Raw genomic sequence first — 45,394 nt, forward strand, 5'->3', positions numbered from 1 at the left:
AATTTTTGTACCCTGCGCGCTTACGACATCCATAAATATAAAATCCTTGCTTTTAAACATATTATCTCCTACATTAAAAATATATTATTCTTATTTGTAGTTATGCTTTCCAATCAAGCCTTAAATTATTACATAAATTTAATATATATAAGTAGCTATTCGTTCTATTGCTTATATATATATTAAATAGTATAGTTATCTAATAAATTCACTTTCATAAATCCTTGTTTACTTTATTTATTTTTTAAAAAGAAAGCGGTGAAATTTAATAATGCAAAAATTAACTATATCTATGTTTATTACCTTTGTTTTACTTCTAACTGGCTGCAAAAACGTGAATTCAAACATTAAACCTATTGCCATTCCAAAACCAAATACCAATGCAACTAAACCCCAAGTTGAAACAATTGATATACTCAAAACTAAAATTAATGCCATGAGCATAGATGAAAAAATTGGTCAGCTTGTAATTGTTGGACTTGATGGATTCGCACCGGATGTTAATATTACTAATTTAATTAAAGTACATAAGATTGGTGGGGTTATTTTATTTGGAAATAATATTAAAGATTCAAATCAATTAGTCAAACTAACTAATTCCTTCAAAACTATAAATTCCCAAAATAAAATACCATTATTTATTTCTGTAGATGAAGAAGGTGGTCGAGTATCAAGAATGCCAGGCGAAATTAAAAAACTACCTTCAAATCAAGTTATAGGAAAAACTAATGATGGTGACCTAAGTTATAATATTGGAAAAGTTATTGGAGAAGAACTTAAATTATTTGGATTTAATATGAATTTTGCTCCTGTTTTAGACATAAACAGTAACCCTAATAATTCTGTAATAGGAGATAGATCCTTTGGAAATAACCCAGCAATTGTCACTAAATTAGGTATTAAAACGATGAAGGGCATATCATATAGTAATATAATTCCCGTGATAAAGCACTTTCCTGGACATGGAGACACGGCAGTTGATTCCCATGTAGGACTTCCCGTAGTGAATAAAGATTTGAAGTCACTTAGTAGCTTCGAACTAGAACCTTTTAAAGAGGCTATGAAAAATAACGCAGATACCATTATGGTCGCCCATATAGTACTTAATAAAATAGATCCCGTTTATCCATCAAGTATGTCAAAATCCGTTATAACGGATATATTAAGGAAATCTTTGAATTTTTCTGGAGTAGTTATAACAGATGATATGACAATGGGAGCCATTATGAAAAATTATAAAATTGGTGACGCTGCTGTTAAATCTATAAACGCAGGAAGTGATATCGTCCTCGTATGTCATGGATTCAACAATGAGTTAGAAGTAATTAATTCGCTAAAAGCTGCACTTAATAATAATGTCATATCGGAAAGCAGGATAGATAAGAGTGTATATAGAATTCTAAAACTCAAAGAAAAGTACGGTATTAATAATGTAACAGTAAGTCCAGTAAATATTTTTAATCTTAATGATAAAATTGAAAACTTATTTAGCAAATAAGTTTAAATAAAACTACATTTATTAGTAAATTAGTAATTCTATTAATGATGCAGTTTTATTAAATGTATTTATTTTAAATTACTCTTCCAAGGTTCAAGTAGTTGTGACTTTCTATAATTGTTTATTGCATTATGTATAGTTTGCTCAGCAAGTACAGAGCAATGCTCTTTTAAAGCCGGTAATCCTTCTAGTGCTTCAATTACAGACTTATTAGTTAGATTCCATCCTTCCTCTAACGTTTTCCCCTTTATAAGCTCTGTAGCAATGCTAGACGATGCAATAGCTGAGCCACAACCAAAAGCCTTGAACTTAACACTTTTTATTATATTATTCTCAACCTTTATATAAATTTTCATTATATCGCCGCACTTAGGATCGCCTGCCTCTCCTATACCATTTGCATCACCTAATATACCCATATTTCTAGGGCTGTAAAAATGTTCCATAACTTTATCGCTGTACATCATAATTTATCTCCTCTTAATACATAATTGATATTTTGATTTTTATAAAAAGGAGGGATATCTAGTTTCTTAACTAGATATCCCTCTGCTTTTATGTTCTATTAAAGTAGCTTCATCTCTAATATATATTTATAAAATTTTCTCTATTATTCCTCCACCCACTACTAAGTTATCTAAATAGAAAACTACTGATTGACCTTTGGTTATAGCTCTTTGTTTCTCATCAAAAACAACTTTTACCCTGTCAATTCCTATTGGAATTAAAGTTGCTGCTTGAGGCCTTGCCGAATATCTTATCTTAGCCGTTATTCTTAAATTTGACTCTAGTTTATCAAATATTATAAAATTCAAGTCTTTTGCTATTAGTCCTGTTTTAAAGATATCCTCCTCATCTCCTACTACTACTTGGTTAGTTTGAGGATTAATATCATTAACATAAACAGGTTTTCCAACTGCCATTCCTAGGCCCTTACGCTGCCCTATAGTATAGTACACTATTCCTTTATGCCTGCCCATAACCTTTCCCTCTTTATCAACAAAGTTTCCTGGCTTTATTTCCCTGCCACTATACTTTTTAATATAAGCTCCATGATCATTATCAGGTATAAAACAAATTTCTTGGCTATCCCTTTTTTTAAAAACTTCTAGTCCTATTCTCTCTGCAATATTACGTATCTCAGGTTTTGAATAGTCCCCACAAGGCATTAAAGTGTGACTCAGTTGCTCTTGTGTTAAAGTATATAGAGCATAAGTTTGATCTTTCCAGTCATCTTCTGATTTCTTAAGTAAATATCTATCTTCTTCTTTTTCAATTTTAGCATAATGACCTGTAGCAATATAATCAGCTCCAAGGGCCTTCGCCTTTCTTAAAAATTCTTCAAACTTTATCTTTTTATTACAGACAATACAAGGATTAGGTGTTCTACCGTCCATGTACTCATCAATAAAGTTATCAATAACATTTGTTTTAAAAACATCTTTAAAATTCATTACATAAAACGGTATGTCTAACACATCAGCAACTCGTCTTGCGTCATTTGCTGCCGAAATAGAACAACATCCGCCTTCGTTTTCTTCATAATCAGGGTTGTCAGGTGAAAGTTTCATCATAATTCCTATAACTTCATAACCTTTTTCTTTCAAAAGATATGCAGCTACAGAGCTATCTACCCCACCACTCATTCCAATAACTACTTTTTTTTTCATTTATTAATCACCTATTCTCCGTGTACTTCACCATGTATATCGTCATGTTCTACAAAATCCCATGCTTCAAGTCCAGCCTTAATTCTATAATCATTTATCGCTTTGTGAATAGCTTCTTCAGCAAGCACTGAACAATGCATTTTTATTGGTGGAAGTCCATCTAACGCTTCAGCCACAGCTACATTTGTAAGTATCCATGCCTCTTCTATAGATTTACCTTTAATTAGTTCTGTTGCCATACTTGATGATGCTATAGCTGATCCACAACCAAATGTCTTAAATTTTGCGTCAACAACTATATTATCTTCTACTTTTAAATAGACTTTCATTATATCTCCACATCTAGCGTTACCAACTTCTCCAACTCCGCTAGCATCTATAATTTCTCCTACATTTCTTGGATTTGTAAAATGATCCATAACTTTTTCACTGTACATCATATTATTTTTCCCCTTTCTTTAAGAAGTCATCCCATAATGGTGACATATCTCTTAATCTTTGAATAACCTTTGGTACATTTTCTAATACATAATCTACTTCTTCCTCAGTTGTCTCATCGCCTAATGATAATCTTAATGAACCATGAGCAATTTCATGTTCAAGACCTATTGCAAGTAACACATGTGATGGATCCAAAGAACCAGATGTACATGCACTTCCACTAGAAGCCGCAATACCTTTTGCATCTAACATTAATAATATAGACTCACCTTCTACAAATCTGAAACAGATGTTTGAATTACCTGGAAGTCTTTTTTCACCTATTGGACCATTTAGTCTTGTATAAGGTACTTTTAACAACCCATTCATAAGTTTATCTCTTAAAAAAACTAGTTTTTTATTGTTTTCCAACATATTTTGCGATGCAAGTTCAAGTGCTTTACCGATTCCAACTATACCAGCAACATTTTCTGTACCGCCTCTTCTATTTCTTTCTTGTCCACCGCCATGTATTAAATTATCTATCTTAACACCTTTTTTTATATATAAAGCTCCTATGCCTTTAGGACCATAAAATTTATGTCCAGCAAGAGACAATAAATCTATATTCATTTCTTTTACGTCTACTGGAATATGCCCTACTGCTTGAACTGCATCTGTATGGAAAAGCACATTTTTACTTCTGCATAATGCTCCTATTTCTTTTATTGGCTGTATTGTTCCGATTTCATTATTAGCAAACATTATTGTTACTAAAATAGTTTTATCTGTAATTGCATTTTCTAAATCCTTTAAGCTAATAAATCCTAACTCGTCAACAGGTAGATAAGTGATTTCGAATCCATTCTTAGCTAAGTATTCACAAGTATGTAATACTGCATGATGTTCAATTGCTGTTGTTATTATATGATTACCTTTTTTCTTATAAGCCGAAGCTATTCCTTTAATAGCCCAATTATCTGATTCAGAGCCACCACCAGTAAAATAAATTTCACTTTCATTTGCATTTATTGCTTTTGCTACTTTTGTTCTTCCAATATCAACAGCTTTTTTAGTTTCTCTTGCCAAAGTGTAAATTGAAGAAGGATTACCATAATAAGTTGTAAAATAAGGCATCATTTCTTCCACTACTTCAGGTTTTGTATAAGTAGTTGCAGCATGGTCCATGTATATTGATTTATTCATTATCTTTCACTCCTTTAATTAACGTCATTTCATTATAATCATCAACAATATCCTTCAGATTTATTGAAGTTGTTACGCTATCTATACTATTTTTTAATTTCTTCCATAATAATCTGGTAGCACAACAATCAATATTATTACATGCTTCATCTTCAAGGCAAGTAGAAATTTCAATTGGTCCTTCAAGTACATTAATAACATCATATATAGTTATTTCTTCTGGCTTTCTATTAAGTATATAACCGCCCTGAGAACCTCTTACACTTTTAATAAGTTTAGCACGTCTTAGAGATGAAAATAATTGTTCTAAATAATATTCTGAAATATTTTGTCTCTCCGATATACTTTTTATAGATACAGGTTGTTCTCCATAATTTATTGCTAAATCTACCATGGCTTTAACCCCATATCTTCCCTTCGTAGATAATTTCAAATAATCACTCCTTCAAAGTAGAGTGTTTTACTATACTTTCTAAATTAATAATATCAACTCCTAGTAATCTTGTCAAGTATAAATAATGTTATTTCCACAACTATTAGACCTTCTTAAACAAAATTTCTAATATTTTCATTAATAATCTGCATTTATATCCATAATGCTCCACACTATACATTTAGTGAAGTACTAAGTTGCAGCTGCGCAGGAGATGATTTAACATCCTAAATAAATATCTCCTTGAAATATTTCGGTATATATAGTATAATTTATAAAATACTTTGGATGCGTATTACCCAAGTAGGTACCCACTTACATTGGGTTTTTATATTTTTATAGGAGGTATCAGAAATGAATAACGAAATCGTAAAACCATCAATACTACCTGGATTTATGGAACTATTACCAGCAGATCAAATTCAGTTCAACAAATTATCAGATATAATAAGGGAAACTTATGAAAGCTTTGGATTTATGCCTATAGATACACCCGTAATTGAGAAATCTGAAATTCTCCTTGCAAAAGGAGGCGGAGAAACAGAAAAACAAATTTATAGATTTTTAAAGGGAACTACTGATTTATCTCTTAGATTTGATTTAACCGTTCCACTTGCAAGGTATGTGGCTCAAAATTTCAGTAGCTTAACTTTTCCATTTAAAAGATACCAAATTGGAAAAGTATACAGAGGAGAGCGCAACCAAAAAGGACGCTTTCGTGAATTTTATCAATGTGATATTGATATTGTTGGGCACAATGAATTAAGTATTTTGAACGATGCACAAATACCGAGTATTATTTACGCTATGTTTAGTAATCTTGGCTTTAAGGATTTTACCATAAAAATAAATAACAGAAAATTACTTCACGGTTTTTTTGAAGCTTTAGAAATTAAAGATGGAGCAGATGTTTTAAGGACTATTGATAAAATAGATAAAATCGGAAAATTAACTGCCACCGAAGAATTATTAACTAGCGGATTAACTAATGAAGTTGTAACTAAAATTTTTGAATTTATTGATATAGGTGGAACTAACCAGGAGATTTTATCACAATTAAATGATTTAAACATCATTAATGATAACTTTACAACTGGCTTAAGCGAGCTTTCGACAGTTGTAAACTATGTGAAATTATTTGGTGTTCCCAATTCTAATATTAAAATAGAACTTAAAATTTCTAGAGGTCTAGACTACTATACAGGCATGGTTTATGAAACATTCTTAGATGATTACCCATCTATCGGTTCTGTATGCTCTGGTGGTCGTTATGATAATTTAGCAGAGTATTATACAAAACAAAAATTACCAGGTGTAGGTATTTCCATTGGACTTACTAGATTATTTTATCAACTTAATGAAGTCGGCTTCTTTAAAAATGATACTTCAACTTGTATAACAAAAGCATTGGTTATTCCACAGGGTAATAATATGGATTATGCTATTTCCTTTGCAAAAGATTTAAGGGATAAGGGTGTAATTACAGAAATATACCTGGAGGAATCTAAAATGGCAAAGAAACTTGGTTATGCAAATAAATTAGGTATCCCATTTGCAATTTTTATTGGTGATACAGAATATCAAAATAAAACAGCTACTGTTAAAAACATGTTAACAGGATTACAAACAACTGTTGATTTTGACGGCGTTTATGAAATAATTATTGCCTAGATTTCTCTTTAAAAAGGTCATATATTTTAACGAATATATGACCTTTTTTGTAATTCAGTTATAATTATTATCAAACTTATTGATTTTTTACTTAATATAAGTTTCTACAATTTCTCCATAATATATAGTATGATAATCTTGGTTTGCATAATCACTTTGAGTTATATTTTTTACAAGAAGATCTGGATTCATCTCTTGTTTATATACTATCTTGCACTCGTAATAAAGCTCACATTCAGCTATTATTGGAGTATCAACTATTCTGCTTTCATCCAAAGATAAATTACATTCCTTTAATTTATCAATATCTCTGCCTGATTTGCTTCCACATATAGCTAGTGCACTCTTTAGATTTTTACTTAGTGGTATACTCACAGTAAAATTATCCGAATTTTCCATAAGATCATAAGTGTATCTTGATTTACGTACAAAAACCGTAAATATAGGTTTATTCCAAGCATAACCCACACTTCCCCATCCTATAGTCATAGTATTTATTTTCTCACCAGATTTGACTGTTAAGAATGCTCCTTTGGTATGTAAATACTTCATACCTTGATCGTAATTCTCCATAAACTTATCTTTCATCTGTAAATCCTCCATTTAAATTAATTTATCTATGACTATAGAAACAATATTATTATAGGTATAGATATTCCAGAAACTATTGTAGTTATAAATATACACTGAGATGCTAGCAAATTATCACCACCATATTTCTCCGCAATTATAGCAGCCATTACTGCTGCAGGCATTGCCTCAAGTATAACGCATATGTTAATTAACAAGTCATCAATCTTTAAAAGTTTTAACACAACATAAATAATTATTGGAACTATAAAAAGTCTAACAATAGCTGCATAATATACTGATAAATTAGAAAAAGCATCCTTGAATTTCATTTCCCCAAGCATTGACCCAACGATAATCATAGATATTGGTGTTGTTGTAGATCCAACTATTTTTAATGAGTTTTCAATAGGGACTGGTAATCTTATTGAAGTGGCGAATAAAACAATTCCAATAATTACTGAAATAAGTGCTGGATTTACTAAAGCTTTTCTCATAGATTTAAAATCTTTTTCTCCAGTAAACAGCATTACCCCGACAGTCCAAACTAAAACATTAAAAGGTATATTAAATATTGCTGCATAAAAAACGCCTACTCCTCCATAAATACTTTCAAGTACTGGATAACCCATAAACCCAACATTAGAAAATATTGTTATGAACCTAAATACCTGCTGTTTATTTTTAGGAAACTTTAAAAAAAGTGCCTTACTAATAAATACTAAGCTTATGTGAATTAAAAATGAGTATAGTAAAATTTTCTGAGCATTTGAAGCCATTTCTACTTCAAATTTAATGTTAAATGATGTTATTATCATGAAAGGTAAAGTAATATTTAATAATAACTCTGATAACCCCTTATCAACGTTGCTATTAAGAAATTTTCTCTTTTTAGCATAAAACCCTACGGCCATAATAATAAATAATACAATTACTTGATTAATTAGCTGGCTATTATCCATTTTCACTCTCCCATTATATCTCTCGTAACTTAATATTAACACATTGAAATATTAATGGTTGCAAATATTAAATTATTTAGGGGTGTTATTAAGGCTCATCTTAATAACGCCCCTGATATAATAAGTATTATTACATAGTTATGTACTCCATTTTTCTTTTTCTAAAATACACAGGTTTTAGATTACATATCTGGCATATTCTAATTGCATCCATATAATTTTTTGCAATATCTTGTGCATGATGAGCATCTGATCCTATGGTTACATATTTACCTCCTATTTGGCTGTATGCTTTGTAAATATTCGTCAAATTATTGTATGCCTGCTTATTTACAAGTCTCCTTGTATTAATCTCCATTACTTTTCCATTTTCTTTTATAGTTTTTAAAACTTCATTTATATATTCATTAAATTCATGATAATGTATTTCATTATCATCAAAAGTAGCATATCTAGATATATAGTCAATATGCCCTAAACTATCAATAAAGTCGCAATTTTTCACATTATCAACCATGCTTTTAAAATATTGTTCAAACGCTTCTTTTTTAGTCTTACCTTCATAAAATTTGGGATAATAAAGATCTTCTCCACCCGATACATGTATGGATCCAATCACGTAATCAAAAGGATATTTGCGTGCAATCTCCCTATTTTCCTCTAAGCAAATTTGTTGCATACCAATTTCAATTCCAAGCATAAGACTTTCACTCCTATACTTTTCATAATCATTAAAATATTTATCTATATCAAAAATAATATGTGATTCTTTTGTGAATTTTAAATCTAGATGTTCCGTTAAAATCAAACCTATACCACTTTTTCTTGACTCTCGCATTGCATCCTCAATCTTCATTTCAGAGTCATCTGAAAACTCTGTATGTATATGTGAGTCGATCATAATCCATCCCCCTAGTAACGATTTAAGTATATAGCAACTTTTACTTATGCTAGTATATAAATAGTATCAAAATTAAATAGCAAAAGGTATAACCTAAGATCAGTCTTATGGTTATACCTTTTTGCGTAGCTTTTAAAAATGCAACACATTTAAAGTTCATTTTGTAATATATTAAGACTCAACCTTATGGCTTGTCTTTAGCATATATCCGCCACCAGAGATTGTAGCCTCATATGTTCCAGCCATGGTTTTTCTACTAACAACCCAATTAAATGTAGTCACACCAGTATCATTTGTAGTACGCCATTGAATTACAGATATTGTTCTATTTGCTAACATATAAGAAGTTTTTATATTATATAATGTATTCGGCTTTCCCTGTATTGTAATAAAACCTACCCCACCACGTTTAACATTTATTTGAGAATTTACAATTCTCAAATTATTTTGAGTTGTTATAGTTTGTTTTTGAATGGTATTTAGTTGGTTTGACATAGTTGTTGCAAGCGCTACATTATTGCGTCCCATGATATACATACATAATAATAAAACACTTACTACCTTTATTTTCATAAAATCACCTCTTCTTATATAATACTGTACCCATATTTATAATAAATTATTGCAAAGAAACAAATTATTAGTCATTTCTATGTATATTTTAGTATATTAAAGTAATTTATTATATAACTTAAGTAATTTAATACTATATGGTATCTTGGTATAGTGGAAATTTGCTACACAATTGAATTACATTTTCTCTAATGCATTCCAACTTTCCTTCTCTATTTTCTATAGTTTCATTAATAAGTGCAGCAATAACTTTCATTTCACCTTCTTTAAATCCTCTTGTTGTTACAGCAGGTGTTCCAATTCTTATACCACTTGTAACAAATGGACTCAAAGTTTCATTTGGTACAGTGTTTTTATTTACTGTAATACCTACAATGTCTAATAATTTTTCAGCTTCCTTACCTGTGATGTTTTTATTAGTAAGTTCTATAAGTAAAAGATGATTATCTGTACCACCAGATACTAATTTAAAACCATATTTTTGAAGTTCTTCCCCAAGTACCTTTGCATTTTTAACTACTTGTTCAATATAAACTTTAAATTCTGGTTTAAGGGCTTCTCCAAAACAAACAGCTTTCGCAGCTATTGTATGCATTAATGGTCCACCTTGCATACCTGGAAAAATAGACTTATCTATTTGTTTTGCATATTTTTCTTTACATAAAATTACTCCACCTCTAGGTCCTCTTAAAGTTTTATGAGTAGTAGTAGTCACAAAGTCTGCATATGGAACTGGGGATTCATGTGCTCCTGTTGCAACAAGGCCTGCTATATGTGCCATATCAACAAACATATAAGCATCCACTTCATCACAAATCTCTCTAAATAATTTAAAATCTATAGCTCTTGAATAAGCAGACGCGCCAATAACTATCATCTTTGGATTATGCTTTTTAGCAAGTGCGCGTACATTATCATAGTCTAGCGTCTCTGTTACGCTGTCAACACCATAAGGAATGAAGTTATATAACATTCCTGAAAAATTGACAGGACTACCATGAGTTAAATGTCCACCATGATTTAAATTCATCCCAAGGACAGTATCACCTGGTTTCAGCACAGAAAAATATACCGCCATATTAGCTTGTGAACCTGAATGTGGTTGAACATTTGCATGTTCTGCTCCAAAAATTTCTATTATTCTCTGGCGAGCCAAATTTTCTATTTTATCTACTACCTCACAACCCCCATAATATCTTTTACCAGGATAACCTTCTGCATACTTATTAGTTAATATAGAACCATTGGCTTCTAATACTGCTCTACTAACAAAGTTTTCAGAAGCAATTAGTTCAATATGATCCTCTTGTCTTGTGTTTTCCTCTTTAATAATTTCATAAACTTTTGAATCACAGTTTTTTAAATATTCCATAATATTATGCCTTCCTCTCTTCTTTTAAATTAATTATCACAGTTGCTATTGCCACAAATAATTAACTTAGCTAGTTTAATTATGATTCTAAAATCAATAAAAAATGTCAATGTAACATGATGAATATATTATTATAGTTATATTATAAAATTTAATGACATAATTATCAACCCAAAAATGAATATTTTACTAAATGTTTTGAATCATTAATCAATTATGATTATTGGTTCCTTTTAAATGGTTAAATATCATAATCATATTATATGTATAATCCATTTTAAAAAAACGAAAAAAGAATTAATTTAATTTTCAAAACTACTAATTATTTATTAGTTTTATGGTATATAATGATGTAGCAATTTTATTATTTATATTCCCTAAAAGATTCAAATTAACATATATCGAAAGGAGTTTTTCATGCGAATTGATGATATCATTCATATAGCCGCTGACGCTGGTAAAATAATCTTAGAAAATGGTGGCGAAACCTATAGAGTTGAGCAAACTATCACAATGATATGCACTTCTTATGGCATACCACTTACTGAAAGCTTTGTTACTCCCACTGGTATTATGGTTTCTATAACTAATAACGAAAATCAAACTGTTTCATTAATAAAAAGAGTACATATTAGGACTGTTAATTTAAATAAAGTATCTATGATTAATAATCTTTCTAGAAAACTAGTCTTAAGCCCCCTATCCATGACAGATATAAGAAAAGAAATTAATTATATTAATAATTTGCCATCTTACTCAAATAATATTACAACATTTTTTTCCGCTTGCACAGCTGGGTTTTTCACATTAACTTTTGGTGGTAACTATAAAGACTTTATTATAGCCTTTATGATTGGAGCTATAATAAATTGTTTAGATATATTTTTAGATAAATCAGATGTGAATAGCTTTCTAAAGTATATGCTTGGAGGTGCTTTAGCTGCGTTGTTAGCCCTTGTAGCAACCGCACTTGGTATTGTAGGTAATATGGATACTATTATAATAGGATCTATTATGCTTCTTGTCCCTGGCATTGCTATAACAAACGCTATAAGAGATACTATAGCTGGAGATTTAGTGTCAGGAATTTCCAGGTCCGTAGAAGCTTTATTTATAGCTATTGCAATAGCAGCTGGTGCTAGTATAATTTTTAAAATATGGGTTTTATTGTTTGGAGGTAATCTTATATGATTCTAAATTCTTTTTATGCTTTTGTGAGTTCACTTGGTTTTGGAATATTATTCAATATTCGCGGTAAAAATCTAATAATTGCGTCAATTGGCGGAGGCCTAGGCTGGTTCACTTATCTTCTCACCTCGAGTCTACAACCATCGGTTTCTTTTTCATTATTTATAGCGTCAATGGTTGTAAGTATATACTCAGAAATAATGGCGAGAATATATAAAAATCCTGTTACAATGTTTGTAATTTGTGCAATCATACCACTAGTACCTGGTGGAGGAATGTATTATTCTACTCTCGAAGCCGTAAGGGGTAATTTCGAAATTGCCCTTTCTAAAAGCATCGTAACGCTTTTTAGTGCTGGTGCAATAGCAATCGGAATAATTTTCGTGGCATCAATAAGTTCAATATTAAAAAAAATAAAGAAGCAAAATTTAAATTAAATTTTACTTCTTTATTTTTTATTTTATTTTAAAAACATAAGAAAAGTTGAAACAAGTTCATCAATTTTTTCTTCTTGTACAACATTATCATCATCATTTAGTAGGCAATTTTTAGTATATCTCTCTAAAACAAGTCCACCAACCTTAGTTATAGCAGCCCTGACTGCTGCAACTTGAACTAAGATATTTTTGCAACAAGTGTCGCTGGTCACCATCTTTTCAATACCCTTAACCTGACCTTCAATTTTTCTTAACCTAACCTGGATATCTTTTGCTAATTCATCGTTCATAGATTCATTTTCAACCTTAATCATTTAATCACTCCCATCCATGATATAGCGGACAATTTATATTTGTTCTACTTGTGCTCACTTTTCATTATGCCAAGTTCACGAAGCTGCTTGTCATCAACCATATTTGGTGCTTCACTCATAGGGCAGTAAGCATTTTGATTTTTAGGAAAAGCAATTACATCTTTAATATTTTCAGTTCCAGCTAAAAACATTACTATTCTATCAAGTCCAAAAGCAAGTCCGCCGTGTGGTGGTGGTCCATATTTAAATGCTTCTAGCAAAAATCCAAATCTTTCCCATGCCTTTTCCCGCGTGAATCCCAAAACCTTAAACATTGTTTCTTGAAGCTCAGAGTTATGAATTCTTATACTTCCTCCACCTAATTCTTCACCGTTTAATACTATATCATATGCCTTTGCACGTACCCTACCTGGATCTGATTCAAGGTACTGTAAATCTTCATCCATTGGCATTGTGAAAGGATGATGAGCTGCTACGTATCTATTTTCTTCCTCGCTATAATCAAGTAGTGGAAACTGTGTAACCCATACAAAATTAAATTCCTTGCTACCACTTAATATCTCAAGGTCTTTAGCAACTTGTAATCTTAAAGCCCCTAAAGACTGCAAAACAACACTATCTTTGTCAGCAATAATAAGTACAAGATCACCTGTTTTAGCATCTACTTTGTTTAAAATAGTTTGCAACTCATCTTCACTAAAGAACTTAGCTATAGGTGATTTAATTCCATCTTCTTTACAAGCAATCCATGCAAGTCCCTTTGCTCTATAAGTCTTAACGAATTCACCCAATTTATCTAATTTCTTTCTTCCCATATCGGCAGCATTATCAACCTTTATAGCTCTAACTGACCCACCATTATCAATAGCAGTTTTAAATACTACGAATTGGCTGTGAGCTACATCACTTGTAATATCTTTTATTTCCATTCCAAATCTTAAATCTGGTTTATCTGATCCATATTTATCCATAGCCTCTTTGTATGTAATTCTTTTTATAGGAAGTTTTACATCTTCATCTACAACTTCTTTAAATACCTTTTTAATTAATGCTTCATTTACAGCAATAACATCGTCTTCTTCAACAAATGACATTTCTATATCTATTTGCGTAAATTCCGGTTGTCTGTTTGCTCTTAAATCTTCATCCCTAAAACATCTTGCTATCTGGTAATACTTATCATACCCAGACACCATTAATAATTGTTTAAACAATTGTGGTGATTGTGGAAGCGCGTAAAACATACCTTGGTAGTTCCTACTTGGAACTAAATAATCACGAGCACCTTCTGGAGTACTTTTTGTAAGCATAGGTGTTTCTATTTCTAAAAAACCATTCTCATCTAGAAAATTCCTTACTATTTTAGATGTTTTATGACGTATCATAAAGATTTTTTGCATATCAGGTCTTCTTAAATCTAGGTATCTATATTTCAACCTAATATTTTCTGATGCATCCAATCCTTCTTTTATATAAATAGGTGGGGTTTCTGATTCAGATAAAATCTTTATATTTTCACCTTTAACCTCAACAAGTCCCGTTGGCATGCTCTCATTTGGAGATTGTCTTTTAATAAGCTGACCGGTTACAGCAATGCAATACTCAGGTTTAGCTAGATCTGCTTTTTCAAACGCTGCCTTATTTATTTCTTCCCCGAATACTACTTGAAGTAATCCTGTTCTATCTCTTAAATCGATAAATACAAGCCCTCCTAGATTCCTTTTTCTTTGAACCCATCCCATTACTGTTACAATATTTGATATATGTGACTCCCTAAGGTCACCACACATATTGGTTCTTTTTAATCCGTCTAATGCTTCTGCCATTTTGTTTACTTCCTTTCCTTTTAAGGTTATAACCTTAATACTTAATTGTTAGTATTTAACATAATAATATTGCATCCAATAAACTATTTTTAATTATATAATGTATCTAGCAAGACAATTTTCTTTTCAATCATCTCATCTACTCTTTTTATGTATTCTCGAACATCTTTGACATTAGCAAACCTTTCATGCCTGTTTTCATCTAAAAAAACAACTTTAGAAACTGCATCGGCACCAAGCGCAATTACCGTTTGCTTTTCTTCAATCATTTGAATATTGTAAATTCCCTCTTTACCCCTAGTTGAATATCCTACATTCTCCATATTACCAACCATATTTTTCTGCTTATACATATAATATGGTTTCATATCAAGTTTTTCAGCTAATTTAGCAGTGCGTGCATACATTTGATTTAATTCTTCTTGCCCTGGAATTTCAAACCTATAATTATTAAGCATATTTTCATGAAGCCTTGATGCTCTTTTTATAGACATACCATGAATTGTTACACTGTCTGGTTTAATCCCGAGTATTTTATCACAAGTTCTTATTATATGCGCAATTTTCTCCCCAGGTAATCCTACTATTAGGTCCATGTTTATATTATTAAAGCCTAATTCTCTTGCCATAGCAAATTTCTCATAAACATCGCTTGAGTTATGATTCCTACCAATTAGTTCTAGAGTATCATCATTCATAGTTTGAGGGTTTATGCTTATTCTATGTACTCCATATTTTTTCATAGTAATTAATTTTTGAGTTGTTATACTGTCAGGTCTTCCGCACTCTACCGTAAATTCTTTCACATCGCATGATAAAATAAATGCTTCATAAACACACTTCATTATCCACTCAAATTGCTCATCATTTACAGAAGTTGGGGTACCACCTCCAAAATAAACACATTCAATATTTAGCTTATTTTCATTTATATAAGTGCTGATTTTTCTAATCTCATGAGCTAAAGCTTCAAGGTAAGGTCCTACTATACTTTTGCAACTTCCAATAGGATTAGATGTAAAAGAACAATATATACAACGCGTAGGACAAAATGGCATATCAATATAAATACTTATATTGTCTTTTTCCTTATTTACAATATTTTTCTCGAATTTTGCAACGTCAATACAAAGCCTTGCTTTATCTTCGCGCATAACATGTTTATCTTTGAAGTATTCCACTATTTTTTCATCCGTTACTCCCTCTTTTAAAAGTTCAAGAGCTTTTTTAGAAGGTCTAATCCCTATTAATGTACCCCAAGGAAGATCAAGCGTTGTGCTTTTAGAGAAAAATAAAAAAACTGCTTTTTTGACTTCATCCTTAGGTTTATAATCTTTATTAATAATGTACTCAAATTTTTCTAAATCATTTTGAATTTCTATTGTATTTTCTTTAATGATTATGTTAAAATCATAATCTTCATCTACAAATTTAATATCTGGAAAGAAAAAGAATAAATTTATAATCTGAAATACATCATAATTAAATTGTTTGTTATTTAATTTTACCTTAATCATATTAACTCCTTAATAAACCATAGCGTATAAAATCCTAATACAATTACACTCTATATAAATCCTATAAAAATGGATTGTTTAATTTTTCATTATTTATTGTGCTGTATTCTCCGTGACCAGGATACACTATAGTGTCCCCAGCAAGGCATAAAAGCTTTGATTTAATACTAGTGATTATAGTATTAAAATCCCCTCCTGCAAAATCAGTTCTTCCAATTGAACCTGCAAACAATGTATCTCCAGTAAATGCGTGATTCTGTATTAAAAAGGTCATTCCTCCTGGAGAATGACCTGGGGTATCTATACAGGTGAATTCTAAGTTAGAAATTTTAATTACATCGCCATCCTTAAGTAATTTATCTGCCCCCCCTTTAATAAGTGGTCCAAACAAATACTCTCCTGCAGTTATCAAATCATTGTCCTTTTGGCTTATACATACTACTGCATTTGTGATAGCTTTAAGCTGCGCGACTCCTGATGTATGATCAATGTGCCCATGAGTCAAAAGTATGTACTTAACCTTTGCACCTATACTATTTATAACTTTAACTATATCATCCACATCTCCACCCGGATCGAGAACCACCGCTTCACTTGTGTTTTTATCCATAACGATATAACAATTTGCTTGATATATTCCTGCAACAATTTTTTTAATTTCCATTCCAACCCTCCTAAAAGTCCTTCTTGCTATCTATAAGCAAAGTTACTGGTCCATCGTTTTGTATATATACCTGCATATCTTCTCCAAATATTCCAGTTTTAACTTCACTTATTACTTCACTACACTGTTTAATAAATTCTAAATATAACTCTTCAGATTGGTTTCCGCCAAGTGCCCTCATAAAATTTGGTCTTCTGCCTTTTCTGCAGTCACCATATAATGTAAATTGAGAAACTACAAGAAGTTCACCTTTTACATCTAACACGGACAAATTCATTTTCTCGTCTTCTTCAAAAATTCTAAGGTTTAATATTTTATCCTTTAAGTACTTTATATCATCATGAGTGTCGCCCTCACAAATTCCTAGGAGAACATTTAATCCGTTACCTATTTCACTAATTACTTTACCATTCACTTCAACTTTTGATGATTTAACTCTTTGTACTACTGCTCTCATAAACATACATCTCCTAAACCCTCGAAAAAACTATTTGCTTAATTCTTTATTCTATAAACATCTATTACGCCAGCAAGCTTATTTACTTTCTTTAGCAGTTCTTTCAAACTTTCTACATCAGCAACTTTTAGTTTTATATTAATTAAAGCTAGATTGTTTTTTAGGGTTTTTGCATTTATTGAGTATAGGTGTGTTTTTGTAAGTGTTATAATTTCCATTATATTAGACAATAGACCATACCTATCATCTGCTTTAATTTGAATTTCTGTAATATAACCTTTTCCCTCAGATGCTCCCCAACTTACTTCAATCATCTTATTTGCTTCATTTTTCACTAATGCTTGGGCATTTTTACAATCACACCTATGAACAGACACTCCACGACCCTTAGTTATGTAACCTACTATTTCATCACCAGGTACCGGATTGCAACACTTTGCAAAACGTGCTAGAACATTGCCCTCACCCTTAACTATTAATTCTGAGTAATCCACTTTCTTTTTCTCATCTTTAGCTATCCCTTTTGTTATCTTTTCCTCAATATCTTCAACCGTCATATTTTCTCTGTTTTTATTTTCATAAACCTCTTTTAGTCTATTAACCACAGTTGAAGGCATAATGTCACCAACCCCAACATAAGCAAATAAATCATCCAAAGTTCTAAAGTTATATTTTTTATATATTTTTTCTATTGCTTCACCCTTTGCAATTACTCCAAAATTATATTCTTGCCTTTTAGATTCTCTTTCCAATAATTCTTTACCTTTTTCAATGCTCTCTTCTCTTTTGGCCTTTTTAAACCATGCTTTTATTTTACTTTTAGCTTGATTACTCTTTGTAATATTGAGCCAATCAATATTAGGACCTTTAGGCGTTGAGGAAGTTACTATTTCTACTATCTCTCCAGTCTTTAAGTGATATTCAAGGGGTACCATTCTTCCATTTACTTTAGCACCCATGCACTTATGGCCTATATCTGTATGAATTCTGTACGCAAAATCAATAGGTGTTGAGTCAAGAGGTAAATTAATAACCTCCCCCTTTGGTGAGAATACAAAAACTTCATCTGAAAACAAATCAATTTTAAATCCTTCCATGAACTCCTCAGCATCAAAAGTTTCTCCTTGCCATTCAAGGATATCTTTTAACCATGAAAATTTAGGATTAATATTTTCGTCTTCTGAACCTTCTACTCCCTCTTTATACTTCCAATGAGCTGCAATACCATACTCTGCAGTTTTGTGCATCTCATAAGTTCTAATTTGAATTTCAAAAGGTTTTCCATGTGGTCCTATTACTGTGGAATGTAATGATTGATACATATTCGGTTTTGGCATTGCAATATAATCTTTAAATCTCCCTGGAATTGGTTTATAAACTGTATGTACTATACCTAGTGCCGCGTAACAATTTCCAATATCATTAACCAGTATTCTAACAGCTGTCAAATCAAAAACTTGATCTAAAGTTTTATTTTTTGAAACCATTTTTCTATAAATACTATAAAAATGTTTGGGCCTTCCATCCATATCTGCTTCTATTCCCACCATGTCTAAATTATACTTTAGTTCCAGTATAATTTTGTTTATGTTATCTTCTCGTTCAACTCTTTTTTCTGCAATTTTTCTTACTAAATTATAATATTCATTTGGATTCAAATACCTAAGAGATAAATCTTCAAGTTCCCATTTAATCTTTGACATACCAAGTCTATGGGCTAGAGGTGCATAAATATCTAGAGTTTCTTTTGCCTTTTGCTTTTGCTTTGCAACTGGCATATATTTAAGCGTACGCATATTATGAAGTCTATCTGCAAGCTTAATAAGTATAACTCTAATGTCCTTTGCCATAGCAAGCAGCATTTTACGAACATTATCAGCTTGTTCCTCTTCCTTAGTCTTATATTTTATGAGACCTAGTTTAGTAACACCTTCTACTAAATTTGCCACCTCTATGTTAAATTCTCTACTTACATCTTCAAAAGTGTACACCGTATCTTCAATTACGTCATGAAGTAACCCTGCAATAATGGTACTCGTATCAAGCCCCATGTCAGCTAGTATACAAGCTACTTCCACTGGATGCACAATATAAGGCTCTCCTGACTCTCTCTTTTGCTCTTTATGCGCAGCATAAGAAAAATTAAAAGCTTTAATGATAAGATCTTTATCTACAATATTACAATTTTTTTCAATCCTATGTAACAATTTTTCCAGCATTGCTTATACACTCCTAAAATTAAAGACTGGTTGCATAACCAGCCTATACTTTTTACATCTATTATATAATGTTTTTCACAATTATGCAATTTTAATTTATAAATCGTATTTTACTAGAGACATAATGTCATAACCCTTAAGCTTATTTTTTCCATTGAGCCCAGTTAATTCAATTACAAAATTTAATGATACAACTTCTCCACCCATTTGCTCTATAAGTTTTGTTACTGCAGCTACCGTACCACCAGTGGCAAGCAAATCATCAACTATAGCTACCTTTTGTCCAGGCTTAATTGCATCCTTATGGATTTCAAGTGTGTCAACGCCATATTCAAGTTCGTACTCAATCTCTATAACGCCCCAGGGTAACTTCCCAGGTTTTCTAACTGGTACAAATCCTGCACCAAGAGCATAAGCCACAGGTACACCAAACAAAAATCCTCTTGCCTCAGGTCCCACAATAACGTCAACTTGTTTATCTTTTAAATCCGCCACCATTAGATCTATAGTGTACTTAAGTACCTCTCCATCTTGTAGTAATGTAGTTATGTCTTTAAAACTAATTCCTTGTTTTGGAAAATTTTCAACTATTCTTATACTGTTTTTTAATTCCATAATTATTCCTCCTAAAATAAAATGTACAATAATACTTATAAAAACATAAGACCATTTTTCAATTCATTATCTAAGTACTTTGTTATCTGCATCGCTCTATTTTTATCCGAGGTAATGAATAGCTCCACGACAATTTTAGCATTATCCATTCTTCCAACTGAGTTAATCGTAGGCTTTACTTTTAACGCTAGTTTTAATACTGAATTTTCATTAATAATTTTAATATCATGAGTTTCTAGGAGTGCACATATTCCATAATTATCAGTGTTATTTAATTGTTTTATACCTGCTCTTGCAATTATTCTATTCTCATCCTCAATTTTAGTTTTACTATAAATAGTACCTATCATCACAAGATCCATATATTTATTTATTGATTTCATTTTATAGTAAGATGATATTGCTTGAACTAGTTTAAATGCCATCCCACAGGTGCATAATCCCTTAAATGGATAATCGCAACCCTTTTGATTAGGATCTACAACAATAGTTTCAGGAACGTTGTTAATAGGTTCGTGAAAATCAGTAATTATAACATCGATTCCCATACACTTACATGACTCTATTTCACTAGAAGAATTAATTCCACAACCTAAGGTTATTATAAGTCCTGGTCCTAGATATTTTATATAACGAGTAATATCTTGTTCATTCAAGTTACGAGACTTACTTAATTCACCTGGTATAAAATACTCAACATCAGCATTTAGAAAATTAAGCACTATCATAAGCAATGAAATTGCAGTAATGCTATCCACATCATAAAAACCATAAAGGACAATTTTTTCTCTCTCATTTATAGCTTTGATAATTCTATGTAATGCATCATCCATTCCCTTTAACAAAAATGGATTGTGCATATTATAATCTATAAACTTATTATTCTTTTGTATATTTTTAAGACAATCCACTATAAAAACTCCTCAGTGTTAATATAAATCATGTTAATATAAAAGAAATTAATTATAATTTCATATTATGTAAATAAAAAAGGCAAAGAAGTACTAAATATATCATACTTCTCTGACTTTAATTGTTAACTGTTTATTTTACGCTTTAAATTTAACAATCACTACTCAAAACGTATGTTGATTACTAAGCTGTTATTTTCTTTTTTCTTTTCTTAAGAAGCACCCATGAAGGACTTGCTATAAAAATTGAAGAATAACATCCAACTAATATACCAATCATTAATGGTAAACTAAGCTCTCTAATAGTCGGTACAAATACATATACCGCAGCTATAGTAAATAAGGTTGTAGCAACTGTATTTATTGATCTTGCTAAAGTCTGCGAAATACTTGTATTCGTAATCTCATCTAAAGATAATTTTCTCATCTTCTTTTGATTTTCTCTTATTCTGTCAAATACAACTATAGTGTCATTAATAGAGTAACCAACAATAGTTAAGATTGCTGCTATAAAAGTTGCATTAACTGGTATTTGAAATACTGCATATACTCCAAGAGTAATTAAGATATCGTGTACTAATGCAATTATAGCTGCAACCCCAAAATTAAATTCAAATCTAAAGGCTATATACACTAACATACAAATTATTGCAACAATTAAAGCAAGAATAGCCTTTGACTTTAACTCATTTCCAACTGATGCGCCAATTGTATTTTGTTCACTTAATTCACTACCCTTATAAGTTTTAGTAATATCATTTATCATTGTTGCAGTCTCCACTGCAGAAAGCGCATCACTTTTTACAGTTATTTCAAAATTCTTACCGTCGTCTATTGTTTTAGATACGTATTCACCTTTTACATGTTTATCAATTATTTTATCCATATCTACTTTTTTAAATTCTTGGTTCATACTTATAGAAAGTACTGTACCACCTTTAAAATCTATACCCAAGTTTAGACCCTTTGTTGCCATAAATCCCATTCCTATTATAATTATCAATAGAGATATAGCAAACATTATTTTAGTTTTTTCAACTATCTTTAGCATATGTTTACCCCCTCTTCACGCCAAAATGAGACAATTTACTTAGAATTCCCATTTCAACTGCTAATTTTAATAAGAATCTAGTACTTGTGAATGCTGTAAATATACTTATAAATATACCAATCATAAGTGTTAACGCAAACCCTTTAACACTACCTGTTCCTAAAGTATACAGAACTAATGCTGCAATTATTGTAGTAATATTCGAATCTAAAATTGATGACAATGCATTATGGAAACCAGAATCCACAGAAGATCTTATAGATTTACCAGTTTTAAGTTCTTCTTTTATTCTCTCAAATATCAATACATTAGCGTCAACTGCCATCCCAACTGTAAGTAAGAATGCAGCAATACCTGCAAGTGTTAAAGTTGCATTAATAGCCGAAAAAGTTCCAAGAACCAAAATCACATATAAAACTAAAGATATATTCGCAACTATACCTGGTACTCTATAATATAAAAGCATAAATAGTAGCACAAATAATATTCCTATAGCTCCAGCTTTCATACTTAATGGCAATGCATTTTTACCCAGGGTTGCCCCAACTGTTTTAACAGAAACAGCTTTTAACGTTACTGGTAATGCACCTGATTTTATAATTTGAGCCTTTCTTGTTGCTTCTTCAAGCGTTGCACTTCCACTAACAACAGCCTTACCATCTGTTATAGCAACCTCAACCGTAGGATCAGTTAACAACTCCTCATCCATATAAATAGAAATTTTCTGTCCTAAAAACTTCTCAGTTGCATCTGCAAATTTCTTTTTACCTGACGAATTAAATTCAAGGCCTATAGAAGGCTTATTATCGTTATCTAAATATGAAGTAGCATCTTTAACATCTTTACCTGTAAGAATTGTTACTTTATCAGGACCCACAAATTTAAGTTCTCCTGATTTTGCAACTTTGTCAAGAATTTCTTTAGAATCAAATTTTCCCGGTATCTCAATTCGGATTCTATTATCTCCTTCTTTGGTAACTGTAGTCTCACTAACTCCCATTTTGTTAATTCTCATAGAAACAAGTTCAATTGTTGTATCTAAGGTTGTTGAATCAACTTTTCCGCCCTGAACTTCTTCTAAAATAGAAATCCCACCTTGAAGGTCCAGACCTCTATTTATTGTTTCAGTAAATGGTTTAAACCTATAACTCCCTATTTCAATTCCACGGAAACCTATAAATGCTGATATCCCAACAACTAAAATGATGGTCAAAAAAAGTAATGTACTTTTTTTCTTTTTCATCTTTATCCCCCTTCGCTCCCTATTCATAAATACAATTATATTGTTATTAACAAGGTTAGTCAATATTTAGCAATTTAATTTATTTATTTCCGATTTTAGCCTTTAGTGCTATAGCACATTCTATCCTTTTCTTTTGCATTTTGCATCCAATTTCATAAGGAATATGCATATCTCCATTAAAATTAAAGTTATTAGCTTGGCAACCACCGCTACAATAAAATTTAGCCCAACAATCAATACATTTAGGTTTATTATATATATGCGCTTCTTTAAATTCTTTTACCATCTTAGTATTATAGATTCCATTATAAATGTCTCCAATTAAGAAATCTTTATTACCAACAAACTGGTGACAAGGATATATCTCACCATCTGGAGTAACTGCAATATACTCATGACCCGCTCCACAACCTGAAATCCTCTTATAAACACAAGGTCCGCCTTTGAGATCTATATTAAAGTGATAAAATTTAAAGTCAGTTCCATTTTTATTTCTTTCAATCAAATCTGCATATAACTTATCATATTGCTCAAAAATAACTGGTAAGTCTTCCTCTCTAATTGAAAGTTCATGCTCGTTTGGTAGTACTACAGGTTCTATAGATATTTCTTTAAACCCTAAATCTGCCATATGCTTTACATCTTCATAAAAATCAATATTTTGCCTTGTAAAGGTTCCTCTGACATAATAAGATTTTGACTTATCTCTCATATCAACCATTTTCTTAATATTAGGAAGTATTCTATCATATGATCCGCTTCCATCCACTCTTACTCTAACTTTGTCATTAACAGCTTTTCTACCATCTATACTAAGTACTATGTTACCCATATTCTCATCCAAATATTTCATGATTTCATCGTTAAGTAATGTAGCATTAGTTGTCATAGTAAATCTTATAACTTTATTATGAATTTTTCCTTGAATTTTTCCATATTCCACTACTTCTTTTATCATATCAAAAGCCATAAGTGGTTCTCCACCGAATAAATCAATCTCTATATTTTTCCTTGGACCAGAATTTGCTATAACAAAATCTATTGCTTTCATTCCTACTTCCGCAGGCATTGCTTTCCTACTGCCATGGTACTCACCCTCATCAGCAAAACAATATTTACACCGCAGGTTACAATCATGTATTATATTAAGACAAAGTGCCTTTATGTAAGGTTCTGATTGACCACCACTTCTTGCAATTTCCTCATATAAATCTTCTGTGTATAACATGTCTCCCTTAATTAAACTTTGTATCTCGCTATACACTTCTTCAATTTCTTCTTTTGTATATTTATTTTTAAAACTTTCTATTAACTCGTCTTTTTCCCTAAGTAAATTATTATCTAATAGATCATAAACCATTTCATCAACTACGTGTAGTGATCCTGAATTTACATCAATTACATAGTATTCACCATCTTGAATAAATTTATGAATTAGTGCCAACGTATTTCCTCCTAACTAAATTTAAAGCAGTAACCCTAGTTACTGCCCATTTAATTATATTAATTTTCACAAGCTAAATTAGCTACTGTGCAAGAAGTTTTGCATGCTGATTGACATGAATTAGCACATTCTTTGCATCCAGGTTTTTTTAAACTATCTTTAATTATTGATGCACTTATAGTTTTTATATGTTTCATTTTCATTCCTCCATATCATAAAGTTTCCGTATTATTATATCATAATATCTAAGACAAATAAAGCGATTCTAAAGATTTATTCCAAGCATTCCAGACAACCCACCTATACCTAAAGCTAAAGCCGTCCTGACTACTTCTCGCATTCCAATAGCAGCACTTCCACCTCCAAATACTTTTACTAAATATAAAACTAGCATGTAAGTTATTGCTACTATAATGCCCATTAGCCAACCTTTTTCCCCTGCTTTTTTTGCAGCGAAAACAGATCCATAAAGCACACTAACCAATGTTATTATAATATAAAAAACAGATGTCACCTTCATACTAGCTGGCATATAGGTTGTTATAACTGAATAAATTACTAATACAATTAACGTTAAAATCGCAGCCCTAAATACACCTTCGCCAGCACAAGAATATTTTAATTTGTTTTCCATGTAAATTACCCCCTTTTTTTAACCTTAACAAAATTTTATTTCAGTTAAAATCTATAATATAAATTATGATTAAAAAGAGGGTTTTATTACATAATCTTCTATTTTTTTTCTACTACAAGTTCTGCGTTGTCTATATTTACAACTGTTGCTATACCACTTTTTGAAAGTTTAATTCTAGTTCTATCTGGACCACTTTCTAATATGATGTAATCATCTTGAATATTTATGATTTTGCCCATTATGCCGCCTTTAGTCATTACTTCGTCATTTACTTTTAAATTATTTAAAAGTGCAGCATATTTTTTCTTTCTTTTATTTTCTGGGATAAATATTACTAACCAAAACACCGCAAGCATTAATACTAAAGGTCCTAAAGTTCCTATTGTTTGCATTATGTTCGCCTCCTTTCATAATTTTTTTTATGACATATAATAAAATAATTCACCTACAAACAAATATCTTTAAGACAATAATGTTGAGTTCTTCCTCTATGTTTTTCGTTTATAGGTTAATCATATTATAGTAAATAATTATAATTACTCATTCCACATTGCAATTTTTTGGGCCTTAAATTCATCAAAACAATCATTATCTATAGCGTTTCTAATGTCTTCCATAAGTTTATTATAAAAATATAGATTATGAAGCACGCAAAGCCTCATAGCAAGCATTTCTTTTGCCTTGAATAGATGCCTTATATATGCTCTTGTATAATGTCTACAAGCAGGGCACTTACATCCTTCATCAATAGGGGACGCATCCAATTCAAATTTAGCATTCATTATATTTATTCTACCATCACTCGTAAAGACATTACCATGCCTTCCATTTCTTGCTGGCAATACACAGTCAAAAAAATCTACTCCCCTTGATACCGCTTCTAAAATATTTATTGGATAACCCACACCCATTAGATATATTGGTTTATCTTGCGGCATGTGCGGCACAACAGCATCAATAATTCTATACATTTCCTCGTGCGACTCCCCTACTGCAAGGCCGCCTATAGCGTACCCATCTAGGTCCATGTTACTTATTGTTTTAGCATGCTCTATTCTAATATCCTCATATGTTCCACCTTGATTTATACCAAATAACATCTGTTTGTTATTTATAGTGCCTTCTAGTGAATTTAACCTATCCATTTCAATTTTGCACCTCTGGAGCCACCTTGTAGTTCTTGCTACAGAATCAACTACATATTCTTTCGTAGATGGATTTGGTATACATTCATCAAAAGCCATAGCAATGGTAGAACCCAAATTACTCTGTATTTGCATACTTTCTTCTGGTCCCATAAATATTTTTTTGCCATCGATATGCGAATTAAAGTAAACTCCCTCTTCCTTGATTTTTCTCATTTTAGACAAAGAGAATACTTGAAATCCACCAGAATCTGTAAGAATAGGTCTATCCCAATTCATGAATTTATGTAATCCACCCATTTTTCTTACAACAGTATCTGTCGGCCTTAAATGCAGGTGATATGTGTTAGATAATTCTACTTGGCAACCAATTTCTTTTAAGTCCATACTAGATACTGCACCTTTAATGACTGCTAAAGTTCCTACATTCATAAATACTGGTGTTTGAATTACACCATGAGGTGTTGTAAGTTCACCACGTCTTACTTTACCACTTTTCTTAAGTAATTTATACATATTTACCCCTCTTTTCTATACAATAAATAAAAGTTGATTATTTTCTCTCCTAATTACTCACTAGTATAAAAACATTGCATCTCCAAAACTGAAGAATCTATATTTTTCTTTTACCGCCACGTCATATGCATTCATAACTAAATCTTGACCTGCGAAAGCACTTACAAGCATTATTAATGTAGATTCTGGAAGATGAAAATTTGTTATAAGCGCATTAACAATTTTAAATTTATATCCAGGATATATAAAAATGTCTGTCCATCCAGATTTTTCGCATACTTTTCCGCTTGCATCCGCTATACTCTCGAGTGTTCTGTTAGAAGTGGTCCCTACTGCAATAATTCTACCACCTTTTTCCTTTGCATTGTTTATTACAAGCGCTGACTCACGGCTTAACATATAGTGTTCTGAATGCATTTCATGTTCCTCTACAACTTCAGCTTTAACTGGTCTAAAAGTTCCAAGACCTACATGGAGTGTTACAAATGCAATCTCAACACCTTTAGCTTTAATTTGCTTAAGTAGCTGCGTTGTAAAATGAAGCCCTGCAGTTGGAGCTGCAGCTGACCCCACTTCTCTTGAAAATACAGTCTGATATCTTTCCCTATCTTCTAATTTTTCAGTTATATATGGTGGTAGAGGCATCTCTCCCAGATTATCTAAAACTTCTTCAAATATTCCATCATATTCAAACTCAACAATTCTACTTCCACCCTCAGAAAAACTTATAACTTTTGCCTTAAGCTCTCCATTACCAAAAACAAACCTAGCTCCTATACTTGCTTTTTTACCTGGCTTAACTAATGTTTCCCAGTGATTAATATCTATTCTTTTTAGGAGCAAGAATTCCATTTTACCACCTGTTCCTTCCCGCACGCCAAGAAGCCTTGCAGGTAATACCCTAGTATCATTTAACACTAGGCAATCTCCTGGGTTTAAATATTCTATTATATTTTTAAATTGTCTATGCTCTATTCCTTTACTTGTTTTATTAATAACCATGAGCCTTGATTCATCCCTTTTTTCAAGTGGATGTTGCGCTATAAACTCCTTTGGTAATTCAAAATAAAAATCCTTTACTTTCAAAAAAACTACACCCTTTCTCTATTTAAATGTTCATACGCCTTATCTGACGCCATTCTTCCCCTTGGAGTTCTTATTATAAAACCTTTTTGAATTAAATAAGGCTCATAGACATCCTCAAGCGTTCCTATTTCTTCCCCTATAAAATAAGATAATGTCTCTATACCTACCGGTCCACCATTAAAGTTATCTATAATTGCTTCGAGCATTTTATTATCTATTCTATCAAACCCTTCATCATCTATTTCAAAAAGCTCAGATGCTGCCTTTGCCAGTTCTAAATCAATAACTCCATTACCCTTAACATCACAATAATCGCGAATCCTTTTAAGTAATCGGTTAGCAATTCTCGGAGTACCTCTTGAACGCCTTGCTATTTCAACAGCTGCACCACTTGTAATATCTACCTTTAGAATAGCTGCTGAGCGAATGACTATCTCTTTTAGCTCATCCTGAGTATAATATTCCATGGCACTAAGCACTCCAAACCTATCACGAAGTGGCGAAGTTAATAACCCGATTCTTGTGGTTGCACCAATAAGTGTAAACTTAGGTAAATCAAGCCTTATAGATTTTGCAGAAGCACCTTTCCCAATTACGATATCTAGTGCATAATCTTCCATTGCAGGATATAATATTTCTTCAATAGATCTATTAAGCCTATGTATTTCATCAATAAAAAGCACGTCATAATCGCTCAAACTAGTTAAAATCGCTGCCAAATCTCCTGCTCTTTCAATAGCTGGTCCTGAAGTTACTTTTAAATTCCCCTTCATTTCGCTTGCAATAATATTTGCAAGTGTAGTTTTCCCAAGGCCTGGAGGTCCATATAAAAGAACATGATCTAAAGCTTCTTCTCTATTTTGAGCAGCCTTAATAAATATATTTAATTTTTCTTTTATTTTAGCTTGGCCGATATATTCTCTAAGTTTTTTTGGCCTTAATGAATATTCGGCATCCACATCCTCTTCGATTATCGATGAAGTAATAATTCTTTTCTCATTATCATCCATATTATACTACCACCTTAATTCATCAAAAATTTCAAACAATCTTTAATCATATTTTCAAGTGATTGTTCTTTGCGTACTGCCTTTAATGCATTTGACCCTTCCTTTTCAGAATATCCAAGTGAAATGAGAGCTCCTAGAACCTCCGTAAGTTTTTTACCACCTACCACATCAATACCTGATTCTAGCGATAAGCTACCTTGCGCAGACTGCTCAATATGTATTTTTTCTCTGAGTTCAAGTATAATTCTCTGAGCAATTTTAGTACCTATTCCTGGAGCCCTTGTTAATGTTTTTTCATCTCCAGATACAATAGCATATTTCAAATTTAAAACACTGCAAATAGAGAGTAGTGATAAGCCAGCTTTTGACCCAACTCCATTTATACTAATTACAAGAGTAAACATTTCTATCTCATCCTTTGTTAAAAATCCATACAAACCAATGAAATCTTCTCTAACAATTTGTTTTATATACAATAATACACTATCACCTGTTTTAGGCATCTTTGCCATAGTGCTGCCAGAGGTATATATTTTGTAACCCATACCATTATTATCTATTACAATGTAGTCTTTGCAAATGCCTACAAAAATTCCTTTTATATATTCGTACATAATATTACCTCCCTATACTGCTTTTGTTAAATCATCTCCTGCGGAGATGGGGTTATTAATTGTTATGTGCTCATTTTTATAGCAACATATATTACTTTACCACCTAAACACTTTTAATTCAATAATTAAGATGCATGAAAATAAAAAAAAGTATAAAAACCTTAAAAAATATATATTTTTTAAGGTTTTTATCTATATTGTTTTATTTTAATCACATATTAAGACTTTAATAATCCCCTAGCATAATCAAAGGCTTTTTCGGCGGTCTTAAATTCACCCATTTCATATTCACCTGCTTCTTCATCAACAGCATCTTTACTACCTTCAATATCTTTATTATACTTTCTACCTCTAAGCAGATCATCTACAAGCCCATCTTTTTCCTTTAAATCATCTATCTTGATATATTGCACTTCACCTTTGTCCACTGATTCAAAATCATATTTAAGTTGCTTACCATTTGCACCATACACATTAGAGTTAAATAATTTATGTGATGTTATATTTGCATTTTTATCTGTTTTATAAATTGTTACGTTATCCTCATATACTCCCAGGTAATACCTATTAGCTTTATAACTATACCTATCACTTTCATTAACAAAAACCACTTCACCAATACCCATATTAGAAACGGTGTATCCTTGACTCTTAAAAAAATCATTAAGTTCCGATTGCGTTTTGCTATTTAGTGTGGAGGAATCATTAAAATAATTTTCAAGAACCATATTTCTTACTTCTTTATCCTTGTATTTATTCTTAAAAACAAATTTTGCATTCTCAGCTACCCGTGATAGTTTAGTCGTCACTGAAGTTTGTATTAAATTACTATCAGTATCTTTCTGTGCGAATTTCAAATATGGCAGTTGACCATAAACTTCAAGTTTCAAATCATTTTTATTCATATAATGAACAAGAGAATAGTTAGCACAAACAACAACAATTAATGTTATTGTAAATATCGTATATAAAGTTTTTATTTTTTTCATATTACCACTCCTTACTTGGAATTATGTCCAAATATTGGAGTATTCATTCACTATATTAAAAAATAAAACATAAGTATTAATATTATAATATTTTTTTATTTGTCAAGTCCTTTACCTGAATCAGTAACGTTGTCTAATTCTAAAGGATACGGTTCAAAAAAAGTCTGGTTGATGAGATTTTTTTCTTCGAATCTTATTGCGTTTGATTTTATAACATAAAGTGGAACACTAAATGGCACCTTACTTTCTCTGTATTGCTCTATTGTGTCTAAAATAAATTCTTTTTCTCTGTGAGTTAATTTATCTGAAAAATAACCCATTGATCTTGTAAGTACATTAATATTTGATGTATATCTCGGTAACTTATTAAATGCAAGAGCAAGATTTTTTTCATATTCTTCATAAATTTGCTTGGCGTTTAGTTCTCCATGCCTGCCAACTAAACTTCCTAATATTTTAAGTTGTTTTTGATTATATGACATAAGAAGGAGTTTGTTAGTACTATGAAACTCTACTAAATCTTCTATAAGCATACTTTCTTTTATTACTCTAAAGTTTTTCATTATATATAACTTCGTTAGAAAATGTTGTCTTATATTGTAATTTTTAACCCTTCCATCATCTTCAATAGCAATTCCTGAGAACTTTTCAATCACAATCTCAGCAAACAGACCCGTTCCCTTAACTGATGCTGATCCCTTTTGTATACTTTTGTAAATTTTAACTTCTTTTAAGCCACAGGTTGGAGATTTCCCCTTAAGTATAAAACCATCAACCCTTGGCAAGTTTGAAACAAATTCATTTGAAAATTCAAACATTTCTTTGCTCAGTTCTCTTTCAGTCACATGTTGCACAAGTCTCACCGGTGATAATTCATCTTCTTTTACTACTCTTATGGCTTCTCTAGGTGTTTCTAGTCCTATTTGTACTTCTGGACACACAGTTATAAACTCCACAAAATCTTTTAATTTCTCCACTAAGTGACAGCCGTCCATTTGCCCATTGTATCTACATGCACTAAATCCCAAACACCTGCTTACTACAATTACTGGTTTCACATTGTTTATTCTTTCTTTATAAGATAACTTCATATAAAAACATCCTCTCAAAATTCAGCTCATTTTTTTATTAAAATCCTTATTATATTATTTCAATATAAGTTTTAGTTCTCCTCTTTTTAGGATGTTCCTTAATCTATATTTTAATCAATTTCTTTTATTAAATTAGTGTGGCTTTACCTTAACACCATTTCAAAAGTTATGCTTAGCATTGTAATTTAGTATATAATAAGTTTTAAATACAATATATCATGAGAGGAGTAATTATGCCAATTTATAAATTATCAGATGATTTAGTATTCCCTGACCCATCACTTTGTGAACCGGATGGTCTTTTAGCAATAGGCGGAGACCTATCGCCAGAGAGATTATTGCTTGCGTATTCTAATGGAATATTTCCATGGTTCTCCCAAGGTGAACCAATACTTTGGTGGTCACCGAGTCCAAGATTTATTGTCTATCCAAAGGATATTAAAATATCGCATTCTATGAAAAAATCACTAAAAAAGAATATATATAAAGTTTCCTTTGATACTTGTTTTAGAGGTGTTATATCTAACTGCTCTATGATTCGCAAAGAAACAGGTACATGGATTACAAATGAAATGATAGAAGCTTACTGCAAACTTCATGAACTTGGTTACGCTCATAGCGTTGAAACCTGGTTTGATGGTAAATTAGTTGGTGGACTATACGGTATAAGTATAGGGAAATGTTTTTTTGGTGAATCAATGTTTTCAACTATGGACAATGCATCTAAGTTTGCCTTTATTACTTTTGGAAAAGCACTAGAACAAAAGGGATTTTCTATAATTGACTGCCAAGTTCATACAAACCATTTAGAAAGTTTAGGAGCAGTAAACATGACAAGAGAAGACTTTCTACAACTTATAAAAAAAGGAATTTCAATTTCACCATTAAAATTGTCCTTATAATTTATATAATCTTCTAAACAACAAATCAGCATAAAAGCCTAAGCCTTATACTGATTTGTTTTTTATTCTTCATATTTAGTATTTAAATAATTACTTCAAATATTAAGTAAAGTATTCAATTATAGCCTGATCGAAATTATTATTTATAAGCTCTGAAATATATTTTTTTATCTCGTCACTTTCTGGTTTAAGATAAACATATTTAAACTTTCCATATGGTCCCCATTTTAGCTTTCTTTTTTCTTCATCCATATCAAGCTTAGTTTTTTTAAATCTTTGAACTATAAGCTCCTTTGCTGCTTTTGTAAATCTATGCTGGATAAGTTCAAAACTTATCTCCTCATGATAATCAACAAGCGCTATTTTTAAATTTTCAAATAACTCCTTATATTCTTGTTTCCAATTTTCATATATCATAATAGGAGCAATTATAAACCCTATTGGATATCCAGCGTCTGCTATCTTTTTAACTGCATCTATTCTCTCACTAAAAGTGGACGTGTTGTGTTCAAAATTATCTATTACATATCTAGAATTTAAAGTAAATCTGAACTTTGTATGTTTGTTATGTTTTAGACTTAAAAACGAATTAACATCATCAAATTTTGTTACAAGTCTAAGTCTACCCTTTGAACTCTCGCCAAAAAACTCAATACATCTTTTTAAGTTACCACTCAAGTGTTCAAGTGCAACGGGGTCAGTTATACTTGCACATTCAAAGAAAGTAAGTTTTGGTAAATTAGCATCAATATAAGTTTGTATATTTTCTAAGATTTCATCAACATTCAGAAAAATTTTCATGAAAGGTTTTTCGCCTTGCGTAGTTTGAAGATAACAATATTCACAATTAGCCGGGCATGAACTTGACAATGAAAATTGATAATCTGCAGATGGTTTACAGCTTACTAGTTTTTTTTGACCGTTTGTTGTAAACAGAATAGTTTTTTTAGCTGTTGAATAGTTTTTCTCAGGCGATCCGGAATCTATTACAACTTTTTTAGAATTAATTATGGGAACATTTAATTTTTCTAAATATTCTATTGTCTTTTTTGATGATTCATATTTTAATATTTTCGGGTCTATATATGCAATATCTGGTATAAACAACTTCATTATTTTCACCTCTATAGCTATTGTTTTATTAAATAAAGTTATTTATACACTTATTCTTTTTATAAACTTGATTTAACGACATTTCACAAGGAAAGTCTCCCACTTATATAAGTAAAAGTTAACTTACTTCCCTAGCAAAAATAAAACTTCAGCGGGAGTTTAAATCTCCTATTGAAGTCGTTAATACCGCAGATACTCAGGAGATAATTCAACTAAAATTTTTATCTAATGTTGTACTTATTTATTGCCTTGTTTTTTAATTTTTTACCTAAAGTTTCTCCTAAAAATCTATCAATCATATCTTCTTTAGTTGCTTTTCCTTCTACAAATATATTAAATTTCTTGCAAAGCTTTGCTAAATCACCTTTACTTATTTCATAAGTTTTAATAAAGTTTTTTGCAGTTTTAATACTAGTCATAGCTATTATACGTTTATACATTTCATCATTAGTCATGGATGCACCTCTAATCTCTTATTTATCAATTATATTATATCATATTATTTTAAACGGTACTAATAACCCATTTATAATAAAATTAACATTTATTTCATTTTAACAACTACATAAAATTCAAAATTCTTAGGTTCAATACTATCACTTGATGTTGAGTTGTTTCCTGATATATTTAAGAATTGAATCTTAATTTTAACTTTTTCATTTTCATCAACAAATGACATTTCCTCTTGAGATAAACTCTGATCCTTTTGACCATCAGGGTATTTATCTATAAGCTTATTTGCAAAGTCCTTTAAATTCTTATTATATATATTATTTTTATTTTTAGTTATATTTAGAGTGCTTGATTCATTATTAAAGTTCATACTAATTGTTGCATTCTCATTAGACTGCTTACCATTATTCCTTAAAACAAATAGATAGTCATATCCGCTTATATCTATTAGCTGCGTCGAGCCTACTGAATCAAAATAGAAATACTCATTTCTATTTTGATAATTTCCTTCACTATATTTAATTCCTAATGTTTTCTCCATATCCATAATTTTGAAATTTTCTGGCAATCCTTTAACATCACTTATGCTGTGATTTGCATCAAAATAATTAACTATGCTAGTTATAGCAATTGCATCCTCATCAGTTACCTTTACGCTTGCCTTAATTACTTTATTATCCTTTATCATATTGTTTTTAACAAAGATTTTGGTTAGCCTGTTATTTTGGCTGTATTTTGAAATTGAATAACTGCTTATTGGCCCAAATACAGATATTGTTGTTATTGCTGCAAGTGATATCGGAAGTATTATATTTTTTAGCTTCTTTTTAGCTACAAAATAAATCATAACTAAAAATGTCCATATCCCAAGCGCTACAACAAAATATCTATTCTCAGTTACCCCATATGCGTCAATTCTTATACCTATAGAAAAAAACATCATGATAATTAGTGGAAGAATAGCCTTTGGAAAATACTTCATAAATCTTGTTGGCCAAGCCTTTTCATTAAGCATTGGAGATATGAAAAATAGTACCGCTGCAGCAATTGCAGAATACCAAAGCACTAGGTTAGATACAAGACCTTCTGGCCAAGTCCTCGTGATAATTATCTTTCCAAAGTATATATAAAGTATTATTGTATATATACAAATAAGTGGCATTATAATATATAACACTAATACCATAAGCAGGCGCGAATATTCTTTTATGGTTAATATTTCATGTTTTGCTTTAATACCTGCTAGAAAAAATATTGGTGCAAATATACCAGCAACAATAAGATAAGTATAGTAATAAAGCTCAGATTTTATATTAATTCCTAGAAGTTTATCAATAGTAAAAAGAATAGCAGCTAGTCCAATATACAAAACAATTGAATATAAAATCGTAGTAAAAAATCTAGTAAAAACCCTTATAACAAAAAACTCAAAATCATCACGCTTTGGTAAATAAGATATAAATAAGAAAACTAAATATAGAACAAGAGTAACGCCAATATATCTTGATATTGATATTATTTCAATATCTTGCAAGAAAAAGTAATAATATAGCACAAGCAATACTGTGCTTACCAAATAAGTTGCATATAAAAGTGCCTTGTTATAGTTCTCAAGTCTTTCAAAAAAAAGTTTTATAGATAATGACAAAGGGATTCCAAGGGCAATCACCATGACCACTCTGCGAAGAGTTTCTATTAAATTACCACTTGCTCCCCCAGTTATTTCTGAAATATAAATAAGAAGTATAACACAAATAGTTGAAATACCTATAGTTTCCGGAAATCTCTCAAGACTATTTTTAATACCTATTAACATCCCTTTAAATATTTTTTTCATTTAAATCCTCCTATTTGTATCATAATTTTCCCTTCCAGACCAATACGCATGTTACCATCAGTTGTATGGAAAAGCCATCAAATAATTAAATCATCTTCTCGTATACACTTATATTAAAATCCAGCAACGTTGAAAGTCTGAAGGTTTCGCTAGCTTTTTCTTTCATAGCATTGTCGATAGTCCAATAATAAGGAGTCATTGCAATAAGACTCTTTACATCTTGTGCACCTTCTACATCAATATTGTACTTTACCTCAAAACAGTTAATTAATTTAAAGCCATTAAATGTTGTTCTTTTTTGCTCATGTTCTCTAGCATTTACATATAATATTTCCTTTAATCCATATAGATGTTGAATTCCAGGTGTTATAACAATTAACTTACCATCATCCTTTATAACCCTTGCAAGCTCACTTTCATCAGAGGGTGCAAAATTTCTAACAATAATATCTATAGTATTTGTCATTATGGGTAAGTTAAAATTACTCCCTACTATAAATTTTATTTGTTTATCTCTATTAGTTGCATATGTAACTGCAGCTTTTGAAATATCTATCCCATAAAAACCAAACTCTTTTTTTATGGGATAGTTAGTGTAATGTTTGTAAATAGTTCTCTTTAAATTAGCCAAAAAATATCCTTCTCCACATCCCACATCAAGTATATTTACATTATTTCCATTTATATTAGATACTATTATATTGTTTAACTTCTCAGAAAATGTCTGATAATAACCTTTATTTAAAAAGTTTCTACGATTTTCCATCATTTCTTTACTATCTCCAGGTTCCTTTGTATTTTTCTGATTAGCAAGTAGAAGATTAATATGTCCTTTACTAGAGATATCGTAACTATGATTATTGAGGCATACATATTGTTTTTCATGTTTTTTGAGACTTAAATTACAAACGGGACATTTTAATATAGATTCCATATTTTCTATAGACACAAAATCACTCCTTTTCTTTTAAAACCCATAACTAATTTACACATTTAGCTATGCTTATGATATCAAATAATGTAACTTATTTCTATTGATTAGTATCAATAACTTTAACTATTTTACTTTAAAAATCGAAATATGCACTTATATAGTCAGTTTTAATTGAAAAAAACTATATTTATACGTGATAATATTATATAATTCACTTTGTTATACTAAGAATCAAATAAATAGTGTATACTTATAAAGGTCTAATAATATATACTAATGAGAAAGTTTGGTGATGATAATAAATGAAACCAGTAATTATGTTTGTAACTGAATGGTGTCCTTATTGTAAAAAAGCACTTAAATGGATGGAAAATACAAAAATTCAAAATCCACAGTATGCTGGTATTGAAATCAAAATAATTGATGAAGAACTTCAACCAGATATAGCAACACAATATACTTACTATTATGTGCCTACATACTATGTCGATGGAGTTAAAGTTCATGAAGGCGTAACCTCTAAAAATATTATTAAAGGAATATTTGAAAAGGCATTTAAATAGATTTTCCATATTCTAGGTAAAAATGTAAGATGTGATTTTAATTGATCCTCTTGCATTTTTTATTTAAATTATCCTCCATTTCACTATAATCATTAATGTCCGAAATTCTCATATTAAAAATTTCAATAGCCTTCCCCATATTAATAATACTTTTTCTACAGCGTGCCATTTTAATTTTATCGGTGGTTATTTTTCTATTATCTTTCTCCATACTATAAATATAGTTTTGTTTTTCTTTCCGTAGTTTATTCTTTCTTTCATTGCATTCTTGAATTTCAATTTTTATACTTAATTCATTAGAATATTTAGCAAAAACTATTTTATACTTTTTCACAAAATATTTCTTAATGCTTTTAAATTTTTCTCTACTAACAAAAGCGTAAAAATCTTCACTCAACTTTCTACTCTTTTGCCTCTCAAGACAAAGCTCATTTTCTAATTTATTTATATGTGATTTTGTACCTTTAATATCTTGTTTTCTTTTATTAATCTCAACTAACAATTCTATTTTGTTTTTTTGATTTTTTCTTATACTACATTCATTTATATTTATAGATCTAATAAGTTTTTGTTTAATGAAGTGTAAAGTTTCGGCATTAGCATTTTCAATCTTTAAAAGTTTACACAAATCCACTCTAGATTTAACCAAAGATTCGACTAGCATTTTCATTTCTTCTAACATACCACCACTGATCTGAAATTCTAATACAATAGAATTATAAATTTTATTGTGTTCCGACGTGTATATCACTACTAATTCCCCTCTCGCATAATCTAATTATTATAAGTATTTAACGTAATTTACGCTAAACCAAAAAAACTTATATTCTTTAATATACTTTACCATATTTGATGACGTTTAGTAAAATTCAGTAACTTATAATAAATTTTTATTTTTATTTAGTGTATTAATTTTCAAAAGCGAGATATACTATTACTGTAGTCAACAAGCAAACATTCAACTTCTAAAGGGAGATGTTAGTTATGTTAATTTATAAATTATCTGTGATTTTAGGCGTAAGCAGTATTGCTAGGGCTAAAAACGGTGACTACTAACTAATTCTGCACGAAATTTAAAGTGCAGAGTAATAAAGCCAATGATTATTTAAATAATCATTGGCTTTATACTATTATTAAATTGTTATCTATTTGATGATCTAAAATTCTTATTTTGCTTATTTCTATCTTGATTCCTATCTTGGTTTCCACCTTGGTTTCTACCATTTCTTCTAGCATAACCAGTTGACCGTGCTTTTGCAGTAGTAGTCTTTTTAGCTTCATCTTTACTTACCACTGCTATTACATTACTAGCAGGAAAAGGATGGCCCTCAACCACTGGTATTGTTTTTGATATAATTTTCTCAATATCCTTAAGAAAAGGTTTTTCTTCCACATCACAAAATGATAATGCAACTCCTCCAAGTCCAGCTCTTCCAGTTCTTCCTATTCTATGAACATAGGTCTCTGGAATATTAGGCAAATCAAAATTAATAACATGAGATAATTCATCAACATCAATACCTCTTGCGGCTATATCTGTTGCAACTAAAACTCTTGTTATTCCAGTTTTAAAATTATTCAAGGCGAGTTGCCTAGCACTTTGAGATTTATTGCCATGAATAGCTTGAGCCTCTATTCCCACATTGTTAAGGTCCTTAGTTATTTTATTAGCCCCATGTTTAGTTCTTGAGAATACTAATGCAGAAACTATTGATTTGTCTTTTAACAAGTGTATAAGCAATGGTTTTTTATCTTTTTTATCTACAAAATACACTGCCTGATCAATAAGTTCAATAGTAGACGATACAGGAGTCACCGCTACCTTTATTGGGTCTATAAGAATAGAATCAACAAGTTTTGATATTTCTGGTGGCATAGTTGCTGAAAAAAGCATGGTTTGTCTAACTTTAGGAAGTTGCGTTATAATTCTTTTTACATCACGCAGAAATCCCATATCAAGCATTCGATCAGCCTCATCAAGTACAAACATCTCCACATGGTGTATATTAATGTACTTTTGTTGCATTAAATCAAGTAATCTTCCCGTAGTTGCTATTAAAATATCTACTCCATCTCTTAAAGCATCCGTTTGATGTTTTTGTGATACGCCTCCAAAAATAACTGTACTAGTAAGATTCGTATATTCGCTATAAGCTGTAAAACTTTCTCCAATTTGAATTGCAAGCTCCCTAGTTGGTGCAAGTATTAGTGCTTTTATATTTTTAGGTCCCTTTATTACCTTTTGTTTACCACATAGAATTTGAAGTATAGGAACAGCAAATGCTGCTGTCTTTCCTGTGCCTGTTTGAGCACAACCTAGAAAGTCTTTTCCTTCTAAAATAGTTGGAATTGCTTCCTCCTGTATAGGTGTAGCTTCCACATACCCTTCATTTTTTAATGCTTTTTTTATTGGTGTAATAAGATTTAAGTCTTCGAATAACATCTTTTCTCCTTTGGAAGTGGTCGTCTTTAACTTTAAATGTCACAAATCACTTTTATCCTGTTATGAATTTTCTTGAAAATTGGAAACAACAACTTTCTTACATGATTATATTTCATCTAAGAAACCACCCTTTATTAGTGATATGAGCATGTTTAGGCTGATTAATCTTTATTTAGCTCTAATTTTATAGGTCATTAAATATTAATAAATTTGTTTCATTTTTATCAATTTCAATTTTAAAACTATTTTAGTTTAAAAATTCGTTGCACTCATATTTTTCAATTATAACATATTTCGACCTTTCTTACTATTCTTAAGCTTATATATAACTTATTCATAAAATATATAATACCTTTAATATGAATATAAATACTGATTAACCATAAACTAAAGATACAAAAAATTAAATTTACAAGGGAGATACTTTATGAATGAAAACTTTAATTTTCCTATGAGTGTACCTGAGCAAAAACAAGATACACAACCCGGTTTTGAAATATTAATGAATCCAAGACCTATTTTTGAAAATCCAAATTTCAAAGGTTCTAACAAATTATTGAATAAAGTGGCCTTGATTACCGGTGGTGATAGTGGTATTGGTAAAGCGGTCGCTCTTGCATACGCTAGAGAAGGTGCCGATATTGCCATAATTTATCTTAATGAACATGAAGATGCGAAGGAAACAAAAAAACTTATTGAGGCAAAGGGCAGAAAATGTGTCCTAATACCTGGCGATATAGGTGATGATGCTTTCTGCATAAATGCCGTGAGCATAGTGATAAAAGAATTAGCTAAGATAGATATTCTTGTTAACAATGCAGGTGAGCAGCATCCACAAAATAGCATTGAAGATATTACAAAGGAGCAATTAGAAAGAACCTTTAAAACTAATATTTTTGGTATGTTTTATCTAGTCAAAGCAACATTACCATATTTAAAAGAAAGTGCTACAATTATAAATACCTCCTCTATTACTGCCTACAAAGGGCATGAAACATTAATTGATTATTCCTCAACTAAAGGAGCAATAGTTACCTTTACACGTTCACTCGCACTATCACTTGCAAGTAGAAAAATACGAGTTAATGCAGTAGCTCCTGGACCAATATGGACTCCACTGATACCATCCTCTTTTAGTGCGAGTGAGGTTGGCAAGTTTGGCAGCACAACTCCTATGGGAAGACCAGGCCAACCAGTAGAGCTCTGTGAAACATATGTATTTTTAGCACATGAGGGTTCATCATATATAAGCGGTGAAACTATTCATGTAAATGGTGGGAACATTATAAACGGTTAACGTCATATAGCTTTTCATAAATACCAAAAATAGGCATCGTATTTATGTTGCCTATTTTATATTATATAATTATGAAATGTTAGAACCATTATAAGTGCATCATACACATCGCTAAGAGCCATAAGCCGCCCTAATATTGGTATTTGTTCTTATAACAAACCATTAAGATATCCTGCTCCATCCAATTTTTCATGATGCGTTAGTGCAATTCTACTTATAATGTCCATTCATTTCTTACTATAATATACCATTTATTTAATATTAATATATGTTTTAAAAGTAAATAATATTTATTTTTTTATTTTTTTTGGAAATATACTCACTAATTTTGTTAATATATCCACACATATAATAATAGTACATTGGAAAATATATATATCAATAGTATTATAAAAAAGTAATTTAGTCTTTAATATTTATTATTTTTCCCATAAATAATTCCATTTTTGAAGGAGGAGAATAACACCATGAAGAAAATGTTCACTTATATACTTGTTATTAGTTTACTTTTTAACCTAGTTGTAGATTCTAAAACACTTGCTACAGATTTTAATATTAGACCACAAAGCAATAGTATATATAATATAACAATGAAGCAAGATCTTCTATGTTTAATGCTTGCTTACCCTGAATATATTACAACCATAGAATCAAGAGATGGATATATATATATAGTTATGAAATCCGGAAAAAAGCTATGCTACGATGATAGATTACAAAAAAACTCAGATAAAAAACTTATAAACCCAGATCTTCAAGATTCATTAGAACAAAGCTATCCTTTGACTAGAGTTAAAACTATAATGGAAGAAAATTTTGATCCTGGCCGCTATAGATGCTATGGGTTATTATCTCAGGTCTATGGAACTTCAAAACAAGTTATAGAATATAATCTTACAAAAGTTAATGTAGGCTACAATAATTATCAATTTAATAAAAGCAATGGTGCCTCAAGTTCACTTCAAACTGTTATGAAAGAACTAAATACTCTTGCGCAATCAGATTCTAATTTAAGAAAATGCTTTCTACCTTGTAGTGGCACTTTTAACTATCGCATTATAAAAGGCACAAATAGGCTAAGTCCTCATGCCTATGGAATTGCTATTGACCTGGCTAGCGATAAAAGGGACTATTGGAAATGGGCTTCTAAAGAACAAGGCGCGAAAAGATTAATTTCATATTCTAATGAACTTGTTGAAGTTTTTGAAAAAAATGGTTTTGTATGGGGTGGTAAATGGTCTCACTTTGATATTTTACATTTTGAGTATAGACCAGAAATCATTTTAAAGTCTCGTTATTTTAAAGGTCATGTAAATATACAAAAACCTTGGTATGAAGGCGCACCAACAAATAAAAAACCTGTAAAAAATATCATAGAAAAAATCGATAAAATAATAGGAGTATAATATTATGAATATTTATAAAACAAAAAAATTACAAATACCCAAAATTAGATTGATTATATTTATAATATTTTTTCTATCCATTCAGTTATTTGTTATTAACTATGTATATGCCGCTACTGATGATGAAGAAAAACAAGTTACCAATTATATAGAACAAATTTTTCAAAGTAGAAACAAGGCAATTTTAAATGGTGATTTAGAATTAATACAATCACTTTATAACATGGACACAAAATATGGAACATGGGCATATGAATATGAAAAAAGAAAAATGGATTATATAAACAATTGGGCAGAAAAACAAGGAGTTAAGTTTACAGACATTATTCCAACTGTAATTGTAAAAAAAATAAAAGATAATAATGGTACTTTTTCAATTTATTTATTATGTTCTACTGAATACAAATATGTATATGAAAATCAGCCCTCAGTAGAAAATATTTCAAAAATTGGTACTTATCATAATTTACAACTAATGAGTAAAGATGGTTCTTGGGTAATATCTAAAGAATGGTATAAAGATCCTTTTGCAAATTCTTTAGATCTTGGTAACATTAAAGCAGATTCTATAAAAGAATATATACTATTGCAAAATGCAAGAGACTTTTCAAACCTTAGCGAGAGAAGAATTAAAGCTGTAGAATATGCTAATCAGTATTGCGGTGCTGCAAGCATTGCTAAATATGATTATAAATATAATAAAAAATATAGAAACTATAATCCTCAAGGTGGTGATTGTGCAAATTTCGCCTCACAAATTTTATTTGAAGGTGGCAACTTCAAGAAAAATCCAGCTTGGAGTTATGACAAAAATGGTGCAACTGGGTCTTGGCTTAATGCAGATGGCTTCAAGAAATATATGATATATAGTGGTAGAGCGTCAGTAATCGCATATGGTAGCTATGACAAGGTATATAAAGCTAGTTATAAACTGTTACCAGGAGATTTTGTTGCTTATGAGAAGAAAAAAGATATTACTCATATTTCTGTTGTTACAGGTGCAGATTCAAAAGGATATTCTTTGGTTAGTTGTCATAATTCTGATAGGAGTAAAGTCCCTTGGGATCTTGGATGGAGTGATAAAAATATGAAGTTTTGGCTAATTCGAGTTCATTATTAAATTGTAATAAAATTAAATCATAGATTATAAGGAGATGAAATTTGTATGAAAACAGAAGAACAAATTAAATCAGAAGTTTCAAGACAAGTTATTGACAGTTTGAAAACAAGTTTAAATGAAGAGTTAGCTGAAGTTGAAAAGGAATTCGAGGAGACTTATAAAAATAAGCTGGAACAAGAAATACAGTACACTTTAGAACTTGCAGAAACTGGCCTTTCACATAATTCAACCAAAACAATAAAAGTAGAAAATAAAAAATTAGTTCAACAATTAGATAGTATAAGAACTGAAAAAGTAAAAGTTGAAAATAAATTAAAAACCTTGAGCGAATTTGAAAATATTTGATATTGTGTATTAAAACAAAAGTAATAAGAATTATGCAATATTGCAGTTAGTTATTGTTAATTTGACTTATTCTTTCGTTTATAGTATTCTCTAAATAAATGAATAAATATTTTAGTATGCGTTATATGTATATTTTAAAAATAAGGAGAATTAACTTACCATGAATATTTCTACTAAAGGAAGATACGGTTTAAGAGCAATGGTTGATATAGCTGTGCATTCATTTGGAGACTATATACCTTTGAAAATTATTGCAGAAAGACAATCTATTTCAGAAAACTATCTAGAGCAAGTTTTCTCGATACTTAGGAAAGCAAAACTTGTAAAAAGTGCTAGAGGTTCACAGGGAGGTTATACACTCTCTAAAGAATCATCAAAAATTACTGTAGGTGAAGTTTTAAGAATACTTGAAGGTGACTTAAATATTAATGGAGACCCTGATGATGCCTTAGGAATTGATAAAACTATAAAAGTTTGTATAAACACTCTTGTATGGCAAGAGGTTAATGAACAAATTAATAAGGTTATGGATTCAGTGACACTTGCTGATCTTGTAGAAAAATATAATAGCCTAAATGCAGAATATACTTTGGACTTTATAATATAAAATCGAGTAGGAGGCTAATCATTATTTGATTAGCCGACCTCTCACACCACCCCGCATACCGTTCGGTACAGGGCGGTTCTATAGAACTAACAAGTTCTAAGATAATATTTCGTTATACTGATTAGAC

48 protein-coding genes (1 of these 48 running past the window's edge) are annotated in these 45,394 nt (G+C 30.6%); 11 read left to right on the forward strand and 37 right to left on the reverse strand.

Annotated features, from left to right (window positions below):
• Nucleotides 1-60 carry the beginning of a PRC-barrel domain-containing protein gene (locus ACREVX_RS08395; RefSeq protein WP_431543724.1) on the reverse strand. The gene continues 447 nt to the left of window position 1, outside the view, so only the first 60 of its 507 coding nucleotides appear in the window; the start codon lies at nucleotides 58-60; its stop codon lies off the left edge, out of view.
• A gap of 211 nt (nucleotides 61-271) precedes the next feature.
• Between ACREVX_RS08395 and nagZ the strand changes: the two genes are divergently transcribed.
• Nucleotides 272-1,498: a beta-N-acetylhexosaminidase gene (gene nagZ, locus ACREVX_RS08400; protein WP_431543725.1), complete on the forward strand. Its 1,227-nt coding sequence runs from the start codon at nucleotides 272-274 to the stop codon at nucleotides 1,496-1,498.
• A gap of 68 nt (nucleotides 1,499-1,566) precedes the next feature.
• On the opposite strand, the gene nifU (ACREVX_RS08405) is transcribed toward nagZ, so the two are convergent.
• The 5 genes from nifU (ACREVX_RS08405) to ACREVX_RS08425 form a co-directional block, all read right to left on the reverse strand.
• Entirely contained in the window at nucleotides 1,567-1,962 is a 396-nt protein-coding gene (gene nifU, locus ACREVX_RS08405) for a Fe-S cluster assembly scaffold protein NifU (RefSeq protein WP_431543776.1), read from the reverse strand.
• 129 nt (nucleotides 1,963-2,091) lie between these two features.
• Nucleotides 2,092-3,168 (reverse strand): tRNA 2-thiouridine(34) synthase MnmA, encoded by a 1,077-nt coding sequence (gene mnmA, locus ACREVX_RS08410; RefSeq protein ID WP_431543727.1) that lies wholly within the window; start codon nucleotides 3,166-3,168, stop codon nucleotides 2,092-2,094.
• Between the two features lie 11 nt (nucleotides 3,169-3,179).
• The gene (gene nifU / locus ACREVX_RS08415; protein WP_431543728.1) at nucleotides 3,180-3,608 is read right to left on the reverse strand and encodes a Fe-S cluster assembly scaffold protein NifU; all 429 of its coding nucleotides are present in this window, start codon (nucleotides 3,606-3,608) and stop codon (nucleotides 3,180-3,182) included.
• A 1-nt stretch (nucleotide 3,609) separates the two neighbouring features.
• Entirely contained in the window at nucleotides 3,610-4,794 is a 1,185-nt protein-coding gene (gene nifS / locus ACREVX_RS08420) for a cysteine desulfurase NifS (RefSeq protein WP_431543729.1), read from the reverse strand.
• A complete protein-coding gene (locus tag ACREVX_RS08425) occupies nucleotides 4,787-5,227 on the reverse strand; it encodes an RrF2 family transcriptional regulator (protein WP_431543730.1) in 441 nt (146 codons plus the stop codon). Before ACREVX_RS08425 ends, nifS begins: the two co-directional genes overlap by 8 nt.
• Before the next feature lie 354 nt (nucleotides 5,228-5,581).
• Here ACREVX_RS08425 and hisS point away from each other — a divergent pair, with 354 nt between their 5' ends.
• Nucleotides 5,582-6,898 carry a histidine--tRNA ligase gene (hisS, locus tag ACREVX_RS08430; RefSeq protein ID WP_431543731.1) on the forward strand — a complete coding sequence of 439 codons (1,317 nt, stop codon included), beginning with the start codon at nucleotides 5,582-5,584 and terminating at the stop codon, nucleotides 6,896-6,898.
• A gap of 87 nt (nucleotides 6,899-6,985) precedes the next feature.
• Here hisS and ACREVX_RS08435 read toward each other — a convergent pair whose 3' ends face one another.
• The 5 genes from ACREVX_RS08435 to glyA all read right to left on the reverse strand — a co-directional run bounded on the left by ACREVX_RS08435 (nucleotide 6,986) and on the right by glyA (nucleotide 11,276).
• A complete protein-coding gene (locus tag ACREVX_RS08435; protein WP_431543732.1) occupies nucleotides 6,986-7,486 on the reverse strand; it encodes a flavin reductase family protein in 501 nt (166 codons plus the stop codon).
• Nucleotides 7,487-7,521: 35 nt separating this feature from the next.
• On the reverse strand, nucleotides 7,522-8,430 hold the full coding sequence (locus tag ACREVX_RS08440) for an AEC family transporter (protein WP_431543733.1): 909 nt from the start codon (nucleotides 8,428-8,430) through the stop codon (nucleotides 7,522-7,524).
• Between the two features lie 130 nt (nucleotides 8,431-8,560).
• Entirely contained in the window at nucleotides 8,561-9,334 is a 774-nt protein-coding gene (locus ACREVX_RS08445; protein WP_431543777.1) for a histidinol phosphate phosphatase, read from the reverse strand.
• Between the two features lie 168 nt (nucleotides 9,335-9,502).
• The gene (locus tag ACREVX_RS08450; RefSeq protein ID WP_431543734.1) at nucleotides 9,503-9,904 is read right to left on the reverse strand and encodes a hypothetical protein; all 402 of its coding nucleotides are present in this window, start codon (nucleotides 9,902-9,904) and stop codon (nucleotides 9,503-9,505) included.
• A gap of 133 nt (nucleotides 9,905-10,037) precedes the next feature.
• Nucleotides 10,038-11,276 carry a serine hydroxymethyltransferase gene (gene glyA, locus ACREVX_RS08455; protein ID WP_431543735.1) on the reverse strand — a complete coding sequence of 413 codons (1,239 nt, stop codon included), beginning with the start codon at nucleotides 11,274-11,276 and terminating at the stop codon, nucleotides 10,038-10,040.
• 417 nt (nucleotides 11,277-11,693) lie between these two features.
• On the opposite strand from glyA, the gene ACREVX_RS08460 reads away from it, so the two are divergent.
• Nucleotides 11,694-12,467 carry a threonine/serine exporter family protein gene (locus ACREVX_RS08460; protein ID WP_431543736.1) on the forward strand — a complete coding sequence of 258 codons (774 nt, stop codon included), beginning with the start codon at nucleotides 11,694-11,696 and terminating at the stop codon, nucleotides 12,465-12,467.
• The gene (locus tag ACREVX_RS08465; protein ID WP_431543737.1) at nucleotides 12,464-12,901 is read left to right on the forward strand and encodes a threonine/serine exporter family protein; all 438 of its coding nucleotides are present in this window, start codon (nucleotides 12,464-12,466) and stop codon (nucleotides 12,899-12,901) included. The genes ACREVX_RS08460 and ACREVX_RS08465 overlap by 4 nt, the downstream gene beginning before the upstream one ends.
• A gap of 23 nt (nucleotides 12,902-12,924) precedes the next feature.
• Here ACREVX_RS08465 and ACREVX_RS08470 read toward each other — a convergent pair whose 3' ends face one another.
• From ACREVX_RS08470 to ACREVX_RS08565, 20 genes are all read right to left on the reverse strand, one after another.
• Entirely contained in the window at nucleotides 12,925-13,215 is a 291-nt protein-coding gene (locus ACREVX_RS08470; RefSeq protein WP_431543738.1) for a metal-sensitive transcriptional regulator, read from the reverse strand.
• Nucleotides 13,216-13,259: 44 nt separating this feature from the next.
• Nucleotides 13,260-15,041 carry an aspartate--tRNA ligase gene (gene aspS / locus ACREVX_RS08475; protein WP_431543739.1) on the reverse strand — a complete coding sequence of 594 codons (1,782 nt, stop codon included), beginning with the start codon at nucleotides 15,039-15,041 and terminating at the stop codon, nucleotides 13,260-13,262.
• 89 nt (nucleotides 15,042-15,130) lie between these two features.
• Nucleotides 15,131-16,558: a coproporphyrinogen III oxidase gene (locus tag ACREVX_RS08480; protein WP_431543740.1), complete on the reverse strand. Its 1,428-nt coding sequence runs from the start codon at nucleotides 16,556-16,558 to the stop codon at nucleotides 15,131-15,133.
• Nucleotides 16,559-16,619: 61 nt separating this feature from the next.
• Nucleotides 16,620-17,222: an MBL fold metallo-hydrolase gene (locus tag ACREVX_RS08485; RefSeq protein WP_431543741.1), complete on the reverse strand. Its 603-nt coding sequence runs from the start codon at nucleotides 17,220-17,222 to the stop codon at nucleotides 16,620-16,622.
• Between the two features lie 10 nt (nucleotides 17,223-17,232).
• Nucleotides 17,233-17,679, reverse strand: coding sequence for a D-aminoacyl-tRNA deacylase (gene dtd, locus ACREVX_RS08490; protein ID WP_431543742.1), 447 nt, complete (start codon nucleotides 17,677-17,679; stop codon nucleotides 17,233-17,235).
• 38 nt (nucleotides 17,680-17,717) lie between these two features.
• The gene (locus tag ACREVX_RS08495; RefSeq protein ID WP_431543743.1) at nucleotides 17,718-19,898 is read right to left on the reverse strand and encodes a RelA/SpoT family protein; all 2,181 of its coding nucleotides are present in this window, start codon (nucleotides 19,896-19,898) and stop codon (nucleotides 17,718-17,720) included.
• A gap of 96 nt (nucleotides 19,899-19,994) precedes the next feature.
• Entirely contained in the window at nucleotides 19,995-20,513 is a 519-nt protein-coding gene (locus ACREVX_RS08500; RefSeq protein ID WP_431543744.1) for an adenine phosphoribosyltransferase, read from the reverse strand.
• A 35-nt stretch (nucleotides 20,514-20,548) separates the two neighbouring features.
• Nucleotides 20,549-21,373 carry a DHH family phosphoesterase gene (locus ACREVX_RS08505; protein WP_431543778.1) on the reverse strand — a complete coding sequence of 275 codons (825 nt, stop codon included), beginning with the start codon at nucleotides 21,371-21,373 and terminating at the stop codon, nucleotides 20,549-20,551.
• Between the two features lie 235 nt (nucleotides 21,374-21,608).
• Nucleotides 21,609-22,475, reverse strand: coding sequence for a protein translocase subunit SecF (gene secF / locus ACREVX_RS08510; protein WP_431543745.1), 867 nt, complete (start codon nucleotides 22,473-22,475; stop codon nucleotides 21,609-21,611).
• 4 nt (nucleotides 22,476-22,479) lie between these two features.
• On the reverse strand, nucleotides 22,480-23,745 hold the full coding sequence (gene secD, locus ACREVX_RS08515; protein ID WP_431543779.1) for a protein translocase subunit SecD: 1,266 nt from the start codon (nucleotides 23,743-23,745) through the stop codon (nucleotides 22,480-22,482).
• A 52-nt stretch (nucleotides 23,746-23,797) separates the two neighbouring features.
• The gene (gene scfB / locus ACREVX_RS08520; protein ID WP_431543746.1) at nucleotides 23,798-25,162 is read right to left on the reverse strand and encodes a thioether cross-link-forming SCIFF peptide maturase; all 1,365 of its coding nucleotides are present in this window, start codon (nucleotides 25,160-25,162) and stop codon (nucleotides 23,798-23,800) included.
• 59 nt (nucleotides 25,163-25,221) lie between these two features.
• Nucleotides 25,222-25,359 carry a six-cysteine ranthipeptide SCIFF gene (gene scfA, locus ACREVX_RS08525; RefSeq protein ID WP_431543747.1) on the reverse strand — a complete coding sequence of 46 codons (138 nt, stop codon included), beginning with the start codon at nucleotides 25,357-25,359 and terminating at the stop codon, nucleotides 25,222-25,224.
• A gap of 68 nt (nucleotides 25,360-25,427) precedes the next feature.
• Nucleotides 25,428-25,796, reverse strand: a complete 369-nt coding sequence (locus ACREVX_RS08530; protein ID WP_431543748.1) for a TIGR04086 family membrane protein — start codon at nucleotides 25,794-25,796, stop codon at nucleotides 25,428-25,430.
• Between the two features lie 98 nt (nucleotides 25,797-25,894).
• On the reverse strand, nucleotides 25,895-26,188 hold the full coding sequence (gene yajC / locus ACREVX_RS08535; protein WP_431543749.1) for a preprotein translocase subunit YajC: 294 nt from the start codon (nucleotides 26,186-26,188) through the stop codon (nucleotides 25,895-25,897).
• 144 nt (nucleotides 26,189-26,332) lie between these two features.
• Nucleotides 26,333-27,457 carry a tRNA guanosine(34) transglycosylase Tgt gene (tgt, locus tag ACREVX_RS08540; RefSeq protein ID WP_431543750.1) on the reverse strand — a complete coding sequence of 375 codons (1,125 nt, stop codon included), beginning with the start codon at nucleotides 27,455-27,457 and terminating at the stop codon, nucleotides 26,333-26,335.
• A 60-nt stretch (nucleotides 27,458-27,517) separates the two neighbouring features.
• Nucleotides 27,518-28,543 carry a tRNA preQ1(34) S-adenosylmethionine ribosyltransferase-isomerase QueA gene (gene queA / locus ACREVX_RS08545; RefSeq protein ID WP_431543751.1) on the reverse strand — a complete coding sequence of 342 codons (1,026 nt, stop codon included), beginning with the start codon at nucleotides 28,541-28,543 and terminating at the stop codon, nucleotides 27,518-27,520.
• A 5-nt stretch (nucleotides 28,544-28,548) separates the two neighbouring features.
• Complete coding sequence (ruvB, locus tag ACREVX_RS08550) at nucleotides 28,549-29,553, reverse strand: Holliday junction branch migration DNA helicase RuvB (RefSeq protein ID WP_431543752.1); 1,005 nt, start codon at nucleotides 29,551-29,553, stop codon at nucleotides 28,549-28,551.
• Between the two features lie 14 nt (nucleotides 29,554-29,567).
• Nucleotides 29,568-30,167 (reverse strand): Holliday junction branch migration protein RuvA, encoded by a 600-nt coding sequence (gene ruvA, locus ACREVX_RS08555; protein ID WP_431543753.1) that lies wholly within the window; start codon nucleotides 30,165-30,167, stop codon nucleotides 29,568-29,570.
• Between the two features lie 218 nt (nucleotides 30,168-30,385).
• Nucleotides 30,386-31,156 carry a hypothetical protein gene (locus tag ACREVX_RS08560; RefSeq protein ID WP_431543754.1) on the reverse strand — a complete coding sequence of 257 codons (771 nt, stop codon included), beginning with the start codon at nucleotides 31,154-31,156 and terminating at the stop codon, nucleotides 30,386-30,388.
• Between the two features lie 95 nt (nucleotides 31,157-31,251).
• A complete protein-coding gene (locus tag ACREVX_RS08565) occupies nucleotides 31,252-32,247 on the reverse strand; it encodes a YbgA family protein (protein ID WP_431543755.1) in 996 nt (331 codons plus the stop codon).
• A 233-nt stretch (nucleotides 32,248-32,480) separates the two neighbouring features.
• Here ACREVX_RS08565 and aat point away from each other — a divergent pair, with 233 nt between their 5' ends.
• Entirely contained in the window at nucleotides 32,481-33,149 is a 669-nt protein-coding gene (aat, locus tag ACREVX_RS08570; protein WP_431543756.1) for a leucyl/phenylalanyl-tRNA--protein transferase, read from the forward strand.
• Between the two features lie 102 nt (nucleotides 33,150-33,251).
• Here aat and splB read toward each other — a convergent pair whose 3' ends face one another.
• From splB to ACREVX_RS08590, 4 genes are all read right to left on the reverse strand, one after another.
• Entirely contained in the window at nucleotides 33,252-34,262 is a 1,011-nt protein-coding gene (splB, locus tag ACREVX_RS08575; RefSeq protein ID WP_431543757.1) for a spore photoproduct lyase, read from the reverse strand.
• 221 nt (nucleotides 34,263-34,483) lie between these two features.
• The gene (locus ACREVX_RS08580) at nucleotides 34,484-34,717 is read right to left on the reverse strand and encodes a hypothetical protein (protein ID WP_431543758.1); all 234 of its coding nucleotides are present in this window, start codon (nucleotides 34,715-34,717) and stop codon (nucleotides 34,484-34,486) included.
• A gap of 89 nt (nucleotides 34,718-34,806) precedes the next feature.
• Complete coding sequence (locus tag ACREVX_RS08585) at nucleotides 34,807-36,552, reverse strand: DUF4153 domain-containing protein (protein WP_431543759.1); 1,746 nt, start codon at nucleotides 36,550-36,552, stop codon at nucleotides 34,807-34,809.
• Between the two features lie 85 nt (nucleotides 36,553-36,637).
• Nucleotides 36,638-37,501 carry a methyltransferase domain-containing protein gene (locus tag ACREVX_RS08590; RefSeq protein WP_431543760.1) on the reverse strand — a complete coding sequence of 288 codons (864 nt, stop codon included), beginning with the start codon at nucleotides 37,499-37,501 and terminating at the stop codon, nucleotides 36,638-36,640.
• A gap of 287 nt (nucleotides 37,502-37,788) precedes the next feature.
• On the opposite strand from ACREVX_RS08590, the gene ACREVX_RS08595 reads away from it, so the two are divergent.
• On the forward strand, nucleotides 37,789-38,049 hold the full coding sequence (locus ACREVX_RS08595) for a glutaredoxin family protein (RefSeq protein ID WP_431543761.1): 261 nt from the start codon (nucleotides 37,789-37,791) through the stop codon (nucleotides 38,047-38,049).
• Between the two features lie 37 nt (nucleotides 38,050-38,086).
• Here the strand turns inward: ACREVX_RS08595 and ACREVX_RS08600 are convergent, their stop codons facing one another.
• Together ACREVX_RS08600 and ACREVX_RS08605 are read right to left on the reverse strand one after the other, a co-directional pair.
• Complete coding sequence (locus ACREVX_RS08600) at nucleotides 38,087-38,800, reverse strand: hypothetical protein (protein WP_431543762.1); 714 nt, start codon at nucleotides 38,798-38,800, stop codon at nucleotides 38,087-38,089.
• 390 nt (nucleotides 38,801-39,190) lie between these two features.
• Nucleotides 39,191-40,492, reverse strand: a complete 1,302-nt coding sequence (locus ACREVX_RS08605; protein ID WP_431543763.1) for a DEAD/DEAH box helicase — start codon at nucleotides 40,490-40,492, stop codon at nucleotides 39,191-39,193.
• A 427-nt stretch (nucleotides 40,493-40,919) separates the two neighbouring features.
• Between ACREVX_RS08605 and ACREVX_RS08610 the strand changes: the two genes are divergently transcribed.
• The 5 genes from ACREVX_RS08610 to ACREVX_RS08630 all read left to right on the forward strand — a co-directional run bounded on the left by ACREVX_RS08610 (nucleotide 40,920) and on the right by ACREVX_RS08630 (nucleotide 45,267).
• Nucleotides 40,920-41,789, forward strand: coding sequence for an SDR family oxidoreductase (locus tag ACREVX_RS08610; protein WP_431543764.1), 870 nt, complete (start codon nucleotides 40,920-40,922; stop codon nucleotides 41,787-41,789).
• Nucleotides 41,790-42,256: 467 nt separating this feature from the next.
• Nucleotides 42,257-43,195: a M15 family metallopeptidase gene (locus ACREVX_RS08615; protein ID WP_431543765.1), complete on the forward strand. Its 939-nt coding sequence runs from the start codon at nucleotides 42,257-42,259 to the stop codon at nucleotides 43,193-43,195.
• A gap of 4 nt (nucleotides 43,196-43,199) precedes the next feature.
• Complete coding sequence (locus tag ACREVX_RS08620; protein WP_431543766.1) at nucleotides 43,200-44,315, forward strand: amidase domain-containing protein; 1,116 nt, start codon at nucleotides 43,200-43,202, stop codon at nucleotides 44,313-44,315.
• 45 nt (nucleotides 44,316-44,360) lie between these two features.
• A complete protein-coding gene (locus ACREVX_RS08625; RefSeq protein ID WP_431543767.1) occupies nucleotides 44,361-44,660 on the forward strand; it encodes a hypothetical protein in 300 nt (99 codons plus the stop codon).
• 160 nt (nucleotides 44,661-44,820) lie between these two features.
• Nucleotides 44,821-45,267 (forward strand): RrF2 family transcriptional regulator, encoded by a 447-nt coding sequence (locus ACREVX_RS08630; protein WP_431543768.1) that lies wholly within the window; start codon nucleotides 44,821-44,823, stop codon nucleotides 45,265-45,267.
• Nucleotides 45,268-45,394: the final 127 nt, after the last annotated feature.

Origin of the sequence: Clostridium sp. (assembly GCF_050717545.1) — a bacterium.
Taxonomy (GTDB): Bacteria; Bacillota; Clostridia; order Clostridiales; family Clostridiaceae; genus Clostridium_AD.

Coding starts and splice junctions, on each gene's coding strand:
- nagZ (WP_431543725.1), top strand. CDS start 272: ATGCAAAAATTAACTATATCTATGTTTATTACCTTTGTTTTACTTCTA.
- nifU (WP_431543776.1), bottom strand. CDS start 1,962: ATGTACAGCGATAAAGTTATGGAACATTTTTACAGCCCTAGAAATATG.
- mnmA (WP_431543727.1), bottom strand. CDS start 3,168: ATGAAAAAAAAAGTAGTTATTGGAATGAGTGGTGGGGTAGATAGCTCT.
- nifU (WP_431543728.1), bottom strand. CDS start 3,608: ATGATGTACAGTGAAAAAGTTATGGATCATTTTACAAATCCAAGAAAT.
- nifS (WP_431543729.1), bottom strand. CDS start 4,794: ATGAATAAATCAATATACATGGACCATGCTGCAACTACTTATACAAAA.
- hisS (WP_431543731.1), top strand. CDS start 5,582: ATGAATAACGAAATCGTAAAACCATCAATACTACCTGGATTTATGGAA.
- ACREVX_RS08435 (WP_431543732.1), bottom strand. CDS start 7,486: ATGAAAGATAAGTTTATGGAGAATTACGATCAAGGTATGAAGTATTTA.
- ACREVX_RS08440 (WP_431543733.1), bottom strand. CDS start 8,430: ATGGATAATAGCCAGCTAATTAATCAAGTAATTGTATTATTTATTATT.
- ACREVX_RS08450 (WP_431543734.1), bottom strand. CDS start 9,904: ATGAAAATAAAGGTAGTAAGTGTTTTATTATTATGTATGTATATCATG.
- glyA (WP_431543735.1), bottom strand. CDS start 11,276: ATGGAATATTTAAAAAACTGTGATTCAAAAGTTTATGAAATTATTAAA.
- ACREVX_RS08460 (WP_431543736.1), top strand. CDS start 11,694: ATGCGAATTGATGATATCATTCATATAGCCGCTGACGCTGGTAAAATA.
- ACREVX_RS08465 (WP_431543737.1), top strand. CDS start 12,464: ATGATTCTAAATTCTTTTTATGCTTTTGTGAGTTCACTTGGTTTTGGA.
- ACREVX_RS08470 (WP_431543738.1), bottom strand. CDS start 13,215: ATGATTAAGGTTGAAAATGAATCTATGAACGATGAATTAGCAAAAGAT.
- aspS (WP_431543739.1), bottom strand. CDS start 15,041: ATGGCAGAAGCATTAGACGGATTAAAAAGAACCAATATGTGTGGTGAC.
- ACREVX_RS08480 (WP_431543740.1), bottom strand. CDS start 16,558: ATGATTAAGGTAAAATTAAATAACAAACAATTTAATTATGATGTATTT.
- ACREVX_RS08485 (WP_431543741.1), bottom strand. CDS start 17,222: ATGGAAATTAAAAAAATTGTTGCAGGAATATATCAAGCAAATTGTTAT.
- dtd (WP_431543742.1), bottom strand. CDS start 17,679: ATGAGAGCAGTAGTACAAAGAGTTAAATCATCAAAAGTTGAAGTGAAT.
- ACREVX_RS08495 (WP_431543743.1), bottom strand. CDS start 19,898: ATGCTGGAAAAATTGTTACATAGGATTGAAAAAAATTGTAATATTGTA.
- ACREVX_RS08500 (WP_431543744.1), bottom strand. CDS start 20,513: ATGGAATTAAAAAACAGTATAAGAATAGTTGAAAATTTTCCAAAACAA.
- ACREVX_RS08505 (WP_431543778.1), bottom strand. CDS start 21,373: ATGCACAATCCATTTTTGTTAAAGGGAATGGATGATGCATTACATAGA.
- secF (WP_431543745.1), bottom strand. CDS start 22,475: ATGCTAAAGATAGTTGAAAAAACTAAAATAATGTTTGCTATATCTCTA.
- secD (WP_431543779.1), bottom strand. CDS start 23,745: ATGAATAGGGAGCGAAGGGGGATAAAGATGAAAAAGAAAAAAAGTACA.
- scfA (WP_431543747.1), bottom strand. CDS start 25,359: ATGAAACATATAAAAACTATAAGTGCATCAATAATTAAAGATAGTTTA.
- ACREVX_RS08530 (WP_431543748.1), bottom strand. CDS start 25,796: ATGGAAAACAAATTAAAATATTCTTGTGCTGGCGAAGGTGTATTTAGG.
- yajC (WP_431543749.1), bottom strand. CDS start 26,188: ATGCAAACAATAGGAACTTTAGGACCTTTAGTATTAATGCTTGCGGTG.
- tgt (WP_431543750.1), bottom strand. CDS start 27,457: ATGTATAAATTACTTAAGAAAAGTGGTAAAGTAAGACGTGGTGAACTT.
- ruvB (WP_431543752.1), bottom strand. CDS start 29,553: ATGGATGATAATGAGAAAAGAATTATTACTTCATCGATAATCGAAGAG.
- ruvA (WP_431543753.1), bottom strand. CDS start 30,167: ATGTACGAATATATAAAAGGAATTTTTGTAGGCATTTGCAAAGACTAC.
- ACREVX_RS08560 (WP_431543754.1), bottom strand. CDS start 31,156: ATGAAAAAAATAAAAACTTTATATACGATATTTACAATAACATTAATT.
- ACREVX_RS08565 (WP_431543755.1), bottom strand. CDS start 32,247: ATGAAGTTATCTTATAAAGAAAGAATAAACAATGTGAAACCAGTAATT.
- aat (WP_431543756.1), top strand. CDS start 32,481: ATGCCAATTTATAAATTATCAGATGATTTAGTATTCCCTGACCCATCA.
- splB (WP_431543757.1), bottom strand. CDS start 34,262: ATGAAGTTGTTTATACCAGATATTGCATATATAGACCCGAAAATATTA.
- ACREVX_RS08580 (WP_431543758.1), bottom strand. CDS start 34,717: ATGACTAATGATGAAATGTATAAACGTATAATAGCTATGACTAGTATT.
- ACREVX_RS08585 (WP_431543759.1), bottom strand. CDS start 36,552: ATGAAAAAAATATTTAAAGGGATGTTAATAGGTATTAAAAATAGTCTT.
- ACREVX_RS08595 (WP_431543761.1), top strand. CDS start 37,789: ATGAAACCAGTAATTATGTTTGTAACTGAATGGTGTCCTTATTGTAAA.
- ACREVX_RS08605 (WP_431543763.1), bottom strand. CDS start 40,492: ATGTTATTCGAAGACTTAAATCTTATTACACCAATAAAAAAAGCATTA.
- ACREVX_RS08610 (WP_431543764.1), top strand. CDS start 40,920: ATGAATGAAAACTTTAATTTTCCTATGAGTGTACCTGAGCAAAAACAA.
- ACREVX_RS08615 (WP_431543765.1), top strand. CDS start 42,257: ATGAAGAAAATGTTCACTTATATACTTGTTATTAGTTTACTTTTTAAC.
- ACREVX_RS08620 (WP_431543766.1), top strand. CDS start 43,200: ATGAATATTTATAAAACAAAAAAATTACAAATACCCAAAATTAGATTG.
- ACREVX_RS08625 (WP_431543767.1), top strand. CDS start 44,361: ATGAAAACAGAAGAACAAATTAAATCAGAAGTTTCAAGACAAGTTATT.
- ACREVX_RS08630 (WP_431543768.1), top strand. CDS start 44,821: ATGAATATTTCTACTAAAGGAAGATACGGTTTAAGAGCAATGGTTGAT.